General features: G+C 68.6%; 46 protein-coding genes and 3 pseudogenes (2 of these 49 cut by a window edge). 23 read left to right on the top strand and 26 right to left on the bottom strand.

Annotated features, from left to right (window positions below; genetic code table 11):
• The 3 genes from ACQEVY_RS33405 to ACQEVY_RS33395 form a co-directional block, all read right to left on the bottom strand.
• Nucleotides 1–433 carry the 5' portion of an HAD family hydrolase gene (locus tag ACQEVY_RS33405; protein WP_432953101.1) on the bottom strand. Its footprint begins 407 nt before the window's first position, so the window shows 433 of its 840 coding nt (coding positions 1–433); its start codon is at nt 431–433; its stop codon lies off the left edge, out of view.
• Nucleotides 433–2,949, bottom strand: a complete 2,517-nt coding sequence (locus ACQEVY_RS33400) for a phosphoribosyltransferase (protein ID WP_432953100.1) — start codon at nt 2,947–2,949, stop codon at nt 433–435. The genes ACQEVY_RS33405 and ACQEVY_RS33400 overlap by 1 nt, the downstream gene beginning before the upstream one ends.
• A 149-nt stretch (nt 2,950–3,098) precedes the next feature.
• A complete protein-coding gene (locus tag ACQEVY_RS33395) occupies nt 3,099–4,271 on the bottom strand; it encodes an HpcH/HpaI aldolase/citrate lyase family protein (RefSeq protein WP_432953099.1) in 1,173 nt (390 codons plus the stop codon).
• 197 nt (nt 4,272–4,468) lie between these two features.
• On the opposite strand from ACQEVY_RS33395, the gene ACQEVY_RS33390 reads away from it, so the two are divergent.
• Nucleotides 4,469–5,302: a TerD family protein gene (locus tag ACQEVY_RS33390; RefSeq protein ID WP_432953098.1), complete on the top strand. Its 834-nt coding sequence runs from the start codon at nt 4,469–4,471 to the stop codon at nt 5,300–5,302.
• Between the two features lie 40 nt (nt 5,303–5,342).
• Here the strand turns inward: ACQEVY_RS33390 and ACQEVY_RS33385 are convergent, their stop codons facing one another.
• The 6 genes from ACQEVY_RS33385 to ACQEVY_RS33360 all read right to left on the bottom strand — a co-directional run bounded on the left by ACQEVY_RS33385 (nt 5,343) and on the right by ACQEVY_RS33360 (nt 9,854).
• A complete protein-coding gene (locus ACQEVY_RS33385; RefSeq protein ID WP_432953097.1) occupies nt 5,343–6,083 on the bottom strand; it encodes a TerD family protein in 741 nt (246 codons plus the stop codon).
• A gap of 126 nt (nt 6,084–6,209) precedes the next feature.
• Nucleotides 6,210–7,355, bottom strand: coding sequence for a DUF475 domain-containing protein (locus tag ACQEVY_RS33380; RefSeq protein ID WP_432953096.1), 1,146 nt, complete (start codon nt 7,353–7,355; stop codon nt 6,210–6,212).
• A gap of 49 nt (nt 7,356–7,404) precedes the next feature.
• Nucleotides 7,405–7,980 (bottom strand): TerD family protein, encoded by a 576-nt coding sequence (locus ACQEVY_RS33375; RefSeq protein WP_432953095.1) that lies wholly within the window; start codon nt 7,978–7,980, stop codon nt 7,405–7,407.
• Nucleotides 7,981–8,103: 123 nt separating this feature from the next.
• Nucleotides 8,104–8,679 (bottom strand): TerD family protein, encoded by a 576-nt coding sequence (locus ACQEVY_RS33370; protein ID WP_033320773.1) that lies wholly within the window; start codon nt 8,677–8,679, stop codon nt 8,104–8,106.
• A gap of 113 nt (nt 8,680–8,792) precedes the next feature.
• On the bottom strand, nt 8,793–9,251 hold the full coding sequence (locus tag ACQEVY_RS33365) for a peroxiredoxin (protein ID WP_328771961.1): 459 nt from the start codon (nt 9,249–9,251) through the stop codon (nt 8,793–8,795).
• Between the two features lie 165 nt (nt 9,252–9,416).
• Nucleotides 9,417–9,854, bottom strand: a complete 438-nt coding sequence (locus ACQEVY_RS33360; protein ID WP_328828268.1) for a DUF3052 domain-containing protein — start codon at nt 9,852–9,854, stop codon at nt 9,417–9,419.
• 479 nt (nt 9,855–10,333) lie between these two features.
• Here ACQEVY_RS33360 and aceE point away from each other — a divergent pair, with 479 nt between their 5' ends.
• Nucleotides 10,334–13,081: a pyruvate dehydrogenase (acetyl-transferring), homodimeric type gene (gene aceE / locus ACQEVY_RS33355; RefSeq protein WP_432953094.1), complete on the top strand. Its 2,748-nt coding sequence runs from the start codon at nt 10,334–10,336 to the stop codon at nt 13,079–13,081.
• A 261-nt stretch (nt 13,082–13,342) separates the two neighbouring features.
• The gene (locus ACQEVY_RS33350; RefSeq protein ID WP_432953093.1) at nt 13,343–14,110 is read left to right on the top strand and encodes a potassium channel family protein; all 768 of its coding nucleotides are present in this window, start codon (nt 13,343–13,345) and stop codon (nt 14,108–14,110) included.
• A gap of 121 nt (nt 14,111–14,231) precedes the next feature.
• On the opposite strand, the gene ACQEVY_RS33345 is transcribed toward ACQEVY_RS33350, so the two are convergent.
• Both ACQEVY_RS33345 and ACQEVY_RS33340 read right to left on the bottom strand, forming a co-directional pair.
• Nucleotides 14,232–14,540 (bottom strand): small hydrophobic protein, encoded by a 309-nt coding sequence (locus ACQEVY_RS33345; RefSeq protein ID WP_432953092.1) that lies wholly within the window; start codon nt 14,538–14,540, stop codon nt 14,232–14,234.
• A gap of 279 nt (nt 14,541–14,819) precedes the next feature.
• Complete coding sequence (locus ACQEVY_RS33340; protein ID WP_432953091.1) at nt 14,820–16,442, bottom strand: MFS transporter; 1,623 nt, start codon at nt 16,440–16,442, stop codon at nt 14,820–14,822.
• Between the two features lie 223 nt (nt 16,443–16,665).
• Here ACQEVY_RS33340 and ACQEVY_RS33335 point away from each other — a divergent pair, with 223 nt between their 5' ends.
• From ACQEVY_RS33335 to ACQEVY_RS33315, 5 genes are all read left to right on the top strand, one after another.
• Complete coding sequence (locus ACQEVY_RS33335; RefSeq protein ID WP_432953090.1) at nt 16,666–17,331, top strand: TetR family transcriptional regulator; 666 nt, start codon at nt 16,666–16,668, stop codon at nt 17,329–17,331.
• A 159-nt stretch (nt 17,332–17,490) separates the two neighbouring features.
• Complete coding sequence (locus ACQEVY_RS33330) at nt 17,491–18,711, top strand: alpha/beta hydrolase (RefSeq protein WP_432953089.1); 1,221 nt, start codon at nt 17,491–17,493, stop codon at nt 18,709–18,711.
• 58 nt (nt 18,712–18,769) lie between these two features.
• Nucleotides 18,770–19,645 (top strand): DUF4429 domain-containing protein, encoded by an 876-nt coding sequence (locus tag ACQEVY_RS33325; protein ID WP_432955527.1) that lies wholly within the window; start codon nt 18,770–18,772, stop codon nt 19,643–19,645.
• Between the two features lie 201 nt (nt 19,646–19,846).
• The gene (locus ACQEVY_RS33320) at nt 19,847–21,331 is read left to right on the top strand and encodes a sensor histidine kinase (RefSeq protein ID WP_432953088.1); all 1,485 of its coding nucleotides are present in this window, start codon (nt 19,847–19,849) and stop codon (nt 21,329–21,331) included.
• On the top strand, nt 21,328–22,038 hold the full coding sequence (locus ACQEVY_RS33315) for a response regulator (RefSeq protein ID WP_432953087.1): 711 nt from the start codon (nt 21,328–21,330) through the stop codon (nt 22,036–22,038). Before ACQEVY_RS33320 ends, ACQEVY_RS33315 begins: the two co-directional genes overlap by 4 nt.
• Nucleotides 22,039–22,201: 163 nt before the next feature.
• Here the strand turns inward: ACQEVY_RS33315 and ACQEVY_RS33310 are convergent, their stop codons facing one another.
• Nucleotides 22,202–23,218: an aldo/keto reductase gene (locus ACQEVY_RS33310; RefSeq protein WP_432953086.1), complete on the bottom strand. Its 1,017-nt coding sequence runs from the start codon at nt 23,216–23,218 to the stop codon at nt 22,202–22,204.
• Nucleotides 23,215–23,691 carry a MerR family transcriptional regulator gene (locus ACQEVY_RS33305; RefSeq protein WP_432953085.1) on the bottom strand — a complete coding sequence of 159 codons (477 nt, stop codon included), beginning with the start codon at nt 23,689–23,691 and terminating at the stop codon, nt 23,215–23,217. Before ACQEVY_RS33305 ends, ACQEVY_RS33310 begins: the two co-directional genes overlap by 4 nt.
• A gap of 212 nt (nt 23,692–23,903) precedes the next feature.
• Between ACQEVY_RS33305 and ACQEVY_RS33300 the strand changes: the two genes are divergently transcribed.
• Together ACQEVY_RS33300 and ACQEVY_RS33295 are read left to right on the top strand one after the other, a co-directional pair.
• Nucleotides 23,904–24,374 (top strand): GNAT family N-acetyltransferase, encoded by a 471-nt coding sequence (locus tag ACQEVY_RS33300; RefSeq protein ID WP_432953084.1) that lies wholly within the window; start codon nt 23,904–23,906, stop codon nt 24,372–24,374.
• Nucleotides 24,375–24,393: 19 nt separating this feature from the next.
• Nucleotides 24,394–25,215: a serine hydrolase domain-containing protein gene (locus ACQEVY_RS33295; protein ID WP_432953083.1), complete on the top strand. Its 822-nt coding sequence runs from the start codon at nt 24,394–24,396 to the stop codon at nt 25,213–25,215.
• 283 nt (nt 25,216–25,498) lie between these two features.
• Here the strand turns inward: ACQEVY_RS33295 and ACQEVY_RS33290 are convergent, their stop codons facing one another.
• Nucleotides 25,499–26,167 (bottom strand): pirin family protein, encoded by a 669-nt coding sequence (locus tag ACQEVY_RS33290; protein WP_432955525.1) that lies wholly within the window; start codon nt 26,165–26,167, stop codon nt 25,499–25,501.
• Between the two features lie 84 nt (nt 26,168–26,251).
• Between ACQEVY_RS33290 and fasR the strand changes: the two genes are divergently transcribed.
• From fasR to ACQEVY_RS33265, 5 genes are all read left to right on the top strand, one after another.
• On the top strand, nt 26,252–27,457 hold the full coding sequence (fasR, locus tag ACQEVY_RS33285) for a fatty acid biosynthesis transcriptional regulator FasR (RefSeq protein ID WP_432953082.1): 1,206 nt from the start codon (nt 26,252–26,254) through the stop codon (nt 27,455–27,457).
• Nucleotides 27,458–27,546: 89 nt separating this feature from the next.
• A complete protein-coding gene (locus ACQEVY_RS33280) occupies nt 27,547–28,461 on the top strand; it encodes an ACP S-malonyltransferase (protein ID WP_432953081.1) in 915 nt (304 codons plus the stop codon).
• A gap of 17 nt (nt 28,462–28,478) precedes the next feature.
• Nucleotides 28,479–29,510 (top strand): ketoacyl-ACP synthase III, encoded by a 1,032-nt coding sequence (locus tag ACQEVY_RS33275; RefSeq protein ID WP_432953080.1) that lies wholly within the window; start codon nt 28,479–28,481, stop codon nt 29,508–29,510.
• A gap of 100 nt (nt 29,511–29,610) precedes the next feature.
• Nucleotides 29,611–29,859, top strand: coding sequence for an acyl carrier protein (locus ACQEVY_RS33270; protein WP_152775753.1), 249 nt, complete (start codon nt 29,611–29,613; stop codon nt 29,857–29,859).
• Between the two features lie 111 nt (nt 29,860–29,970).
• On the top strand, nt 29,971–31,242 hold the full coding sequence (locus ACQEVY_RS33265; protein WP_328771941.1) for a beta-ketoacyl-[acyl-carrier-protein] synthase family protein: 1,272 nt from the start codon (nt 29,971–29,973) through the stop codon (nt 31,240–31,242).
• Between the two features lie 124 nt (nt 31,243–31,366).
• Here the strand turns inward: ACQEVY_RS33265 and ACQEVY_RS33260 are convergent, their stop codons facing one another.
• Nucleotides 31,367–31,861: a DUF3145 domain-containing protein gene (locus ACQEVY_RS33260; protein ID WP_328771940.1), complete on the bottom strand. Its 495-nt coding sequence runs from the start codon at nt 31,859–31,861 to the stop codon at nt 31,367–31,369.
• A 199-nt stretch (nt 31,862–32,060) separates the two neighbouring features.
• Here ACQEVY_RS33260 and ACQEVY_RS33255 point away from each other — a divergent pair, with 199 nt between their 5' ends.
• The gene (locus ACQEVY_RS33255; protein ID WP_432953079.1) at nt 32,061–32,990 is read left to right on the top strand and encodes an SGNH/GDSL hydrolase family protein; all 930 of its coding nucleotides are present in this window, start codon (nt 32,061–32,063) and stop codon (nt 32,988–32,990) included.
• A 52-nt stretch (nt 32,991–33,042) separates the two neighbouring features.
• On the opposite strand, the gene ACQEVY_RS33250 is transcribed toward ACQEVY_RS33255, so the two are convergent.
• On the bottom strand, nt 33,043–35,577 hold the full coding sequence (locus tag ACQEVY_RS33250; protein WP_432953078.1) for a glycoside hydrolase family 3 protein: 2,535 nt from the start codon (nt 35,575–35,577) through the stop codon (nt 33,043–33,045).
• A 107-nt stretch (nt 35,578–35,684) separates the two neighbouring features.
• On the opposite strand from ACQEVY_RS33250, the gene ACQEVY_RS33245 reads away from it, so the two are divergent.
• Both ACQEVY_RS33245 and ACQEVY_RS33240 read left to right on the top strand, forming a co-directional pair.
• On the top strand, nt 35,685–36,272 hold the full coding sequence (locus ACQEVY_RS33245; protein ID WP_432953077.1) for a TetR/AcrR family transcriptional regulator: 588 nt from the start codon (nt 35,685–35,687) through the stop codon (nt 36,270–36,272).
• A gap of 176 nt (nt 36,273–36,448) precedes the next feature.
• Complete coding sequence (locus ACQEVY_RS33240; protein ID WP_432953076.1) at nt 36,449–37,720, top strand: pyroglutamyl peptidase; 1,272 nt, start codon at nt 36,449–36,451, stop codon at nt 37,718–37,720.
• A 67-nt stretch (nt 37,721–37,787) separates the two neighbouring features.
• Here ACQEVY_RS33240 and ACQEVY_RS33235 read toward each other — a convergent pair whose 3' ends face one another.
• From ACQEVY_RS33235 to ACQEVY_RS33220, 4 genes and pseudogenes are all read right to left on the bottom strand, one after another.
• Nucleotides 37,788–38,615 (bottom strand): EI24 domain-containing protein, encoded by an 828-nt coding sequence (locus ACQEVY_RS33235; protein WP_432953075.1) that lies wholly within the window; start codon nt 38,613–38,615, stop codon nt 37,788–37,790.
• Between the two features lie 180 nt (nt 38,616–38,795).
• Nucleotides 38,796–39,449, bottom strand: coding sequence for a class I SAM-dependent methyltransferase (locus ACQEVY_RS33230; protein ID WP_432953074.1), 654 nt, complete (start codon nt 39,447–39,449; stop codon nt 38,796–38,798).
• A gap of 112 nt (nt 39,450–39,561) precedes the next feature.
• Entirely contained in the window at nt 39,562–40,425 is an 864-nt protein-coding gene (locus tag ACQEVY_RS33225) for a hypothetical protein (RefSeq protein WP_432953073.1), read from the bottom strand.
• 254 nt (nt 40,426–40,679) lie between these two features.
• Nucleotides 40,680–40,775: pseudogene (locus ACQEVY_RS33220) on the bottom strand (transposase); the annotation flags it as partial.
• A gap of 462 nt (nt 40,776–41,237) precedes the next feature.
• Between ACQEVY_RS33220 and ACQEVY_RS33215 the strand changes: the two are divergent.
• The 5 genes and pseudogenes from ACQEVY_RS33215 to ACQEVY_RS33195 all read left to right on the top strand — a co-directional run.
• Nucleotides 41,238–41,834 (top strand): annotated as a pseudogene (locus ACQEVY_RS33215) (RNA-guided endonuclease TnpB family protein); the annotation flags it as partial.
• 134 nt (nt 41,835–41,968) lie between these two features.
• A complete protein-coding gene (locus ACQEVY_RS33210; protein ID WP_432955523.1) occupies nt 41,969–42,256 on the top strand; it encodes a zinc ribbon domain-containing protein in 288 nt (95 codons plus the stop codon).
• Nucleotides 42,257–42,339: 83 nt separating this feature from the next.
• A pseudogene (locus tag ACQEVY_RS33205) lies at nt 42,340–42,549 on the top strand (hypothetical protein); the annotation flags it as partial.
• 236 nt (nt 42,550–42,785) lie between these two features.
• A complete protein-coding gene (locus ACQEVY_RS33200; protein WP_432953072.1) occupies nt 42,786–47,975 on the top strand; it encodes a family 43 glycosylhydrolase in 5,190 nt (1,729 codons plus the stop codon).
• A gap of 203 nt (nt 47,976–48,178) precedes the next feature.
• Nucleotides 48,179–50,590 carry a SpoIIE family protein phosphatase gene (locus ACQEVY_RS33195; RefSeq protein WP_432953071.1) on the top strand — a complete coding sequence of 804 codons (2,412 nt, stop codon included), beginning with the start codon at nt 48,179–48,181 and terminating at the stop codon, nt 50,588–50,590.
• A gap of 81 nt (nt 50,591–50,671) precedes the next feature.
• Here ACQEVY_RS33195 and yjfF read toward each other — a convergent pair whose 3' ends face one another.
• From yjfF to ACQEVY_RS33165, 6 genes are all read right to left on the bottom strand, one after another.
• Nucleotides 50,672–51,700 (bottom strand): galactofuranose ABC transporter, permease protein YjfF, encoded by a 1,029-nt coding sequence (gene yjfF / locus ACQEVY_RS33190; protein ID WP_432953070.1) that lies wholly within the window; start codon nt 51,698–51,700, stop codon nt 50,672–50,674.
• The gene (locus ACQEVY_RS33185; RefSeq protein WP_432953069.1) at nt 51,700–52,812 is read right to left on the bottom strand and encodes an ABC transporter permease; all 1,113 of its coding nucleotides are present in this window, start codon (nt 52,810–52,812) and stop codon (nt 51,700–51,702) included. The genes yjfF and ACQEVY_RS33185 overlap by 1 nt, the downstream gene beginning before the upstream one ends.
• Nucleotides 52,809–54,347: a sugar ABC transporter ATP-binding protein gene (locus ACQEVY_RS33180; RefSeq protein WP_432953068.1), complete on the bottom strand. Its 1,539-nt coding sequence runs from the start codon at nt 54,345–54,347 to the stop codon at nt 52,809–52,811. Before ACQEVY_RS33180 ends, ACQEVY_RS33185 begins: the two co-directional genes overlap by 4 nt.
• A 104-nt stretch (nt 54,348–54,451) precedes the next feature.
• Nucleotides 54,452–55,462, bottom strand: a complete 1,011-nt coding sequence (locus ACQEVY_RS33175; RefSeq protein ID WP_432953067.1) for an ABC transporter substrate-binding protein — start codon at nt 55,460–55,462, stop codon at nt 54,452–54,454.
• Between the two features lie 137 nt (nt 55,463–55,599).
• A complete protein-coding gene (locus ACQEVY_RS33170; RefSeq protein ID WP_328771919.1) occupies nt 55,600–56,649 on the bottom strand; it encodes a LacI family DNA-binding transcriptional regulator in 1,050 nt (349 codons plus the stop codon).
• A 371-nt stretch (nt 56,650–57,020) separates the two neighbouring features.
• Nucleotides 57,021–57,671: the 3' portion of an NADP-dependent oxidoreductase gene (locus ACQEVY_RS33165; protein WP_328771918.1), read on the bottom strand. Its footprint extends 348 nt past the window's final position; only the last 651 of its 999 coding nucleotides appear in the window; its start codon lies beyond the right edge, outside the window — the gene reads right to left on this strand; its stop codon occupies nt 57,021–57,023.

Genomic DNA, 57,671 nt, shown 5'->3' with positions numbered 1-57,671 from the left:
GCTTGCGTACCCAGGCGGGGTCGGCGGTGGCCGCCATATGGTCCCGTACCTCAGCGAGCGGGGCGCACTCACCGGCCAGTCGCTCGGTGACCTGGGCGTGCCACTCCGGGTCCGAGGCGCCGTCGACGAGGAGGTGGCCGCCATTGGCGCAGATCGCGAACTTCGGGGCGGGGCCGGGGAGTTGGATGCGGCGGTACTGCTGACGCGTACGGGTGGTGGTCGGTACGAAGAGGGCCTCGTCACCGAGTTCGGCGAGTTCGGCCAGCAGTGCGGCAGCGGTCTCGGTCATGTAGGACAGCGGCTTGCTCTCGTACACCTCGACGCACAGCAGCCGCGGCGCCCGCTCGTCCGGCAGGGGCAGCGCGAGTGCGGCGGCGGAGTAGATGAGCGTGCGGTCGAGGTCGCTGGCCACAAGGACCTTCGGCGAGGACATCAGGCGCTCACCGCCTTGCCGTCGGCGCCGGTCGCCCCGCGCGTGTACTTGGGGTGGATCAACCCGACGCAGGTGTACGGGAGTTCGGCGACCTCCTCGACGGGTACACCGCGCTGTTCGGCGAGCAGGCGTACGTGGTCGAGGTCGGCGCCCGCTTCCGCGCGGGCGAGGATCTTCCAGGGGACGCGGCGCAGCAGTACGCGGGTCGTCTCGCCGACGCCGGGCTTGACGAGGTTCACGTCATGGATGCCGTACTCCTCGCTGATCCGCTCAACTGCCGCCCAGCCCTCCCAGGTTGGGTTGCGGTCCATGGAGAGGAGCTCCTTGACCAGGGTGTCGACGGCGTCGCCGACCTCGTCGAAGCGGTCAGAGATGGCGTCCAGGAAGTCGACGGAGACGTCCGCGCCGGCGAGTTCGCGGTAGAACTTCGCGCCGTGGTAGTCGTGCTGACCGACCAGGTCGGCGCGGAGCACCGTACGCGAAATGAGCCCGGAGACCGTGGAGTTGAGGCAGGCGGAGGGAATGAGGAAGTCCTCGCGGGTGCCGTAGGTGCGGACGCAGGAGCCGGGGTCGGCGAGCACCGCGATCTCCGGGTCGAAGCCGGTGACGCCGTCGGAGGCCTCGAACTCCTCGATGGCCTGGGCGAGTTCGCGGGTGATGGCGCCCTTGCCGGTCCAGCCGTCCACGAAGACGACATCGGCCGGGTCATGGTGGGCAGCGAGCCAGCGCAGCGCGTTGGCGTCGATTCCGCGCCCGCGCACGATGGAGACGGCGTAGTGCGGCAGGTCGATCGCGTGCCGGTGCTGGGCCCAGCGGCGCATCAGGATGCCGATGGGGGTGCCGGCGCGGGCGAGCGAGACGAGGACGGGGCGCGGGGACCGTTCAGCGAGCACGGTCTCCGTGACGGCGCCCGCCGCCTGGGCGATGCGGGCGGCGGAGGTGTCCAGCGCGGCGCGGAACAGCTCCTGGTACCGGTCGCTCGGCTGGTACTCCACCGGCAGCGACTCCGCGTAGTGCGCGCCCCCGCTCTGGATCGCCTCCTCGCGCTCCTCCGTCGGCGCCTCCAGCGTCACGTCCGAGAGGTCCTGGAGCAGCCAGCCGACCTCGTCAGGGGCATACGAGGAGAAGTCGGGGCCGCGAAGGGGCTCGGGCAGCATGGCGGACCTTTCGGACAGCTGCGGGGTGGGGGCGTACGACGGAGTGGAGGTGGAGGCGTACGAGAGTGTGGCGGCAGAGGCGTACGACGGTGTGTACGAGGGGATGACGGCGAGCAGCACGCTCGGGGTGTGTGCGGCGAGCCGTGCCAACAGGCCATCCGGGGCGTGCAGTTCGGGCGTGTCGGCGACCGAGTCGACCACGGCGACGACGGCGTCGAATCCGCCGCCCGCGACGTTGTAGGCGTACCGCTCGCCGGGACCGTCGTCCGGATTGTCGTGGGCGGGGAAGACGAGGCGGCTGCGGATCGCGTAACCGGGGTCGTCGACGGCGAGGACCGGGGAGCGGGTCGTGGTGGAGTAGCGGACCTCGGCGTCGGTCAGCTCCTCCAGCGCGACGCCGAGCCGCAGCGGCGCGTACATCAACTCCTCGAAGCCGAGGACGAGTACGCGTCGCGCGTCGTCCGGCAGCGCGTCCGCGAGCCGCCCGGCCATGGCGGGCAGGGCGCCCTCCAGGCGTATCCGGTGCTCGGGCGTGAAGCCGTGCCGGCCACCGTCGGGCAGGCCCTGCGGCCAGCCGAGCTCCACGCGCGCGACGGTGCCACGTTCCGAAAGCGCCGGAGGCCCCGCCGACGCCGCCAGCTGTTCCGGGGCCGACTCATGCTCGGCGACCAGGGCCTGCCCCTTCTCCAGTACGCCGTCGGGCAGCCACACCGTCCCCGAGGCCGCCGCCACCAGGTCCACGCGGGCGCCGATCTCCAGGGCGAAGGCATCGAGGCGGCCCTGGTCGGCCGGGGAGCGCATGTCGACGAGCGCGACGATCACATAGTGCTCGCGCGGGTAGCGCTCGTGCAGCGCGCGGATCGTGTTGAGCACGGTGTTGCCCGTGGAGAACTCGTCGTCCACGAGGACCAGCGCCCCGTCTCCAGCGAGCAGCCCGGGCTTCTCCGGCAGCAGTAGATGCGAGGTGGCGTGCGAGTGGGACTCCTCGAAGCCGCCCGCCCGCTCGACTCCGTCGACGGGGCGCCGCGTCGAGTGCAGATAGGGCGCGAGGCCCAGGCCGTCCGCGACCGAGTGGCCGAGGCCCGTCGCCGTCTCCGCGTATCCGAGCACCACGGCCCGGCGCGCCCCTGCCTCGCCGAGCAGTTCGCGCACTCGGTGGCCCAGTTCGTACCCGGACTGCCACACCGTGCGCGGGCTCTGCGGTACGTGCTTGCCCAGCACGTTCGACACCAGCAGATGCGCGCGCTTGGGGTTGCGCCGCAGGGCAAGCCCCAGCAGCTCGCTCAGCTTCTCGTCACCGACGAGTTCGACGCCGAGCCGCTCCGCGACCCAGGTACCTGTCCACACCACGTTTCTCATTAAATCCCTGTGTTCGGCCGGAGAGCCCGGCAGCATTTTCGGCCGCGTCGACCCGGCAGCATTCTCGGCCAGATCGGCCCGGCGGCAGATCCCTGTGTCTGGCCGACGGCAGATCCCCGTATCTGGCCGGGCAGCCCCTCGGCGATTCCCTACGTCTGGCCGGCCAGCCCCGCGGCGAGCAGCTCCACAAAACCGATGTCCTCGTTCGCGACGCCGAAGACCTCGGCGCGCTGCAGGGTGCGCTCGGCCCAGGCGCGGTGCGGCTTCACCTCGTTCATCTTGTTTGTGTACGCGGACCGCATGACGCCTCCGCCGCCACGCTCCGGACGCAGTATGTCCTGGGCGTCGCTGTACTCCTCGTGACTGACCACCGACAGAGCATGCACGGGCAGTACGTGTGAGGGGTGGATGCAGGTCTTGCCGGTCAGTCCGTTGGCCCGGTCGAGAGAGATCTCGCGCAGCAGCCCGTCCATGTCGTGCTCGATCAGCGCGTTGCGCAGGTCCTCGGCCTCCGGGGTGAAGGGGCTGCGGCGCAGTTGCGGCTTGAACATGCGCTCCTGGACCCGGAAGTACTCCCACACGGGGCCCGTCACCGTGAATCCGGTGCCGTCGGCCCGCCCCAGGACGTTCACCACGTCGGCGATCACGGAGGCCACGATCTGCACGTCGTACGCCGTCATGTCGGGCGCCCGGCGCAGCCCGTAGGAGGAGCAGAAGTCGGTGACGCCGAGCCTGAGCGCGAGGACCCGGTCGCGGTACTTGTCGACGGCCCGGAAGATGCCCGCCAGGGTCTCCACGCGCGACTCGCGGTACAGCAGGTCCGGCGATTCGAGGACGGGCATGGCGAACAGCCGCCGCCCGCTCGCGGCCTCGGCCGCGGTGAGCGCCTCCAGGAACGGCACGCCCCGCTCCTCGGTGAACTTCGGCAGTACGAATCCGGACAGCAGCCGGGCCGCGTCACCGAGCCGCTCGACCAGGTCCGGTATCTGCTCCGGAGTACGAACGCGGATGAACAGCAGCGGCAGCTCGGTCTCCGGGCAGCCGTCGGCCAGCGTCTCGAACTGCCGGACCAGGTTCTCCTCGGCGCCCGCGACCTCGGCGTCGTCTATGGAGTCCTCCAGGCACAGCACCATCGAGACCACACCGCGCCCGATCTGCTTCACGATGTCCTCGGCCAGCCTCGGTCTGGTCGCGGGGCTGTACAACGTGGCGCCGAGGGCCACGGAGAGCGTCTGGGCCGGGGACTCCGCGGTGAAGACGCGGGGTTCCTGATGGAAGAGGCGCTGCCGCACCTCCGGAGCGATGTGCCCGAAATGACGCATGTGACTCCCCCGGGGCGGCTGAGACGCCTGACGATATGTGGCCGGTAATAGTACGTAGAGATCCATGTCCGAGGTTCCCGCCGGGCATGAAATTCAGGTAACGCACACGAACACAACCATGTCCTCCAGCGTCACACCGAAAGGGTTGTGGCGCACCCGCGTTGTCGTGACCAGGACCGAGAAGGCAGGATGACCGCATGACGCACGCGATGCTGAAAGGGTCGAACGTACCGCTGGACGCCAAGGCGGTACGGTCCGTGCTGCGCTGGTCGCCGGGGCAGGGCGTGCCCGACGTGGACGCCTCGGCGCTGCTCCTCGGGCCCGACGATCGTGTGCGATCCGACGAGGACTTCGTCTTCTACAACCAGCCCCGCCACCCCTCCGGCAAGGTCTGGCGCCTCGGCAAGAAGCGGGTCACCGAGGGGCTCACCGACGCGATCCAGTCGGATCTGTCGGGCGTCGAAAGCGCGGTGACGCGGATCCTGCTGGTCGCCTCGGCGGAAGGCGTCACCTTCGACCGCGTACCCGCCCTGCGGATCCTGCTGTACGACGCCTCCGTCGCCGACGGTGAGCCGCTGGCGTACTTCGACATCAAGCCGGAGACCGGCGAGGAGACCGCGCTGATCTGCGGCGAGCTGTACCGGCGCGGGAAAGGCTGGAAGTTCCGGGCGCTCGGCGAGGGCTATTCGAACGGCATCGAGGGCCTGGCCAGCGACTTCGGCATCATGGTGGACGACTCCGAGCCCGAGTCCGCCGGCAACTCGGCGCCACTGCCGCCCGAGCAGCCCGCCGCCTCCGGTCTGCCCCAGCAGCCGGCGCAGCCCGCGTACGGCTACCCCCCGGAGTCCACGACCCAGCCGGCGTACGGCTACCCGCAGCCGGCCTCGTACGCCTACCCGCAGGCGGCCCCCCCGGCCCAGCCCGCCGCGGCGACGGCCCAGCCCGCGTACGGCTATCCGCACCCGGTCCCGGCCCTCCCCGACCCGGAGTTCAAACTGCCGCCGCAGGGGCCGCAGTTCGTCGGACGGTGAGCACCACTCGGCCGGGGCATCCGCTGCAGGCGTACGGGGCTCAGCGGTCGGCCTTGGCTTTGTAGCCGCGGCCCCACTGCAGCCCCCAGCCGTACAGCCGGTCCAGCTCCGCCTGGAACCCGTACACGAACTTCACCTCGCGCCGCACAACCAGCTCGTTCTTGACGTTCTCGATCATGACCACCGCGCAGGAACGGGCCTGTGGGTGGCGCTCGTCGAGGCCGACCTCGATCCGCGGGCCGTTGCTGGGGTAGAGGGTCACGATGGCGTGCGTACGGTCGAAGGCCGGGGTCTGGTCGTAGATGTAGACGAAGACCAGGAGCCGCTTGATCTGCTCGCGGTGGTCGAGGTTGATGAAGATCGTCTCGCCCGAGCCCGAGCCGAAGCGGTCGTCGCCGCTGAGTTTCACGTACGGCGGTCCGTTGAGCTCTCCGTAGAAGCTGCCCAGCGGCTGTACGACGCCCTTGGTGCCGTCCGTCAGCTCGTACAGGCACCCCAGGTCGAGGTCGACGTTGACCATGCTCTCGGTGTGCGCCTGCACCACTTCGGGCTTGAACGCCTGGAACGGATGCCGAAGCAGGCTGCCGCGCCGACCGCCGCCTATGTCGGACGTGCGCATCCGCCAGGACAGATTGATCCGCAGATTGCCGTTGGCCGCGCCCTGTTTGGTGAGCGAGACCGACTGGTTCCGCTTGGTCAGCGTGATGGCGTTGGTCGCCGCGCTCCCCGAATCGAACTGCGTCGATCGTCCCCCACGCCACAGACCGTCCCAGAAGCTCATTCCACCCCCACGGTTAGCTGTTCACCTCGGCGAACACCAACGAATACAACAGATACGACGACGGGGCGGCCACGAGGACTTCCTCGTGGCCGCCCCGCCTCAGAGCGTTCCTCAACGGGAGGGGTGTCACACCCCGGACGAGACTTCTGCCTTGTCGCCCGAGGCGTCAGCTTTTCCCTCGGCGGCCGCCAGCGCGCGGTTGCGGCGGACCGAGGACCAGAAGGACCAGCCGATCAGGACGACGCCGATGAGACCGGTGATGATCTCGTTGATCTCGTACTGGATGGTGATCAGCAGGATCGCGGCGAGCGCGCCGATCGCGTAGTGCGCGCCGTGCTCCAGGTAGACGTAGTCGTCGAGCGTGCCCTCGCGGACCAGGTAGACGGTGAGCGACCGGACGTACATGGCGCCGATACCGAGGCCGAGGGCCATCAGCACGATGTCGTTGGTGATGGCGAAGGCGCCGATGACACCGTCGAAGGAGAACGAGGCGTCCAGAACCTCCAGGTAGAGGAACATGAAGAAGGCCGCCTTGCCGGCCATCGCCACCGCGGAGACCGGCTTCCCGGCCTTCTTGGCCTCCTCCTCGGCCTCGTGCTCGCGCTCTTCCGATTCCTCGAGCCGATTCTCGAAGAAGCCGGAGAGACCGCCCACCACCATGTATGTGATGAGACCGGCGACGCCGGAGAGCAGCACTGTCTCCGCCTTGTCGGCGTGCCCGGCGTGCAGGTGCGCGTTCTTGGCGAAGGTCAGCGCGACGCCCAGCAGGACGATCAGCGCGATGCAGGCCGAGAGCATGTCGACCTTGCCGAGCTTGGCCAGCGGACGCTCGATCTTGCCCAGCCACTTGATCTCACGGTCCTCGAAGACGAAGTCGAGGAAGATCATCAGGAGGAACATCCCGCCGAAGGCCGCGATCGACGGGTGGGCGTCGGTCACCAACTCCTCGTAGCGGTCCGGGTTGTTCAACGCCAGGTCGACGGCCTCAATGGGGCCGAGCGAGGCACTGACCGCCACGATCACCACGGGGAAGACGAGCCGCATTCCGAAGACGGCGATCAGAATGCCGACGGTGAGGAAGATCTTCTGCCAGAAGGCATTCATCTTCTTCAGGATCCCGGCGTTGACCACCGCGTTGTCGAAGGACAGCGAGATCTCGAGGATGGACAGGATCAGCACGATCCCGAACGCGCCCCATCCGCCGAACAGCACCGCTGCGACCAGGCCGAGCGCGGTGACCGCGAACGACCAGCCGAAGGTTTTCAGAACCACTGGCTACCCAATCATCTGTGTACGGGTCTCCCCCGCGCCGCGCGCGGCTTTACGAAACATTGACTCCGAAGTCTAGAGCGATGCCCCGCAGCCCCGACGCGTACCCCTGTCCTACGGCCCGGAACTTCCATTCCGCGCCGTATCGGTAGACCTCGCCGAAGATCATCGCGGTCTCGGTGGAGGCGTCCTCGGAGAGGTCGTAGCGGGCCAGTTCCTGACCGTCGGCCTGGTTGACGACGCGGATGAACGCGTTGCTGACCTGGCCGAAGGTCTGGCCGCGATTGTCGGCGTCATGAATCGAGACCGGGAAGATGATCTTGTCGACGTTGGCCGGCACCTTGGAGAGGTCGATCAGGATCGACTCGTCGTCGCCGTCGCCCTCGCCGGTGAGGTTGTCGCCGGTGTGCTCGACCGAGCCGTCCGGGCTCTTGAGCTGGTTGTAGAAGATGAACCACTCATCACCGAGCACCCGCCCCGAGTTGCACAGCAGTGCGCTGGCATCGAGGTCGAACGGGGCTCCGGTGGTGGAGCGTGCATCCCAGCCGAGCCCGATCAACACCTGCGTGAGGTTCGGTGCGGCCTTGGAGAGGGAGACATTGCCCCCCTTGGCGAGCGTGACGCCCATGTTTCTGTTCCTCCCCGGTCAAGCCTTCAGTTGTCGAGCGCGTCCGGCGCCGCACTGGTGGTGTGCGACGCCGGACGGAGGTGAAGCGGCAGGTCCTGTTCTGCGAACAGGAACCGAAAAGGCTCAGACGTTGACGCCGAAGTCCTGCGCGATGCCGCGCAGGCCCGAGGCGTAGCCCTGGCCGATGGCGCGGAACTTCCACTCCGCGCCGTGACGGTACAGCTCGCCGAAGACCATGGCGGTCTCCGTCGAGGCGTCCTCGGAGAGGTCGTACCGCGCGATCTCCGCGCCGCCCGCCTGGTTCACGACGCGGATGAACGCGTTGCGGACCTGGCCGAACGACTGCTGGCGGTTCTCGGCGTCGTAGATCGAGACCGGGAACACGATCTTCTCCACGTCCGCCGGAACGCCGGCGAGATTGACCTTGATCTGCTCGTCGTCGCCCTCACCCTCACCGGTGAGGTTGTCACCGGTGTGCTCGACCGAGCCGTCCTGGCTCTTCAGGTTGTTGAAGAACACGAAGTTGGCGTCGCTGCTGACCTTCCCCTCGGCGTTGGTCAGGATGGCGCTGGCATCAAGGTCGAAGTCGGTGCCGGTGGTGGTGCGGACGTCCCACCCCAGACCGACGATGACCGCGGTAAGGCCCGGCGCCTCCTTCGAAAGCGATACGTTGCCGCCCTTGCTGAGGCTGACTCCCACGAGTCCTCCCATTGGTGTCCAGGGGCGGGGAGCCCCGTAGTGCGTTGGTATCGGATCAACGTGTCGATCCTAGTGAGGGGTTCCCTGTTGACGCAGGCCCTGCGGGCGAAGAATCACAGAGTGTCCAGCGCTTTCACGTACTCGTTCAGGTCACGCGCGTCCGGAAGACCGTTCACGACGGTCCAGCGGACGACTCCGTCCTTGTCGATGACGAACGTGCCGCGCACCGCGCAGCCCTTGTCCTCGTCGAAGACGCCGTACGCCCGTGAGACCTCGCCGTGCGGCCAGAAGTCGGACAGCAGCGGGTACTCCAGGGCCTCCTGCTCGCCGAAGACGCGCAGCGTGTGGATGGAGTCGTTGGAGACGGCAAGCAGCTGGGTCTCGCGGTCGGTGAACTTCGGCAGGTTGTCGCGGAGGGCGCAGAGCTCTCCGGTGCACACGCCGGTGAAAGCGAACGGGTAGAAGAGCAGAACTACGTTCTTGGCTCCGCGGAAGTCGGAGAGCTTCACGGTGGCGCCGTGGTTGTCCTTGAGCGCAAAGTCCGGCGCCTTGTCGCCGACCTCGATCGCCATGGTCCTGCCATCCCTTCCTGGGGGGTAGTCGGGCATGCCCACCTTACGATCACGGGGTTTCCAAAGCCTGCGACTGCCCGCCTCCCCCACACACCCGCACCCAAAACGAGCCCGCAAAGCCCGGAGGGGCCCGCAAAAGCGAGCCCCTCCGGTAAGACGAGAACGTCACCTCTTGGACTTGGCCGCCTTCGGCGTAGCCAGGCGGCTGCCGCTCCAGTCCTTGCCCACGCTGATGCTCTTGGTCTGGGACAGCCCCGCGGTCGTCGCGGCTTCGGCGATGTCGCTGGCCTCCACGTAGCCGTCACGGCCGGTCTTCGGCGTCAGCAGCAGAATGCCGCCGCCCTCTTCGACGTACGTGGTGGCATCCACCAGCGCATCCGTCAGGTCGCCGTCGTCGTCACGGAACCAGAGCACCACGGCGTCGGCGACGTCGTCGTACTCCTCGTCCACGAGCTCGCTGCCGATCACTTCCTCAATGGCCTCGCGGAGCTCCTGGTCGACGTCGTCGTCGAAGCCGATCTCCTGGACCACCTGCTCGGGCTGGAATCCCAGCCTGGCGGCCAGGCTCGTCCGCTCCTCCGCGTGGTCCGCGGTCGCGCTCACGGGTTGCCTCCTGATCATGTTTGGTAAAGGTTCAAGCCACGCGCGTGCGCGAAGCATTGGCCGTAGTCCACACGGGCGGGACGGATCGCGCAAGTACCCGGCCGTTGAGACCGCCGAAACGGTGACGATCCCGGCGGTGTCGCCGCAACTCCAGACAGCCAATCACGGCTCCAGGTGACACACACCACAGCGATCTGCCCGCTTTGCGAATTTCGGAACCCTTCGAGGGTACGGGACTCGAATGACTTTGCGGACCGCGTCACGGGTCGGGCGTATCGTTGCGATTTGCCGGGCCCGTCCCCGTGGAACCACGTAAACGTCCCGGTTACCCCTCGGTAGAGGTGACGTTTCCGTTCCCGAGGTACACGATGGGGATCGGTGTGAACCCCGAGGGCAGCGGCGAGAACACCGAGCAACGACCCAGCAGAGCCGAGAAGAAGAACCGAGAAGAACGGCCTCCCTGAAAGCGAAGGAACAGCGTGGCTTCCGGACCCGATCGCAACCCGATCATCATTGGCGGCCTTCCGAGTCAGGTACCTGACTTCGACCCCGAAGAGACCCAGGAGTGGCTCGATTCCCTCGATGCCGCCGTCGACCAGCGCGGCCGGGAGCGAGCCCGGTATCTGATGTTGCGCCTGATCGAGCGGGCCCGCGAGAAGCGCGTGGCCGTGCCCGAGATGCGCAGCACGGACTACGTCAACACCATCGCCACCAAGGACGAGCCGTTCTTCCCGGGCAACGAGGAGATCGAGCGCAAGATCCTGAACGCGACCCGCTGGAACGCCGCGGTCATGGTCTCGCGGGCCCAGCGCCCCGGCATCGGCGTCGGCGGCCATATCGCCACCTTCGCCTCTTCCGCCTCCCTCTACGACGTGGGCTTCAACCACTTCTTCCGCGGCAAGGACGAGGGCGACGGCGGCGACCAGGTCTTCTTCCAGGGCCATGCCTCGCCGGGCATCTACGCACGCGCGTTCATGCTGGACCGCCTCTCCGAGCGGCAGCTCGACGGCTTCCGCCAGGAGAAGTCGAAGTATCCGGACGGCCTGTCCAGCTACCCGCACCCCCGCTCGATGCCGGACTTCTGGGAGTTCCCGACCGTCTCCATGGGCCTCGGCCCGCTGGGCGCGATCTTCCAGGCGCGGATGAACCGCTACATGGAGGCCCGCGGCATCGCGGACACCTCCAAGTCCCATGTGTGGGCCTTCCTCGGCGACGGCGAGATGGACGAGCCGGAGTCGCTCGGCCAGCTGTCCATCGCCGCGCGCGAGGGCCTGGACAACCTGACCTTCGTCGTCAACTGCAACCTCCAGCGGCTCGACGGGCCCGTACGCGGCAACGGCAAGATCATCCAGGAGCTGGAGTCCCAGTTCCGGGGCGCCGGCTGGAATGTGATCAAGCTGGTCTGGGACCGCACCTGGGACCCGCTGCTCGCCCAGGACCGCGACGGTGTGCTGGTCAACAAGATGAACACCACGCCGGACGGTCAGTTCCAGACGTACGCCACCGAGACCGGCGCGTACATCCGCGACCACTTCTTCGGTGACGACCAGCGGCTGCGCGCGATGGTCGAGAACATGACCGACGACCAGATCCTGCATCTCGGTCGCGGCGGTCACGACCACCGGAAGATCTTCGCGGCGTACTCGGCGGCCCGCGCCCACAAGGGCCAGCCGACAGTGATCCTCGCCAAGACGATCAAGGGCTGGACGCTCGGCCCGAACTTCGAGGGCCGTAACGCCACGCACCAGATGAAGAAGCTGACGGTCGCAGACCTCAAGGGCTTCCGCGACCGCCTCCACCTGCCGATCTCCGACAAGGAACTGGAGGAGGGCCCGCCGCCGTACTACCACCCGGGCCCGAACTCCGAGGAGATCCAGTACATGCACGACCGCCGCAAGGGCCTGGGCGGTTACGTCCCGACCCGCGTCGTGCGCTCGAAGCCGCTGACGCTGCCCGAGGACAAGACGTACGCGAGCGTGAAGAAGGGGTCCGGCCAGCAATCGATCGCCACGACCATGGCGTTCGTACGGCTGCTGAAGGACCTCATGCGGGACAAGGAGATCGGCAAGCGGTTCGTGCTGATCGCGCCGGACGAGTACCGCACCTTCGGCATGGACTCGTTCTTCCCGAGCGCGAAGATCTACAACCCGCTCGGCCAGCAGTACGAGGCGGTCGACCGCGACCTGCTCCTCGCCTACAAGGAGTCGCCGACCGGGCAGATGCTGCACGACGGCATCTCCGAAGCCGGCTGCACGGCCTCGCTGATCGCGGCCGGTTCGACGTACGCGACGCACGGTGAGCCGCTGATCCCGGTGTACGTCTTCTACTCGATGTTCGGTTTCCAGCGCACCGGTGACCAGTTCTGGCAGATGGCCGACCAGTTGGCGCGCGGATTCGTACTGGGTGCGACCGCCGGCCGTACGACGCTGACCGGTGAGGGTCTGCAACACGCGGACGGACACTCGCAGTTGCTCGCCTCGACGAACCCGGGCTGTGTCGCGTACGACCCGGCCTACGGCTTCGAGATCGCGCACATCGTGAAGGACGGGCTTCGCCGGATGTACGGCTCCTCCGAGGAGCACCCGCACGGCGAGGACGTCTTCTACTACCTCACCGTCTACAACGAGCCGATCCAGCACCCGTCCGAACCGGAGAACGTTGACGTCGAGGGCATCCTCAAGGGCATCCACCGCTTCTCGGCGGGCACTTCGGGCTCCATTCCCGCGCAGATCATGGCGTCCGGTGTCGCCGTTCCGTGGGCCGTCGAGGCGCAGAAGATCCTCGCCGAGGACTGGAACGTCAAGGCGGACGTCTGGTCGGCGACCTCCTGGAACGAGCTGCGACGCGAGGCCGTGGAGGTGGAGGAGCACAACCTTCTGCACCCCGAGGAGGAGCAGCGAGTTCCGTATGTGACGCGCAAGTTGTCGGACGCCGAGGGTCCGTTCGTGGCGGTCTCCGACTGGATGCGATCGGTTCCGGATCAGATCTCGCGCTGGGTACCCGGCACGTACCAGTCCCTGGGGGCGGACGGTTTCGGCTTCGCGGACACCCGCGGGGCAGCTCGCCGCTTCTTCCACATCGACGCCCAGTCGATCGTGGTCGCGGTCCTGACGGAGCTCGCCCGCGAGGGGAAGGTCGATCGCTCGGCCTTGAAGCAGGCCGTTGATCGGTATCAGTTGCTGGATGTTTCGGCGGCGGATCCGGGTGCCGCGGGAGGCGACGCGTAAGCGCTCCGCTTGAGGGCGGGTTACTAGGGTCCGTTCCTCGGCTGCAGGTCCGTTGTGGCTGGTCGCGCAGTTCCCCGCGCCCCTAACGGGGCGCCCCTGGAGCCGCCAGCCACAACGGACCCGTCACCTGCCTGCAGCCCGCACTCAACACGCACCTATAAGGGGCGCGGGGAACTGCGCGAGCAACCACAACGCACCCGCATCCGGCAACGAACCCATCCGCCCGACCGCCGGAGGCAACCCACACCCGATAATGCCCATATGAACGAGGGATCGGCGCAGCTTCGTTGGGAGCGGCGTACTCAGCAGCCGTTGATGGGGATGGCGGTGGTGTTCGCCGTCGCCTATGCGGTGCCGATCGTTTGGCCCGACGCCAGTCGCGCCGTGATGGACGCGTCTGCCGTCGTGGAGTGGGTGGTGTGGGGAGCTTTCTCCCTCGACTACCTCGTACGGCTCGTACTGGCCGACCGGCGCGGGGAGTTCGTACGTACGCACTGGCTTGACCTGTGCGCCGTACTGCTGCCGCTGATCCGGCCGCTGCAACTGCTCAGGGTCGTGGCCACCGTGCTGCTCGTCGGACAGCGGGCCAGGATGGCCACGCAGATCCGGCTCACGACGTACGTCGCAGGCGCCGTGGTGGCGCTGATGATGTTCGGCTCGCTCGCCGTGCTGTCCGTCGAACGGGAGTCGCCGGACGGCAACATCAAGACGATGGGTGACGCGGTGTGGTGGTCGTTCACCACGATGACGACCGTCGGCTATGGCGATCACGCGCCGACGACCGGGCTCGGCCGCATGATCGCGGTCGGGCTGATGCTCTCCGGGATCGCCCTGCTCGGTGTCGTCACCGCCAACATCGCGGCCTGGTTCATCGCCCGCTTTGAGTCGGACGACGTGGAGGAGCGCCGGCAGACGGCCGCGATCGAGGCTCTGTCAGAGGAAGTTCGGGCGCTGCGCGCCCAGGTGGCCGCGCTGTCCGAATCTCCGGGAACGCTGCCCGGGAAGGGCCGTACGCACGACCACGTATAGGGCCGTGTCCAGGGCCGTAAGCACGGCCATGCACAGGGCTGTTGCACAGCGCCCTACGCACGTGACCGCCCCGCGCTCCTGACGGAGCGCGGGGCTCCCCTCACGTCCCGCGGACCGCGGATCAGAAGATGCCGGCCGCGGGAGTTCCTGCCCCGGCGAGCCAGACGATCGCCAGGATCGTGTCGATCGTGCCCAGCACTACGGCGATCACTGCCGGTACCGGGCGGGCGCCGCTCCAGCTGCGTCCCATGGCGAGCCAGCCGCCGGCGATCGCCACCGGGCCGAGAACGATGCCCAGTGCGAAGAAGCCGGCGACCGCGCAGATGGCGCCGATGATTCCGAGCGTCGCGCGATCCGGCCCACTCCGTGACCACGTCCGGCTACGTGAGCGGGGGTGCTTGCGCGTGGTGTGTCCGAAGCCCGCCATCATCAACTCCCTGGGGTTTTGCTGCCGGTTCGGGCTCGATGCGGCGGGTACCCCGGTTCGTCATCCCTAGACACGCTCTCTGGGACGTGAGTTGCATCCGCGGCGCGCCATCCCCCTCCGGCGGCGCGCCGCGGCCTGGCCCGACTGCCGTGGCGTACGGATCAGGTGAACCACTCTGGCCCCCGGCAAGGGCCGTACGAAAGTCCTATGGACACCAGTCACCCTGATAGGCGAACCCCGTCGAGCGGACCCGACGGGGTGTCAGACGGGGTGGGTGGCCGGTTAGATGTGCCCCGCCCCCGGCCCGGCGGCGTCCGCGTTGGCGCCGCGCTTGGTGAGGAAGGCGACCAGGACCGCGACGGCGGCGACCCCGGCGGCGACCAGGCTGGCCAGGCTCATGCCGGAGATGAACGTGTCGTGGGCGACGTCCGTGATCTTCTCGGCGATCGGGGCCGGTGTGTCCGGCGGGACGGGTGCGGCGCCCTGCTGGACCGCCTGCGAGGCCTGCCCGAGCTGTTCTTCGGAGAGCGGCGGAAGCTTGGCCTCCGCCCAGTTGCCCGCGAGGTCGTTGTCGACCTTGGAGGCCATCACGGCGCCGAGGACCGCCGTACCGAGGCTGCCGCCGATCTGCATCGCGGCCTGCTGGAGACCGCCGGCGACACCGGAGAGCTCCATCGGCGCGTTGCCCACGATGACTTCGGTCGCGCCGACCATGACGGGCGCGAGTCCGAGGCCGAGGAGGGCGAACCAGATCGACATGACGCCGCTGCCGGTGCCCTTCTCCAGCGTCGACATGCCGTACATGGCGATGGCCGTGCACGCCATGCCGCCCGCGAGCGGGATGCGTGGCCCCACCTTGGTGATCATGGCGCCCGCGAGGGGGGAGCCGACGATCATCATGCCGGTGAGCGGCAGCAGGTGCAGGCCGGCGTCGATGGGGCTCATGCCGTGCACGTTCTGCAGGTAGAAGGTGACGAAGAAGAGGCCGCCCATGAAGGCGATGGCCATCAGGACCATCAGGACGACACCGGCCGAGAGCGGTACGGAGCGGAACAGGCCCAGCGGGATGAGCGGTTCCCTGACCTTGGTCTCCCAGAGCGCGAACAGGGCGAAGCCGAGCACGGAGATGCCCAGGAACGTCCAGGTCATACCGTCGCCCCAGCCCCACTCGGGGGCCTTGATGAGCGCCCAGACCAGGCAGAACATGGCGCCGGACAGCAGCCCGATGCCAAGCAGGTCGAAGGAGCGCGGAGCGTTCTCGGCGCGGTGGTCGGTCAGGATCCACACGCCGAGGACGACGGCCAGGATGCCGACGGGGACGTTGATGAAGAAGACGGACTGCCAGTTGACGTTCTCGACGAGCACGCCGCCGAGGATCGGGCCGCCCGCGGTGGAGGCGCCGATCACCATGCCCCAGATACCGATGGCCATGTTCAGCTTCTCGGCGGGGAAGGTGGCCCGCAGCAGTCCGAGCGCGGCCGGCATCAGCAGTGCGCCGAACAGGCCCTGGAAGACGCGGAACGTGATCACCATGCCGATCGAGCTGGACAGTCCGATCACGCCCGAGGCCGCCGCGAAGCCCACGACGCCTATGAGAAAGGTCTGCCGGTGTCCGAACCGGTCGCCGAGCTTGCCCGCCGTGATCAACGTGACGGCGAGCGCCAGGAAGTACGAGTTGGTGATCCACTGGACGTCGGCGAAGGTGGCGCCCAGGTCCGTGGCGATGGCCGGGTTGGCGATGGCCACGATGGTGCCGTCTAGGGCCACCATCATGACGCCCACGGCCACGGTGATGAGGGTCAACCAGGGGTGGCCGCGAAGCCCCCGGTCCGTTGTCCGGTCCGACGGGACGACTGGCGTCTTGTCCCCCGAGCCCGTCTTGTCGACAGTGGTCTGACTAGTCATGCGTTCGAGGCTAATGGCAGCCACTGACACTTGACGAACCGATTCACAAGTCGGTAACTGTCACGTCACGCACGGATAGGGTGAGCTGGACAAAAAGGCTGGGACAGGGCTTGGGCTAGGCCTGGGCAAGCTTGGGAGCGAACAAGGCTTGGCGCGAACAGCCCGGACAGTCCGGACGATACGGATAGTTGGAACATTTCAGGCAGCTCGGAAGGGAGGGCCCATGGACACGCTTCCCCGCCCCGGACTGCGCGAGCGCAAGAAGCAGCGGACCCGGGACGCGCTCGTACGGGCCGCTCTGGAGCTGTTCACGAGCAAGGGGTACGAGCGGACGACGGTCGACGAGATCGCCGAAGCCGTCGATGTGTCACAGCGCACGTTCTTCCGCTATTTCGCAGGCAAGGAGGAGGCCGCTTTCGCCGTACTGGAGATGACGGAGGCGCATTTCCTCGACCTGGTGCGCGAACGGCCGCCACACGAGAGCCCGTTGGAGGCGCTGCGCCGGGCCGTCCTGGAGAACTGGGACACCCTGCACGAGACCATCGAGAGCGTCATCCCGGTCGAACTCCACATGCGCACCTTCCAGCTGATCGAGTCGACACCCGCTCTGCTCGCCGTCCATCTGCGCCGCACCGCCGTACTGGAGGAGAAGCTCGCCCAACTGATCGCCGAGCGTGAAGGCCTGGACGTGGACGCCGATCCGCGACCGCGGGTGGCGGTGGCCGTGTTCAGCGGCGTGATGCGGGTGACCGGGCAGCGATGGAGCACGGGGGACGACATAAGCGTCGAGGCGATTCGCGCGCTGACCACCGCTTATCTCGACCAGGTGGGGCCCGCGTTGGCCAAGGACTGGAACGTACAAGGCAAAACGGACGGCGACAGGGCGTGACGATTCAACTCCCATACGGGGCGTGACGCTTCAATCACCTACACAGCGTGAGGCTTTAACTCCCACTGAGCCCGGATTGCCCCAATTACCCAGTGAGAAACGTGATCCCCCTCACTCGGTTAACGCGAGACACTCTTGTTCTCTTAGTGTGTCCTCCCAGTGACTTCCTTCGACTCCCCTCCCCAACTCAACGTCTGGCGCGCTCTCCTCGCTCTGGCCGTCGTCTTCGTCATGCTGGCGACCACCGGCTGGACCGTCGTACGCAACCACAGAGCCGCCCCGACGCCGCTCGAAGCCTCCCTCTCCGCCTGGGAGCGGGGCAGCATCGGCGGACGCTCGCTGCCGGATCCGGATGCCGCTCCGGCCCGCCTCACCCGCTTCTTCGCCTCGCTCGACGTCCAGCAGCGGCACCGGCTTGCCGCCCGCTATCCGCTCGCGGTCGGCAATATGAACGGGGCGCCGGTGAAACTCCGCTACCGCGCCAACCGCATCGCGATCGACGAGGCACGCAAGACCGAGCGAGAACGCATGCACGACGAACGGCTCTCGCCCGCCGGTCAGCACGAGGCGGGCCGCCGTATGCATCGTTACGAGGACCTGCTGGCCGAGGGCCGTCAGTTCCTCTCCTTCGACCCGCTGGGCGCGGGCCGGATCGCCGAGGTCTTCGGTGACCTGGGCAAGGCGCAGCGCGTCTCGGTCGTCGTGCCGGGGGTCGACACCGACGTACTGAACTTCCAGCGCACCGACCGCGAGTTCGCCGCGCCCGTCGGCATGGCGAGGTCCCTGTACCTGGAGGAGCGCGCGGCGAGCCCGAGTACGCGTACGGCCGTGATCGCCTGGGCCGACTACACGGCGCCCAGCGGGGTCGGTATGGACGCGGCCACGGGCGTACGCGCCGAGGAGGGCGCCGTCCGGCTCAACACGCTCGTACGGACGCTGCCCGGGCGCTCGCCCATCGCGCTGTACTGCCACAGCTACGGCTCCGTGGTGTGCGGTGTCGCCGCGCGCAATCTGCCGTCCCGGGTCTCCGACATAGCGGTCGCGGGCAGCCCCGGGATGCGGGTCGCGAACGCCGCGCAACTGGGCACCTCCGCTCGGGTGTGGGCCACGCGGGACTCCGACGACTGGATCCAGGACGTGCCGTACATGGCGGTCGGCTGGCTCGGTCACGGGGCCGATCCGGTGTCCTCGGGATTCGGGGCGCGGGTGCTGTCCGCGTGGGGCGCGAAGGGCCACGCGGGCTATTTCGAGCCGGGTACGGAGAGCCTGCGCAACTTCGCCGAGATCGGTGTTGGCGCGTACCGGGCGGTGAGCTGCGCACACGAGGATGACGTGTGCCAGAAGGGTTTGTCCGACATGGCTGAAGCCGGACGCGCGTAGAGGACGAAGAAACAGCGGTTCGCACGGGGAGGGGACGAGGAAGCGCATGGCGCATACGATGGCCCGCATGGGTGACGTACTGGCCGGATTTCATGCCGCCTGGGAGTTCGACTCCGACTCCGTGCTCATCCGCTTCGAACGGGGGATCCGTACGCCGAAACTCTTCCAGGCGCTCGGTGAGCGCCGTATCCCGATCGAGGCGATCGCAGCGGTGACGCTGACCCCGGGCAAGCGCGGGACGGTCGTCCTGCGCGCCGAGCCGAGACCGGGCGCGGACCCGCTGATGGAGGCGGCGGCGGGACAGCTGAAGGAAGCGTGCGATCCCTACCGTCTGGTGCTGCCCGGCGACCGCGAGACGCTCGCCGAGTACTACGCCGACGAGCTGCGGGCCCAGCTCATTCCCGACGACGCGGCCGAGGCGGAGCGGTATCTGGTGGAACCGCCCGAGACGCCGCTGCAGTTCAAGGCGTACGACGGGAAGGCGTCCTTCGACGGCAAGTCGGTGTCCTTCCGCTGGTTCTGGACGGGCGCCTCGTCCGCCAAGTGGAAGGCGGGCGACCAGAGTTTCGCGGTCTCGGAGCTGAGCGGCGTCGAGTGGCGCTCACCCGAGGTCTTCGAGGGCCATCTGCGGCTGTTGCGCCGCGAACCGTCCGCCGTCCAGCAGCCCGCGCAGGCCGACCAGGACCCGGCGGCGGTCGTCTTCGGCCTCGGTTACGGACCCGTGCACGAGTCGCTGCCGTTCGCGGCCTCGGTCCTCGCGGCGGTACGGGCGGCCGGGCCCTCGGCGAAGAGTGACGGCGCCCCGGCTGCACGGCACCGTGATCCCGCGGACATCGCCGAGCGGATCCGGCATCTTGGCGAGCTGCACCAGGCTGGGCTGGTGACGGACGAGGAATTCACGTCTAAGAAGGCGGAGTTGCTGGCGGAGTTGTGACGGTCGTCGTGCGGTGATCTGTTGTGCCGTGAGTTGTCGTGCAGTGGCCGGACGTTCTGTGACCGGCCGTTCTGTGATCGGGCGGTCTGCGATCGGGCGTGCGTGACTCGTCGTCATACCGCTCGTACCTGGGTATGAGGTGCGGATGGGCTCTCAGGTAGGACGCGGTGGTGGGATCTTCGCGCCTACGCTGATCAAGCCATGAGCAATGCAGCGACTCCTCCCCGTCAGGAGCCCCGCGCACCGGCCGAAGAGCGGTCCGGGCACGGGGTGCGGCACCGTGCGCTCGCCGCGCTGCGTGAGGCCGCGACGGCCTTCGTGCCGCCGAGCGGTGCGGCCGAGCCCCTCCTCGCCCACGCGCCCAAGCGGTGGATGCGGCGGCTGCCGTATGTGATCGTGCTGGGCTTCGCCGCCGTCCTGGTGCCAGTCACGGCCCAGGTGCTGGGGACCGACTACGGGGTGGACGACGGTTTCTCCGGGGTGCTCGCCTTCGCACAGGCGGCCCCACTGCTGCTGGCCGTGATCCGGCCGCTGACCGCGTGGTGGATCATCTCAGTGGCGGACGTCATCGGGGCGATCGTGGTGCTGGGCCACGACGACGGCCGGCCCTCTCCCTTCACGGCCATGGTCATCGTGGGCTATGTGGTGCTGTGCTTGGCGCTCTCCCTACGCGAGCCGCGCCGCACGGTGATCCGCGTCTGGGGGGCCACCGTGACCGCGAGCCTTGTGCTCGCCCTGCCACGGTCGCCTGATACCCAGGACACCAGCGTGGCGATGATCGTCCTCAGCGGTGCCGCACTGCTGCTGGGCACCCTGATACGTGAGCGCGGCGAGACCCGGCGACGGCTCGTCGAGCAGGAGACGATCAGCGAGACCGAGCGCGCCCGGCGCACGCTGCTGGAGGAACGGGCCCGTATCGCAAGGGAGTTGCACGACGTGGTGGCCCATCACATGACGGTGATATCGGTCCAGGCGGACTCCGCTCCGTACCGGCTCAGTGGCGTCTCCGACGACATACGCAGGGAGTTCGAGTCGATAGCCGTCGGGGCCCGTGACTCGCTGGGCGAGATGCGGCGGCTCCTCGAGGTGCTGCGCAGTGAAGACGCGCGGGACGAACGGGCACCGCAGCCGGGCCTGGACAAGCTGCGCCAGCTCGTCGAGGCGACCAGACGCGGCGGTGTCCCGGTCGAACTGTCGCTTCCGAAGTCGGTTCTGGAGAAGGACAAGGAGGGGTGGCCGAAGGTGTCACCGGCCGTGGACCTGTCCGCGTACCGCATCGTGCAGGAGGCCCTGTCCAACGTGGTGCGGCACGCCCCCGGCGCCCCCACCCAGGTGTCGCTGTCCGCCGACGGCCGGCATCTGACGGTGCTCGTCGTCAACGGGCCTGCGGCGAAGCCGGTTTCGGGCCTGGAGTCGAGCGGGACCGGACACGGTTTGGTCGGCATGGGCGAGCGCGTACGGCTGGTCGGCGGCACGCTGGATGTCGGACCGCTGCCAGGTGGTGGGTTCCGGGTGGCGGCGCGGTTGCCGGTGGCGGAGCCCTCATCGTCCGCGGAGGAGCCGGCATCGTCTGCGGTTGAGCCCGCATGGTTTACGGCCGAGCCCGCATCGTCCGCGGAGAGACCCGTTGCGTCCATGGCGCCCGCGGATCCTGCGGATCCCGTAAAGGAGCCCGGCGCTTCATGACCATCCGCGTGATCATCGTCGACGACCAGGCCATGGTCCGCGCCGGTTTCGCGGCCCTGTTGGCGGCGCAGAGCGATATCGACGTGGTGGGTGAGGCGGCGGACGGCAGAAAGGGTGTCGAGCTGGCCCGTGGCACGCGGCCCGACGTCGTGCTCATGGACGTACGGATGCCGGAGATGGACGGACTGGCCGCGGCGCGCATACTGCTGGACACACAGGAGGAAGGCAAGGACCACGAGACCTACGACGACGGGGCCGCCGTCAGCCGGCCGAAGGTGCTGATGCTCACCACCTTCGACGCGGACGACTACGTGTACGAGGCGTTGCGTGCCGGAGCCTCCGGGTTCCTGCTCAAGGACGCGCCGCCCGCGGACCTGATCGCGGCGGTGCGGGTGGTGGCCGCGGGGGACGCGTTGCTCGCCCCGAAGGTGACGCGCCGTCTGATCGCGGACTTCGCGCAGCAGCGGCCCGCGCAGCGCAGAAGACCCGCCGTTCAGCTGGACGGCCTGACACCGCGTGAGACGGAGGTCGTGGAGCTGGTCGCCCGCGGGCTGTCCAACCAGGAGATAGCGGACCACCTAGTACTGGCCGAGCAGACAGTGAAGACCCACATAGGCCGCGTACTGGCGAAGCTGGACCTGCGCGATCGAGCGCAGGCGGTGATCTTCGCGTACGAGTCGGGGCTGGTCACGCCCGGCGACCGGTGAGCCGCCGGGGCCGGACGGCTCCGCGCTGCTCCCGGCGGGGAGGCGGTCGCGGGGATGTGACACTTGCCCGCGCGACTGTCACATTTCCGCGACCGACCACCTGACCGGGGAGGTATCGCCGGCACCTCACGGACGCCGGGCGGGACCGACCCCGCAGCGGGACCTACTCCCGGCCCGCCGACGTGAACGTCATGTCGGCGTACCGGTTTCCGGCCACCTTGGAGGCGATCGGCTCCAGGAGGGCCATGTCCTCCTCGTCGAGGACGATGCGGGTGGCTTCCACGTTCTCCTCGATGCGGCTGCGCTTGCGGGTACCTGGGATGGGGACGACCGGCAGGTTGTGTGTCGCCGCCTGCTGCTGGACCCACGCCAGCGCGATCTGTCCGAGCGAGGCGCTGTGGGAGTCGGCGACCGCGCGTATCGGCTCGAGGAGGGCCACGTTGGCGGCCGCGTTCTCGCCCGTGAAGCGGGGCTGCATACGGCGGAAGTCGTCGGCCGTCAGGTCCTTCTCGGCGTTGGCGAAGGAGCCCGTGAGGAAGCCACGGCCGAGCGGCGAGTACGGCACCAGGGCGACACCCAGTTCGCGCGCGGCCGGTACGACACCGGCCTCGATGTCGCGGCTGAACAGCGACCACTCCGACTGCACGGCCGCGATCGGATGCACGGCCTGCGCCGCACGCAGTTCGCCGCCCGTGACCTCGCTCAGCCCGAGGTGCTTGACCTTGCCCTCGCGGACCAGCTCGGCCATGACCCCGACAGTCTCCTCGATGGGGACGTTCGGGTCGCGGCGGTGCATGTAGTAGAGGTCGATCACGTCGACGTCCAGGCGCTTCAGGCTCGCCTCCACGGCCTGGCGGATGTATGGCGCGTCATTGCGGATGATGCGCTTCGTCGGCTCGTCCGGCGGGATCGACAGGGCGAACTTCGTCGCGATGACGACCTCGTCGCGGTAGGCCTTGAAGAACGGGGAGAGGAACTTCTCGTTCTCGCCTTGGCCGTAGGCATCGGCGGTGTCGTAGAACGTGACGCCGAGTTCCAGCGCCCGCTCCAGGGTGGCCCGTGCCTCGTCGGCGTCCGTGGGGCCGTACGCGAAGCTCATCCCCATGCAGCCGAGGCCCTGTACACCGACCTCGGGGCCGCCCGTGCCGAGTTCCACCTTCGCGATCTTGCTGTCCGTCATCGGGACCTCTCCGACGCCAGGGCCTGCCCGGCGTCCGCGTAGAAATTGATCTTCCGGTCGAGCACGGCGAGCGTGTCCTGGAGTTCGGCGATCCGGGCCAGTACATCCTCCCGGGTCGTCTGCAGCAGCTCGAAGCGCTCGCCGTAGGTGTGGTCGCCCTCGCGCACCAGTTCCGCGTACCGCACCATGTCGGCGACCGGCATGCCGGTCAGGCGCAGCTTGCCGACGAGGTCGAGCCAGTCGAGGTCGCGGTTGCTGTAGCGGCGTTGCCCGGTGTGGGAGCGGTCGACGTGCGGCATCAGCCCGATGCGCTCGTACCAGCGCAGGGTGTGCGCCGTGAGGCCGGTGAAGGCGACGACCTCGCTGATCGTGTAGTGGTCCTGCCCGTCCGGACGCCGGTTCGCGGTGCTGAACGGGGCGGCGCAGCTGTCGGTCTTGGTCCTACTGGTGCTCGTGGTCTCCGTCACCGTCATGGCCTCAACGCTAGGACCTTGGAGTGCACTCGAAGCAAGCGGATTCCGTCAGAATCCGCGGGGACTGACCGCGGTCGCGACCACTAAGCGGCCTCGGTTAAGTCCGGGGCGCGTACCGCGCCCCGTAAGGGGCGCGGGGAACTGCGCGACCAGCCCCCACCGGCCCGCGGGTTCATTGCCGTTCCCCCAGCGGAGCGCTTAGCGTGCGCGACATGAGTCTCGTACGCCGTGCCATGCCCGAGGACGCGGAGGAAGTGCTCCGGCTGCGTCAGGTGATGCTCGACTCGGTCCATGCGGCCGTGTCCTCCACGGAGTGGCAGGTCGAGTCCCTGCCGACGCTGCGCGCCCGACTCGCGGACGCCGAGGGCGAGTTCGCCGCCTTCGTGGTCGACCACCCTTCGCGGCTCGGCGCGCTGGCGGCGCTTGCGGTCGGGACGGTCGAGTACCGGATCGGTCGGGCGGGGAACCCGCACGGGGCCGTCGGGTACGTGTTCAGCGTCGCCACCGACCCGGACGCGCGGCGCCGCGGTTACGCCCGCGCCTGCATGGAGACCCTCCTGGACTGGTTCCGAGAGAGGGGCGCCGCCCAAGTCGATCTGAACGCTTCCGCCGAAGCCGAGCCGCTGTACGCGTCGCTGGGCTTCGTACGCAAGCCCGACCCCTCGATGCGGCTGACGTTCTGAGCCGCATAACCTCGTACGCATGTCCCTCAAGAGCCTGGCGTTGATCGAGAACTGGCCGGTGCCCACCGCCGCCGCGGCCGTCGTGCGCGCGGACGGCGCCGTCCTCGGGTCGTACGGCCCGACCGGGCACCGTTTCCCGTTGGCCTCGGTCACCAAGCCGCTCGCCGCGTACGCCGTGCTGGTCGCGTACGAGGAGGGGGCGGTCGAGCTGGACGAACCGGCGGGTCCGGCTGGCTCCACGGTTCGCCATCTCCTCGCGCACACCTCCGGGCTGGCCTTCGACGAGCACCGGGTGACGTCGGCGCCCGGGGAGCGGCGGCTGTACTCCAACGCCGGGTTCGAGGTGCTCGGGGATCATGTCGCGAAGGCGACGGACTTCGCGTTCGCGGATTACGCGCGGCAGGCGGTGCTGGAGCCGTTGGGCATGGCGTCGACTGCGCTCGACGGCTCGCCCGCCAAGGATGGCGTCTCTACTGTCGACGATCTCGTTCGCTTCGCGGCCGAGGTGCAGGCGCCTCGGCTGCTCGACCCGCGGACGGTCGCCTCGGCGATGACGGTTCAGTACCCCGGTACGAAGGGTGTCCTTCCGGGGTACGGGCATCAGAACCCCAACGACTGGGGGCTCGGTTTCGAGATACGGGACTCCAAGTCGCCCCATTGGACGGGGAGTTCGTCCTCTCCGCGGACCTTTGGGCACTTCGGGCAGTCCGGTACGTTCCTTTGGATCGACCCGGATGTGGGGGTCGCTTGCGTGGCTCTGACGGATCGGGCGTTCGGGCCGTGGGCGATCGAGGCGTGGACGCCGTTCACGGATGCGGTGCTGGCGGAGCTGCGCGGCTGAGTTCGCCCCCGCCGCCCCTACCCGTCCCATACCAAGGGGCTCCGCCCCTGGACCCCGCTGGGGCTGCCGCCCCAGACCCCGCATCGGCCTGGCGGCCTCGTCCTCAAGCGCCGGACGGGCTGATTTCAGCCCGTCCGGCGCTTGAGGACCGGGGGCCCGGGGGCTGGCCCCCGAAACGGGGTCCGGGGCGGAGCCCCGAAGGGGCCCGGGGCGCAGCCCCAGCGGGGTCCGGGGCTGGCCCCGGGATGGGACGGGTAGGGGCGGCGGGGGCGAAACCCCCGGCTCAGCCGCGCTCCCCCGCCATCTCCCACACCAACACCTCCGCCGAACCCCCCGCCACCACCTCCAACTCCACATCCTTCGCATCCGTAATCCGGGCCGAGTCCCCCGCCCCCAACTCCGCTCCGTCCAGCCGGACTTCACCCCGCACCATATGCACGTACACAAACGAACCGTCCGGCACAGCCGTCCGCTCGCCCTCCCCCAGCCTCCGCACATGCAGCATCGCCCCGGCCTCAGGCACCGCGTACGGCGTGGAGTCCGCGATGCCGTGAACGATCTCGTACGCGGGATCGCCGCCCGGGGACAGCGGGGCCAGCCACATCTGGACGAAGACCAGCGGCTCAGACCCGTCGTTGCGCTCCACGTGCCGTACGCCGCCCGCCGAGCTGAGCCGCTGCACATCCCCAGACCTCACCACCGACTCGTGGCCCGCCGAGTCCCGGTGCGTCAGTTCGCCCGAGACGACCCAGGTGACGATCTCGGTGTGGCTGTGCGGGTGCTCGTCGAAGCCCGCGCCGGGGGCGAGCCGTTCCTCGTTGCAGGCGATGATCGCGCCGAAACGGAGGTTGTCGGGGTCGTAGAAGGGGCCGAAGGAGAAGGCGTGCAGCGACTCGATCCCGGCCGCCGGGTCGCCTCCGCGGTAGCGCTCGCCGGAGCGCCGTACGTCCATCACGCAGCCCACCGTAGACCCGCGGCGCCCGTCATCTGAGACCCGCCGCCGCACACCGCCGTCCGGATAAGGCAGTCTTGTCCCGTGCCCGAACCCGAATCCCACGCCACCAAAGCCGCTGCGCACGCCGCTCACGCGCACGCCGCGACCCTGAAGCGGCTGGAGAAGTCGTCCGGCAGTCTCGCCGCGCAGGCCATCGCGCGCATGGACGAGACGCTGCCGTGGTACCGGGCGATGCCCCCGGAGAACCGGTCGTGGATCGGGCTGGTCGCCCAGGCCGGTATCGCCGCCTTCACCGAGTGGTTCCGGCATCCGGACGCCCCGCAGGCCATCTCCACCGACGTCTTCGGCACCGCACCGCGCGAGCTGACCAGGGCGATCACGCTGCGCCAGACCGTGGAGATGGTGCGTACGACCATCGAGGTCATGGAGTCCGCGATCGACGAGGTCGCGGCCCCGGGCGACGAGTCCGTTCTGCGCGAGGCCCTCCTCGTGTACGCCCGCGAGATCGCCTTCGCCACCGCACAGGTGTACGCGCAGGCCGCCGAGGCACGCGGTGCCTGGGACGCCCGGCTCGAGTCACTGGTCGTCAACGCCGTACTGTCCGGCGAGGCCGACGAGGGTGCCGTCAGCCGGGCCGCGGCGCTCGGCTGGAACTCGCCCGAGCATGTGTGCGTGGTGCTGGGCACGGCCCCCGACGGTGACAGCGAGCTGACCGTGGAGGCGATCCGGCGGGCCGCCAGGCATGCCAAGTTGCAAGTCCTCACCGGAGTACTCGGCGATCGGCTCGTCGTGATCGCCGGTGGCAGTGACGATCCGCTGGGGGTCGCCAAGTCCCTGATCGGGCCGTATGCGGCGGGACCGGTCGTGGCGGGGCCCGTTGTGCCCGATCTGCTGGCCGCGACCCGGTCCGCGCAGGCCGCCGCCGCCGGGCTCAAGGCGTGTTTTGCCTGGCAGGACGCCCCGCGGCCGGTACTGGCGGATGATCTGCTGCCGGAGCGCGCGATCGCCGGCGATCCCGCGGCGCGCGAGCAATTGGTGGAGGAGATCTACAGACCACTGGAGGAGGCCGGGTCCGCTCTCCTGGAGACTCTGAGCGTGTATCTGGAGCAGGCGAGCAGTCTGGAGGGCGCCGCGCGGATGCTCTTCGTTCACCCGAACACCGTGCGCTACCGGCTTCGACGTGTGACTGACGTCACCGGTTGGTCGCCCTCCGATGTACGATCCGCCTTCACACTCCGGATCGCGCTGATCCTGGGGCGTCTGGCCGATGGAGATCCCCAGCTCTAGGCTTTTGTCGGGGCTCCACAAAACCCCCTGCTGTTCTTCGTCCCTGTCCCCACGGGCGGCGTCGGCCGTCCACAAGAGAGAGTGTGAGAGTGCTCGTACTCGTCGCTCCCGGCCAGGGCGCCCAGACGCCCGGCTTCCTGACCCCCTGGCTCGAACTCCCCGGCGCCGCCGACCGTCTCGGCGCGTGGTCGGACGCCATCGGCCTCGACCTCGCCCACTACGGCACGCAGGCCGACGCGGACGCGATCCGTGACACGGCGGTGGCGCAGCCGCTCCTCGTCGCGGCCGGACTCCTGTCGGCGTCCGCGCTCGGCGAGGTGGCACCGGGTGCCGTCGCGGGCCACAGCGTCGGCGAGATCACGGCGGCCGCCTTCGCGGGCGTACTGGACGACACGGCCGCCCTGGGACTCGTACGCAAGCGTGGTCTGGCCATGGCCGAGGCCGCCGCGATCACCGAGACCGGTATGTCGGCGCTGCTCGGCGGTGACCCCGAAATGACGATCCCGCATCTGGAGAAGCTCGGCCTGACCCCGGCGAACGTGAACGGCGCGGGTCAGATCGTCGCCGCCGGCACCATGGAGGAGCTGGCCGCTCTGGAGGCCGACAAGCCCGAGGGCGTACGACGCGTCGTGGCCCTCAAGGTCGCGGGCGCCTTCCACACGCACCACATGGCCCCCGCGGTCGCGAGCCTGGAGCAGGCCGCGGCGGAGCTGACCCCGGCCGACCCGAAGATCACGTACGTCTCGAACAAGGACGGCCAGGCTGTCGCCACCGGCGCCGAGGTGCTGTCCCGCCTGGTCGGCCAAGTCGCCAACCCCGTTCGCTGGGACCTGTGCATGGAGACCTTCAAGGAGCTGGGCGTGACCGCGCTCGTCGAGGTGTGCCCCGGCGGCACGCTGACCGGTCTCGCCAAGCGCGCCCTGCCCGGTGTGAAGACGCTGGCGCTCAAGACCCCTGACGACCTCGACGCTGCTCGCGAGCTCATCGCCGAGCACGCTGGCTGACAAGGAGCCCCGAGAGCATGTCGAAGATCAGGCCCAGCAAAGGCGCCCCGTACGCCCGGATCCTGGGCGTGGGCGGCTACCGTCCCACCCGGGTCGTGCCGAACGAGGTGATCCTCGAGACGATCGACTCCTCCGACGAGTGGATCCGCTCGCGCTCCGGCATCGAGACCCGTCACTGGGCCTCCGACGAGGAGACCGTCGCCGCGATGTCCATCGAGGCCTCCGGGAAGGCGATCGCCGACTCCGGGATCACGGCTGAGCAGATCGGCGCCGTGGTCGTCTCGACCGTCTCGCACTTCAGCCAGACCCCGGCCGTCGCCACCGAGATCGCCGACAAGCTCGGCACGAACAAGGCCGCGGCCTTCGACATCTCGGCGGGCTGCGCGGGCTTCGGCTACGGCATCACGCTCGCCAAGGGCATGGTCGTCGAGGGCTCGGCGGAGTACGTACTCGTCATCGGCGTCGAGCGGCTTTCCGACCTCACCGATCTGGAGGACCGGGCCACGGCCTTCCTGTTCGGTGACGGCGCGGGCGCTGTCGTCGTCGGCCCCTCCCAGGAGCCGCACATCGGCCCGACCGTCTGGGGCTCCGAGGGCGACAAGTCCGACACGATCAAGCAGACCGTGCCGTGGGACCGTTTCCGGACCGGCGACGTGTCCGAGCTGCCGCTCGATTCCAAGGGCGACATCAAGTTCCCTGCGATCACGCAGGAGGGCCAGGCGGTGTTCCGCTGGGCCGTGTTCGAGATGGCGAAGGTCGCTCAGCAGGCGCTGGACGCGGCCGGAATCACCGCGAACGACCTGGACGTCTTCATTCCCCACCAGGCCAACGAGCGGATCATCGACTCGATGGTGAAGACACTCAAACTGCCGGAGCATGTCACGGTCGCGCGTGATGTGCGCACCACCGGCAACACCTCGGCCGCCTCGATCCCGCTCGCTATGGAGCGGCTCCTGGCGACCGGCGAGGCGAAGAGCGGCGACACCGCGCTCGTCATCGGCTTCGGGGCGGGTCTCGTGTACGCCGCGACGGTCGTTACCCTCCCCTAGGCACCCCGTGCCAGGTCCCCTGGGACCTGGTCCGCTGTAACACCTGCCGCTGGCGCGGCGGGCGCCACACCCTCTGGATATCTACGAAGGAGCGCCTCACATGGCCGCCACTCAGGAAGAGATCGTCGCCGGTCTCGCCGACATCGTGAACGAGATCGCCGGGATCCCGGTTGAGGACGTCCAGCTGGACAAGTCCTTCACCGACGACCTGGACGTCGACTCGCTGTCCATGGTCGAGGTCGTCGTCGCCGCCGAAGAGCGCTTCGACGTCAAGATCCCGGACGACGACGTCAAGAACCTCAAGACGGTCGGCGACGCCACCGAGTACATCCTCAAGCACCAGGGCTGAGCAGGCCGCTGAGCCCAGGGCGCTGGGGGTCCTTTCACCAAGGACCCCCGAAGGCCCCGCCACCCGGCGGTGGCGCCGCTGATCCTCGTAAACGTTGGAGAAAGAATTCCCGTGAGCCCGACCAATCGCACCGTGGTCGTCACCGGTATCGGCGCAACCACACCGCTGGGTGGCGACGCAGCCTCGACCTGGGAGGGTCTGGTCGCCGGTCGTTCCGGTGTCAAGCCCCTGGAGCAGGAGTGGGCCGCCGAGCAGGCGGTCCGTATCGCGGCCCCGGTCGCCGTGGAGCCGACCGAGGTCATCCCCCGGCCGCAGGCCCGCCGCCTCGACCGCTCGGCGCAGTTCGCGCTGATCGCGGCCAAGGAGGCCTGGGCGGACGCCGGTTACACCGACAAGGCGGGCGAGGGCGCCGACGTCGACCCGAACCGCCTCGGCGCGGTCATCGCCTCCGGCATCGGCGGCGTCACCACGCTCCTCGACCAGTACGACGTACTGAAGGAGAAGGGCGTACGCCGCGTCTCCCCGCACACCGTTCCGATGCTGATGCCGAACGGCCCGTCCGCCAACGTGGGTCTCCTCGTGGGTGCCCGCGCCGGCGTGCACACCCCGGTGTCCGCCTGCGCTTCGGGCGCCGAGGCCATCGGCTACGCGATCGAGATGATCCGCACCGGCCGCGCCGACGTGGTCGTCGCCGGTGGCACGGAAGCGGCGATCCACCCGCTGCCCATCGCCGCGTTCGGCAACATGATGGCGATGTCCAAGAACAACGACGATCCGCAGGGTGCCTCGCGCCCCTACGACATGGCGCGCGACGGCTTCGTCCTCGGTGAAGGCGCGGGCGTCATCGTGCTGGAGTCCGCCGAGCACGCCGCCAAGCGCGGTGCCCGCGTCTACGCGGAGGCGGTCGGCCAGGGCATCTCCGCCGACGGCCACGACATCGTGCAGCCGGAGCCCGAGGGCCTCGGCATCTCGCACGCCCTGCAGAACCTGCTCGACAACACCGACCTCAACCCGGCCGAGATCGTGCATGTGAACGCGCACGCCACCTCGACCCCGGCCGGCGACGTCGCCGAACTGAAGGCGCTGCGCAAGGTCTTCGGTGACGACACCGACCACTTCGCGGTCTCCGGCACCAAGTCGATGACGGGTCACCTCCTCGGTGGCGCGGGCGGCGTGGAGTCGGTGGCGACGGTGCTCGCCCTGTACCACCGGGTGGCCCCGCCGACCATCAACATCGAGAACCTCGACCCGGAGGCCGAGGCCAACGCCGACGTCGTCCGCGGCGAGGCTCGCAAGCTCCCCGTCGAGGGCCGCATCGCCGCGCTGAACGACTCGTTCGGCTTCGGCGGACACAACGTGGTGCTGGCGTTCCGAACCGTCTAGTACTTCTGTCCGGCTGTTTCCGGCCGCCGGAGATCGATTTCCGGTCGTACGTCGTGTGATGTGCGTCTACGTGACGAAGGGCCCCACCGTCTGGTGGGGCCCTTCGCGCGTGTTCGAGTCGGCGTCAGACGACCTGGTGCAGCCAGCGGACCGGGGCGCCCTCGCCCGCGTACCGGAAGGGCTCAAGCTCGTCGTCCCAGGGTTTGCCGAGGAGCTTGGTGAGTTCGGACTCCAGTTCCGTCTCGCCGCTCTGGGCGCGGACGAGGGCGGCGCGCAGCCGGTCCTCGGGGATCAGGATGTCGCCGTGGATGCCGGTGACGGCGTGGAAGATGCCCAGGTCAGGGGTGCAGCTGTAGCGCTCGCCCTCGGCGGCGGCAGACGGCTCGGCGGTGACTTCGAAGCGAAGCATCTGCCAGCCGCGCAGTGCCGAGGCCAGTTTGGAGGCGGTGCCGGACTCGCCCTGCCAGGAGAACTCGGATCTCCAGGTGCCCGGCGCCGCGGGCTGCCGGATCCAGTCGAGGTTGACGCGTGTGCCGAGCACGCCCGCGACTGCCCATTCGACGTGCGGGCACAGCGCGCGCGGCGCGGAGTGCACGTAGAGAACTCCACGTGTCGTCACTGGGACCTCCGGGCAGAGCATTGCATCTTGTAACTTGGCGGAACCTCGGTGGCGGGGCAGCCACGTGGCGAGGCTACCGTGCGAGGGCGCAAGGAGGGTGACGTACCGTCGGTCCCAGCGCCCCGAAAACACTGAGGTTCACTCGGGGGGACGCCCGTATTACGGGTTAACGTTGCGCGATTAGCGAGGAGATCCGGGAATGCGGAAACGTGGTTACCGATCACGTGCAGTTGCCGCCACAGCGGCGGCGGCGCTTCTCGGCATCGTGGGGACAGCCGGCTGCGACGCGGTCGGCGGCAACGAAGCACCCCCCGGCAGCACCTCGCGGTCGAAGCCGTCCCCGGAACCGCCCACCTGGGACCGCACCCCGAAGTCGATCGCCGCGGTCGGCGACTCCATCACGCGCGCCTTCGACGCCTGCGAAGTGCTGACCGACTGCCCCGCCGTCTCGTGGGCGACCGGCACCGACGCGAAGGTCAACAGCCTCGCGCTGCGGCTGCTCGGGAAGACCGGGGCCGCCGAGCGGAGCTGGAACTACGCGAAGACCGGCGCCCAGATGGCCGACGTGGACGACCAGCTGGCTCAGGCGGCGACGAAGAAGCCGGACCTGGTGACGGTGCTGGCCGGCGCCAATGACGCCTGCCAGCCGACGGTGGACGCCATGACTTCGGTGAAGGACTTCCGCGCCCAGTTCGTGGACGCGATGACCACGCTGCGTGAGGCGTCGCCGAAGACCCAGGTGTTCGTGGGGAGCGTGCCCGATCTGAAGCGGCTGTGGTCGATCGGCCGGACCAGCGAGCTCAGCAAGCGGATGTGGAAGCTGGGCATCTGCCCCTCGATGCTGGCGGACCCGGACGACCTGGGCACGGCGGGGACGTCGCGGCGCGACAAGGTGCAGGACCGGGTCAAGGAGTACAACGCCGTCCTGGAAGACGTCTGCGAGAAGGACGAGCGGTGCCGCTTCGACGGCGGAGCCCTCTACAAGTACCGGTTCGAGACCCCACAGTTGAGCACCTGGGACTGGTTCCACCCGAGTACGAGTGGCCAGAAGCTGCTGGCGGAGATGGCGTATCGCCTGGTGACGGCGCCGAAGCCGGACGAGTTGAAACTGCCGACCGGCTCCGGCTGACGGACGCGGCGCGCGCAGGGGCCCGCCGGGGTCCGCAAGGGCCCCGCTGCCGTCACACGTCGATCGTCGTCGTGACCCGTAGGTCTGCGATCGACCGGCCCGCCTCCACCTCGTACGAACCCTTCACGAACGCCCACGAGCCAGCGGTCTCCTCCCAGATCTCGAAGGCGCGGCGCGGAAGTTCGACGCTGACCTCGACGGTCTCACCGGGCCCGGCCTCGACACCCGCGAAACCGGCGAGCCACCGCACCGGCCGCTCGGGGTCAGTCTCCGTCGGCGCGAGATACACCTGGACGACCTCGCGGCCCGCGCGCGCACCGGAGTTGGTGACGCGGACCGTGACGGTGCTGCCCTCCACCTTGACCGACTCGTACGTCCAGTCGGTGTAGCCGAGGCCATGACCGAAGGCGTACGAGGGAGTCCTGCCCTCCTTCTGCCAGGCGCGGTAGCCGATGAACACGCCCTCGCTGTACGGGAGTTCGCCGTCGACCGGAGTGACCTGCGTGACCGGGGCGTCCGTCAGAGAGCCCCAGGTGGTGGGGAGTCGGCCGCCCGGTTCGTACGCGCCGGTCAGCACGTCCGCGAGCGCGGCGCCGCCTTCCTGGCCGGGGAACCAGTCGAGCAGGACGGCGGCGACCTCGTCTCGCCAGGGAAGTTCCACCGGGGAGCCGGAGTTGACGACGACCACGGTGTTCGGGTTGGCGGCGGCGACCGCGCGGACGAGGTCGTCCTGGCGGCCGGGGAGCCGTAGGTCCTTCCGGTCGAAGCCCTCGGACTCCACGAGTTCGGTGGTGGCGACCACGACAACGGCGGTATCGGCGGCGCGGGCGGCTTCGACCGCCTCCGCGATCAGTTCGTCGGGGTCTCGCTGCGGCTCCCGGTGGGCGAGGGTGAAGGTGACGACCGGCATCGGCATGCCCTCGGGGAGGGCGAGGACGTAGGTGAGGGAGACGTCGACCGGCTCGCCCGCGATCAGTTCTGCCTGCGCTCGGGGCGTCGGGGCCCGGAGGAACGACTCGAAGCGGTCGTCCGACTCGGGGCGCTGGACGTCGTCGAAGTACGTCGTGCCGTCGATGGTGAGCGTGAACGCCCCGAGGCCCTTGATGCCGAAGGTGTGCGCGCCGCTCTCGCGCGGAGTGAAGGTGCCGGTCAGCTCGACGGTGTGGAGGGCGGCGTGGGTGACGCCCTCGGGGAGGTCCGAACCCATCCACTGGATATGGCCGTTGGGCGCGGAGCCGGTGCCGATGTCGTTGCCGTCGGCGTCCCGGCAGACGGCGCGCAGCTCGAACCCCTGGTCGGCGGGGGTGAGTTCCTGATTCGGGTCCGCGCCGACCGCGTACGTCAGGGTGCCCTCGGGCAGGGCGGCGGTGAGTCCGTCGAGCGGGGAGACGATCCGGGCGGGGAAGACCGTGGCGGACCCGCCGCCGAGGACGCGGGCGTCGCGGGCGGCGGCGCCGATCAGGGCGACTCGGTGTCCTTCGGGGAGCGGGAGGGCGCCTTCGTTGCGTACGAGCACGAAGGAGCGGCGGGCGATCTCGCGGGCCAGGGCCTCGCCGTCGACGGTCTCGGGCAGCTCGGTTACGACGGGCTCGGCGCCCTCGAGGATGCCCGTGCGGGCGGCGAGCCGCAGCACGTTCCGTACGGCCGCGTCGATGGTGGCCTCCTCGACCCGCCCGTCCCGTACGGCCTGCGCGAGCGCGTCGCCGTACACGGTCTGCGGGCCGGGCATCGCAATGTCGAGGCCGCTCTCGATGGCGGGGACGGTGGACCGGGCGGCCGTCCAGTCGGAGACGTTGATGCCGTCGAAGTCCCATTCGCCACGCAGGACTTCGTCGACGAGGTGGCGGTGCTCGGTCATCGTCGTGCCGTTGACCGAGTTGTAGGCGGTCATGACGCCCCAGGGGCGGGCGCCTGCGACGATCGTTTCGAAGGGGGCCAAGTAGAGCTCGCGCAGGGCGCGTTCGGAGACCAGGTTGTTCACGGTGAAGCGTTCGGTCTCGGCGTCGTTCGCGACGAAGTGCTTGACGGTGGTGCCGACGCCGCCTTCCTGCACGCCGCGGACGTACTCGGTGCCGATCCGCCCCGTCAGATACGGGTCCTCGCTGTACGCCTCGAAGTGTCGCCCCCCGAGCGGCGAGCGGTGGAGGTTGACGGTGGGCGCGAGCAGGACGTGCACGCCCTTGCGGCGGGCTTCCTGGGCGAGCAACACGCCTGCCCTGCGGGCGAGTTCGGGGTCCCAGGTGGCGGCGAGGGCGGTCGGGGACGGCAGCGCGACGGACGGGTCGTCGGCGGTCCAGCGCACGCCTCGTACGCCGATCGGGCCGTCGGACATGACCAGGGACTCGAGGCCGATCTCGGGCAGCGCGGGCAGGGACCACATGTCCTGACCGGCGAGCAGCCGCGTCTTCGCGTCGAGGTCGAGCCTGCCGAGCGCGGCTTCGACGACGGCCTCGCGTGCCTGGTCGGCCGGCCGGGTGGCCTGGTCGGCCGGCGGGTTGCCTTGGTGCGCCTGGGCGTTGCCCTGGATTGCCTGGGAACTGCCGCGATTTGCCCCGGAGTTGCCCTGATTGCCCTGCGTTCCCGCCATGCCGGTGCCTCCTCATTGACGACGTCCGTGCCGTCCGTCCATCGTGCACGTGTTACCTGTAGATAGGTAGGTTCCGTAACCTGGCCGTTATGTGAATCTTCATGTGCATGACTTACGGTGGAGATATGTCGACGACCAGGGCCATCAGGGGTGCCGAGCGGCGCGCGGAGATTCTCCGGGCTGCCCTGGAGGTGATCGCCGAGCGTGGCTACCGGGGGGCGAGTCTCGGTGCGGTCGCGGAACGTGTGGGGCTCACCCAGCAGGGCCTGCTGCACTACTTCCCGACGAAGGAGGCCATGCTCGTCGCCGTCCTGGAGGAGCGCGACCAGTGGGACGCACTGCCGGACTCCCACTGGCGGCTCGACCTGCTCGCCTCGCTCGTCGACTACAACTCGATGCGGGCGGGCATCGTGCAGACCTTCTCGGCACTGCTCGGCGAAAGCGTCACGGAAGAGCATCCGGCACGCGAGTTCTTCACCGGCCGGTACGAGAATGTGCGCGCCAACATGGCGGGGATTCTGCGCTCCGAGTACGGCGAGCGGCTGCCGAGCGGACTCACTCCGGAGCGGGCGGCTCCGCTGCTCGTCGCGGTGATGGACGGGCTTCAGTACCAGTGGCTGCTGGCGCCGGAGAAGGTGGACATGGCTGGTGCGTTCCGGGACTTCCTCACCTTGCTTGGCGAGAAGGGGAGTTGAGGGCTTCGGGGGGACGGACGACTTCCGGGGGCTGACGGCTTCCGGGGGCTGACGGCTACTGAGGGCTGACGGTTTCGGCGCTGTTTTGGCGACCGTGGCCCCATGGCGTACGTCCCATCCGTCACGCGATACTTCCGCCACCCGGCGTTTCGCGTGACGGAAGGACATGAACTCCCTTGAGTTATATACGTGTTCGGCTTGGCGCCCTCGGACTGGCGGCCGCCCTCGCGGGCCTCGCGACTCCGCCTGCCCTGGCTGCCGAGGAACCCAAGGCCGCGCCCACCGTGGAGGAACAGCGTCTCGACAGGGCGGCGCCCCAGGAGATCCTGCGGCGTTCCGGATTCGACGCGGTGGCACCGGAGTTGGCGCGGGCGCTGGGCAAGGTGCGGTCATATGCGGAGGCCGAGCGGGTGGTCGTACGGCAAGGTTCGCGGCTGTGGCAGCGGGCCGTGGACCGGGCGCAGGGGCGGGGTCCGGCGGGTGGCGATCTTTCGCGGGACGACGACCGGCCGCTGTACTGGGCGCGGCTCGGGATGACGCGGGAAGTACGCCAGTGGGAGCCGGAGTTCGGCCTTTCCGATACCCAACGGGCTGGGTTGCTGGCCTCACTTGAGCGGACCTCGCGCGGTCAGGACACCATTCGCTATCCACACGGCGGCAGGGGCGGTAAGGGCGTCAAGGGCGTGAAGCGGATCCTGGTGACCGGCTTCGACCCGTTCACGCTGGACCGGGACGTACGCATCTCCAACCCGTCGGGGGCTACGGCCCTTGCCCTCGACGGCACGGTGATCAAGACGGCCGACGGTCCGGCCCGTATCGAAACGGCGCTCTTCCCGGTCCGCTGGCAGGACTTCACCGACGGAACGGTGGAGCGCACGCTGCGTCCGTACCTCCCCCGGGTCGACCTGTTCACCACGGTCAGCCAGGGCCGGGTGGGTCGTTTTGACGTCGAGCGCACCAACGGGGCCTGGCGGGGCGGTTTCCCCGACAACGAGAACCTGTCGCGCACGGAGACCATCCCGGTGAACGACCCGGCCTCGCAGCCGCAGTGGACGTCAACGACCTTGCCGTACAAGGAGATTGTGGCCGCGAATACCGGTCGTTTCCCCGTGTACGACAACACGGAGGTGACCGAGATTCCGGCGGGCGGTACGGATCCGGTCGTACGTCCCGGGGGTCCGACGCCGGGCTCGACCGCGCGGGCCGGTGGCGGCGGGAACTACCTGTCCAACGAGATCGCGTACCGGGCGACGCTGCTGCGCGACCGCCTCGGGCTGCGCGGCTCGCTGCCCGGCGGGCATGTGCACACGCCGGTGCTGCAGTTCGGTACGGGCAACACGGATCCGGCGACAGGTACGGTCACGGATCCGCAGTTCGTCCAGAACCGGCTGGACATCATCGGGCAGGTCCGCGAGATCGTGAGGGTGGCGGCGGAGGGGTCCAGGTAATTCAGGACGCGTTGCTGGCAAGTCGTTCAGGACGTGTCCTGGCAGGTCGGTTCGGTGTCCTGGTAGGTCACCAGGTGACGGAGTCGCCCCGGACCTGACCTGGCCCCTGACCCTGGCTCTCGCCCTCGTCCTCTCCTTCTCCGTCTTCCGTCTGCTCGCCCAGCAGGTCGCGGGCCATCAGTGTGGCGCCCGCGACCGCGCCGGGCATCAGGAACACGGCGACGAACGGTACGACGAAGGCGAGGGCGAGTGGGGTGCCGAAGCCCCACACCAGGGTCTTACGGGCGCGCAACAGGCGGAGGCGGTCGCGGAGTTCGACGCGACGGCGCTGCATCGCGACGCTCGTCAGCTCCTCGGTCAGGAAGAACCCGGTGACGAAGAACCCGATGACGGGCACGACGGTCTGCCCGACGAACGGGATGAACCCGAGCGCGAACAGCAACACGCCCCACGCCGCCGCCCGGACGACGATCCGCAGACTGTCCCGCCCCGAGATCACCAACTCCCGCCACAACGACAGCCCCGACTCCGGCGCCGTCCCGTCCGGCGAAACGTCCCGGTCCACGGACTCGGAGAGCTTCTCGTAGAAGGGCTGCCCGATGAGCAGGGTCACGGCGGTGAAGGTGACGACAGAGAGGAGGAGCGCGAGCGCGAAAAGGACTGCCGTCAGGAACCCTCGGAAGAGGCCCAGCCAGGGGCTCGCCCAGTCATCTGCGAACGGGGTGGCCCAGGCCACGAAGTCCGTACCCCACACGGCCAGGCCGACGAGCGCGGCCGCATACAGCACAAGCGTGATGAGCCCCGGGATCAGCCCGAACCCGAACTGCTTCCCATGCCGGGCAACCCAACGCTGCCCTTGCCCCAAGTAGCTGAACCCCACGCGCAGATCATGCATGGGTGCACCCTATCGGGGTCCTCATGACCGGCACCCCGGGAGTTGGGGCTCCTGCCGCCGGGACGGTGGCCCGCCGTGCGGCGGGCGGACACGATGCCTGGGATGGGCAGTGTTGGTGTCGGTGCCGACGGTGGTTCTGGCGGCGGGAATGCGCAAGCAGGGATCCTGAGTTCGCCGCGCTCATGTCGTCGTGGGCTTGCGGGCGAGGAGCTGGATTCCCGTTGACTCATGTCCGTTCATGGTGGCCACCGTGATGGTCCGGGTGTCGACGGTTTCGAAGCCGGCGAGGAGGGCGGAGAGCCACTCGCGGGAGTGGTGGCGGCAGACCGCACCGTCGCTCGTCTCGAACACGCCATAGCTTCCGTAGCGGTCGGCATAGCGGCTGTAGCGACTGCGGTTGCGTTCGTCGTCTTGCAGCAGAAGGTCGCTTATGTAGAGGATCCCGCCGGGCTTGAGGACGCGGTTCAGCTCGGCGATCAGCCGGTGTTGGGCTTCATCGCTGGGGACGCAAGTGAGTACGGCGAAGAGCAGAGCTGCGTCGAAACCGGCGTCGGGGTACGGGGACACCGGTGGTGCATCCAGGGCTGCGAAGCGCATGGCAGGGTGCAGGCGGCGGGCCCGTTTGATCATTCCTGGCGAGGTGTCGGTGCCCGTGAGGTTGTCGAAGCCGTGCCGTTCGAGATCCTCCACGGTGCGGCCGTAGCCGCATCCGTAGTCGAGGATCGCCGCGTGCCTGCCGATCCCGTTGAGCCAGGGCAGATGGAGCGGATGAGTGAACGTCTTCGTGGCCGCGGCGGCATCCCAGTAGGGAATCTGACTGTCGAGGTCGGACATGGCGGATGCCTTCCCGGGAGCTTGTCTGAAGCTGGACACTGCGCTGACGGTCAGACGGAATGGCCCACCAGCGTCACTCGCTCGGAGCGGTGCTCGCCCCGCCGCGCGCACCTCACACCGGCTGCACCGCCACCACAACCCCCCGCTCCGCCGCAGGCGACACCGCCGCCGACACCCGTACCGCCGCCTCCCGGACCACCTGGCCCGCCCGGGAAGCCGACGCCAGGAGCAGGGGCTGGACGTGTTCCAGGCCGGAGACCAGGAGCTCCTCGCCGGCGATCAGGAGGGGGCGGCCTGCCTTGATGGTGGCGGCTGCTGCTTCTGTGAGGTCGGCCAGGGGTGGGAGGGTTGTGCGGGCGATGCCTGCGCCTGCGGCGGCGGTTCGTTCCGCCAGGGCGAGCTGCAAGGGGAGTAGCGGAGCCAGCGCTGCCGTCAACGCGTCGGCTATGCGGCGGAGTTCGGGGGATGAGTCTCGTAGGACGTCCGCTGCGGCTCGTAGGAGGGGGGTCAGGGCGAGGAGGGTGCCTGCTGCCAGGCCGGCCGCTGCGGGGAGTAGGGGGGACGTCGCCTCTACCAGTTCGCCCAGTGCCTCTGCCGTCTCCTCCAGGGCAGGGCCGACCGCGTCCAGGACCGGGAGCAGGCTGTCGCCCAGTGCCGTGAGCAAGGCCTGGGCGGGTTCGCTGACCGGGTGGGTGGCTAGCGGTGCTCCGCTTGTGCCTAGGCGCGTCAGGGTGTCGACGATGCGGTAGAAGGCTTCCTGGGCCTGGGGGGACGCGCTTGCCTCGGCCAGTTCGGCTGTGGTTTCGCGTAGTACGCGCAGCGCCTCCGCTCCCGAACCGTCCCGTGGATCGAAGGTGTTGATGGCTATACGGGTGATATTGCCCGCGGTGTCCAGAAGTTGGCCGGTGATGTCGGTCGTGTTCCTTGCGATACGCGCCACGTCATCCCTGCTGGGGAGCGACGGAATCGTTGCCATGGACTACTCCTCGCCTCACGCCCTGCGCGCCAGGGCCCGGCCCCCGCCGCGCCGACGCCCACCCACAGCATGCCCGCTCGCCTACGCCAACGCCCTCTTGTTGCGGGTGAATTGAACCGGTACACCTCCCGGTACCGATTAACAGGAGGTACGCGTGCGTCTCACGTGGCTTCAGCCATCGGGAGGAATCGCATCCCGATGTGGCGTCCCGGAGGGGCGCGGTGTTTCCTCTGCCGACGGAGCCGGGCACTGCATCATCCGGGACGTTTCTGATTCTCGATGTACTCCTTGACCACGTTCAGCGGGCCGCCTCCGGCGGAGGCGGCGAAGTAGGGCGGGGACCAGAGATGCTCGAGTGCCGCAACCTTGGTGGGTTCACGACACGCGCCACTCTAATTACCACCGCTCTCAGGAGTCCTGCGCGGCCGTCGAAAATCGTCCCCTGATTCGGGCGGGGTGCCCCGGCGTCCACGCTGGGGGAAATCGCCTTCTGTGGCAGCGACGCGGAGCGGCGACGCATGCTTTCCGTCGACCGCGGAGCGCCCGCACGGCTGCCCGGCGGAGCCGTGACATGCGAACAACCGTCCCATAGGTCGCTGGTGGTGGTGACCTGTGAGTGAACGGCGGTCGTGTGTGTGGTTGTCGCACTACGGTCCGGGGTTGTGAAGCTGGTGGTGCTGGTGAAGCTGCTGCCAACGCCCGAGCAAGCGTTGGCACTTGAGGCGACTCTGCACGCCTGTAACGAGGCGGCAAACTGGCTGTCCGCCCATGCGTACGACCACCAGGTGACCTCCCGGGCCCGGCTGCAGGCGATGGCCTACGGCGAGCTGAAGGCGCGGGGCCTGTCCGCGCAGCCCGCCCTGCACGTCCTGCGCAAGGTCGCCGACGCCTACACCACGCTGAAGGCGAACCTCAAAGTCGGGAACCTCGGCAAGCCCGGCTCGAAGCGGCACACCAAGGCCACCGGCAAACCGATCACCTTCCGCAAGGACGCGGCCCAGCCCTACGACGACCGCTGCCTGTCTTGGCAGATACCCGACCGCACGGTCTCGATCTGGACCACGACCGGCCGCATGAAGAACCTCGCCTTCACCGGCCAGGACGACCAGCTCGCCGTACTGGCCGCACACCGCAAGGGCGAGTCGGACCTGCTGCGCCGAGACGGCCAGTGGTATCTGATCGCGACCTGCGACATTCCCGAGGCCAGGGCGAACGCCCACCCGGCAGGGTTCCTCGGCGTGGACCTGGGGATCGTGAACATCGCCTCCACCTCCACTGGCACACGCCACTGCGGACGACGTGTCAACCGGCACCGCGAGGCGGACCGCAAGCTGCGCTCCAAGCTGCAGAAGAAGAACACCAAGTCCGCCAAGCGGCGGGCGAGGAAGCACGCGGGCAAGGAAGCACGCCGGGCCCGGGACATCAACCACAAGATCAGCAAGAGCATCGTGGCGGAGGCTGAACGCACCGCGCGCGGGATCGCCCTGGAAGACCTCACGGGCATCGCGATCGGGCACGGCTACGCAAGCCCCAACGCGTCACGCTGCACTCCTGGTCCTTCCACCAGCTCGGCACCTTCATCGCTTACAAGGCCCAGCGCGCAGGCGTCCCGCTGGTGTATGTCAACCCGGCGAACACCAGCCGGGAATGCTCCCGGTGTCACCACATCGACAAACGCAACCGGCCCTCCCAGGCCATATTCACCTGCAGGTCCTGCGGCTTCGTTGAGCACGCAGACCTGAACGCGTCCCACAACATCGCCGATCGCGGCTGGATGGCGTGGGTCCGCGGGGCCGAGTCACAGGCCCCTGCCCTCGCCCTCATCGCGTGAGAGCTGGACGCAGCCGGGCCTCATCACCGCCAGTGATGACCCGAGCAGCAAGCCCGGGACTTCAATCCGGGTAGTTGACCGAGCATGTGCCGGAGCCCGGAACGCTGGAGAGCATCGCCAACTCCCGTACCGTGCGCGCCAAGGGCCAGGCGTCGGCGGGCGGCGTCGCCTCCGCGCGGGCTCGCCGGGATGTACGCGCCGGCGACACACGGCGCCGGATGTCGTTCCCGGGCGGGGCGGCTCCGGAGAACGAGCGACTGGTGCGGGCGGTGCACCGGGCGGCTCTCGCCTGAACGACCCCGGGAATGTGGGGCGTCTATCAAGTAGAGGGACACGGGAGCAATCTGTCCGACCAGTCGGACATTGTTCGAAAACTCTTGACGGTCCGCCACACCCCGGCTGACACTCTCGCAACGCGACGTCACACAGACGAAACAGCGGGGTCTCGGGGGTCAGGGCCCGCCATCACGCGCCTCACTTCGTTCCTTCAGCGATAAGCGACGAACGACGTCTCAACGAGGAGACTGAAATGCCGCAGACCGACCGGCCTCGCAGACGCGCGAGACGCCTGGTGGGCCATCTCGCCGGGCTGACCACCGCGTCACTGTTCCTGGGTCTCGCCGGGCCCGTCTCCCCCGTACAGGCGGCGGAGATCACCGATGGCCTGGCCCTCTGGTACAAGCTCGACGCCGGCTCGGGAAGCGTGGCGGCCGATGCCTCGGGGAACGGACGGAACGGCACCGTCAGCGGCACCGCCGACTGGTCCGGCAGCGGCGAGGGACTCGCCTTCAACGGCTCCGACACCTACATCAAGGTGCCGGACAACATCATGAGCGGCATGGAGTCGATCAGCGTCTCGATGGACGTGAAGATCGATGCCACGCAGGCCACTCCGTACTTCCTCTACGGTTTCGGCAACACCAGCGGTACCGCCGGCAACGGCTATCTCTTCACCACCGGCGACGGCTTCCGGACCTCCATAGCCACCGGCAACTGGTCGACGGAGCAGACGACCCGGCCGTCCGGGTCCGGCAACCTCACCCGCTCCGTGTGGAAGCACGTCACGTACACGCAGACCGGCAATACGGGTGTGCTGTACGAGGACGGCGTCGAGGTGGCCCGTAACACGTCGGTCAGCATCACCCCGGGTGCCATCGGCTCCGGCAAGACGACCGCCAACTACATCGGCAAGTCCGTGTACCCGGGCGACAAGCTCTTCAAGGGCCAGATCCGCGACTTCCGCGTATACAACCGGGCACTCGGCGGCTCCGAGGTCGAGGAACTCTCCCTCCCCGTCGCGACCCAGGGCGTCGCCGACGACAAGGCCGCCCTCAGCCTCGGTGACACCGACGCCATCGTCTCCGACCTGAAGCTGCCCGCGACGGGCACCGCCGGCGGATCGAAGATCAGCTGGGCCACGGACAACGCCGGCGTGGTCTCCGCCACCGGCAAGGTCACCCGCCCGCCGGCCGGTGAGCCGGACGGCCGCGCCACGCTCACGGCGACCCTGAAGAAGGGACCCGTCACCGACACCAAGAGCTTCGACATCACGGTCCCCGCCGCCGCCGACGACGCCACGGCCACCCAGCAGGCCGCCGAGGCGCTGTCCGTTCACAACCTCGACGACGTACGCGGCAACCTGACCCTCCCCGCGACCGGTGACTACGGCACGAAGGTCGCCTGGTCGTCCGCGAAGCCGGACGTCATCGACGCCGACGGCCTGGTGAAGCGCCCCGCGAACGGTGACGGCGACACCACCGTGGAGCTGACCGCGGCGGTCACGAAGGGCGACGCGAAGGCGACTCGGACCTTCACCGCCAAGGTGCCGGAACTGCCGAAGAAGGAAGCCCTCAAGGGCTATATGTTCAGCTACTTCACCGGCGAGGGCACCTCGGACGGCGAGCAGCTCTACGCCGCTCTCAGCAAGGGCAACGACCCGCTGAACTGGCGGGAGTTGAACGAGGGCAAGCCCGTCCTGACCTCCACGCTCGGTGAGAAGGGTCTGCGCGACCCGTTCATCATCCGCTCCCCCGAGGGCGACAAGTTCTACCAGATCGCCACCGACCTGCGGATCTACGGCAACGGCAACTGGGACGCCTCGCAGCGCACCGGCAGCAAGTCCATCATGGTCTGGGAGTCCACCGACCTGGTGAACTGGACGAACCAGCGCCTGGTCAAGGTCTCCCCGGACTCGGCGGGCAACACCTGGGCCCCGGAGGCCTATTACGACGAGAAGCTCGGCGAGTACGTCGTCTTCTGGGCCTCGAAGCTGTACGACAACGAGGCGCACACCGGCGACACGTACAACCGCATGATGTACGCCACCACCCGCGACTTCCACACGTTCAGCGAGCCCAAGGTGTGGATCGATCGCGGCTACTCGGTCATCGACTCCACGATGATCGAGCACGACGGCACCTACCACCGCCTGTCCAAGGACGAGCGGAACAACACCTCCTCCACCCCCAACAGCAAGTTCATCTTCCACGAGAAGAGCGACTCGATCCTCGACCCCTCCTACGACTTCGTCGCCGAGGGCATCGGCAAGGGGGAGATGAGCGCCGCCGAGGGACCGCTGGTCTTCAAGTCCAACACCGAGGAGAAGTGGTATGCGTTCCTCGACGAGTTCGGCGGCCGCGGCTACATCCCCTTCGAGACGACGGACCTCGCCTCCGGGAACTGGACGCCGTCCACCGGGTATGACCTGCCGTCAAAACCTCGCCATGGCACGGTGCTTCCGGTCACGCAGGCCGAGTACGACCGGCTGCTGAAGGCCTACCAGTCGGACGAGCTCGTCAAGTCGGTCGAGGAAGTGAAGGTGACGACGGGCATCGGTGAGGCTCCGGTCCTGCCGGGCACCGTGATCGCCGAGTACGCCGACGGCGCCAAGCGGCCCGTCGCCGTCACCTGGGACGACGTCCCGGCCTCGGCCTACGCGCAGGCCGGCACCTTCACGGTGGAGGGCAGCCTGCCCGACGGCGCCGCGCTCAAGGCCAAGGCAGAGGTCACGGTCTCGGCTCAGGGCCCGGACGTGCCCGCCGACCTGCTGCTGCGCTACGACTTCGACGAGACCGGCGGCAACATCGCCCGTGACTCCAGCGGGCACGGCTACCACGGCACGTACGTCCGTACGCCCGACTTCGGAACGGGGGTCAAGGACGGCTCCTTCAAGATGTCCGGCGGTTCCAGCTCCTCCACCACCTCCCCGTACGTCAGCATCCCGAACGGCGTTCTGAAGGGCGCTGACAGCGTCACCGTCTCCACCCACGTGAAGTGGAAGGGCGGGGACAACTTCCAGTGGCTCTTCGGTCTTGGCCCGGACAGCGACAAGTACCTCTTCGCCACCCCGTCCAACGGCGCAGGCAAGGTCTTCTCCGCGATCACCAAGGCCACTTGGTCGGGCGAGAAGCAGATGGTCGGCGGCTCGCAGCTCACTCCCGGTGAGTGGAAGCACGTCACCGTCACGGTGAACAGCGCGACCGAGACGGCGGTCCTCTACGTCGACGGCGCCGAGGCGGCCCGGGCGACCGGTGTCACCATCAAGCCGTCCGAGATGTACGACGCGTCGAAGGGCTACTCCGGCTACATCGGCCGGTCCATGTACGCCCCCGACCCGTACTTCGGCGGCGAGGTCGACGACTTCCGGATCTACAACCGGGCGCTGTCGCCCGCCGAGATCCTGGAGCTCAGCGGGAACACCACGGGGATTGCCTCGGCGACCCACCCCGCGCTGAAGACCGACGCGATCATCGACGACGCGGACAGCAGGATCACGCTCCCGCTGACCGCGGGCAGTGATGTGACCGCCCTGGCACCGGAGTTCGGCCTCGCCAACGGCGCGAGCATCAGCCCCGCGTCCGGCACCCTGCGCGACTTCACCGAGCCGGTGACGTACGAGGTGACCGGCTCGGACGGCGAGAAGCGCACCTGGACGGTCCGGGCCCTGGAGATGAAGAGCCCGGTCCTGCCGGGTCTCAACGCCGACCCGAACATCGTCAGGTTCGGCGACACCTTCTACATCTACCCGACGACCGACGGCTTCCCTGGCTGGAGCGGCACGCAGTTCAAGGCGTACTCCTCCAAGGACCTGGTCAACTGGCAGGACCACGGCGTCATCCTCGACCTGGGACCGGACGTCAGCTGGGCCGACAGCCGGGCCTGGGCGCCGACGATGGGCGAGAAGGACGGGAAGTACTACTTCTACTACTCGGCCGACACGAACATCGGTGTCGCGGTCTCCGATTCGCCCACCGGCCCGTTCAAGGACCCCCTGGGCAAGCCGCTGGTCCCGCGTGGCGCCTACGAGGGCCAGATGATCGACCCGGCGGTCTTCACGGACGACGACGGTCAGTCGTATCTGTACTGGGGCAACGGCAGGGCGTATGTCGTGCCGTTGAACGACGACATGGTGTCGTTCGACGCCTCGAAGGTCACCGACATCACCCCGAGCGGCTACAACGAGGGCACCTTCGTCATCAAGCGCAAGGGCACCTACTACTTCATGTGGTCGGAGAACGACACGCGGGACGAGAACTACCGCGTCGCCTATGCCACCGGATCCTCCCCCACCGGTCCCTGGACCAAGCGGGGCGTGATCCTGGAGAAGGACCTCTCGCTCGGCGTCAAGGGACCCGGCCACCACTCGGTGGTGAAGGTGCCGAACTCCGACGACTGGTACATCGCCTACCACCGTTTCGCCATCCCCGGCGGTGACGGCACCCACCGTGAAACCACCCTCGACAAGCTGGAGTTCGACTCCGACGGCCTGATCAAGAAGGTCGTTCCGACCCTGGAGAGCATCGACCCGGTCACCGTCGTCCGTGCGGGTCCGGACGCCTCGGGCACCGAGGGCAGCGCGATCTCCCTCACCGGCACCATCTCCGGAGCCGGCGACCCGAAGTGGACGGTGAAGGATGGAGCACCCTGTTCCTTCTCCGACCCCGACGCCATTCTCACCGCGATCACCTGCGACGACGACGGTACGTACGAGGTGACGCTGTCCGGTGGCCGCAGCAGCGACACGCTCACCGTGACCGTGGACAACGCGGCCCCGATGATCACGGCCGGTACGGGCCCGTCGTCGCCGGTGTCGGTGGGCAAGAGCGCGGTCGTCACGGCCGACTTCACCGATCCCGGTTCCGGCGACACCCAGACCTGCCGGGTCGACTGGAAGGACGGCAGCGAGCCGACCGCCGGGAAGGTCACCGGCGCCGGCTGCGAGGCCGCGCACACCTACACCAAGGCGGGTATCTACCGTCCGGAGATCACCGTCAAGGACGACGACGGCGGCTCGGACAGCAGGAAGCTGGCCGAACTGGTCGTGTACGACCGGGCGGCCGGTCCCGTGGCAGGTGCGGGCATCATCGCCTCCCCGGCCGGCGCCTACCCCGCCAAGCCCTCCCTGAAGGGTCCGGCGGCCTTCTCCTTCGGCGCCAAGTACAAGAAGGGCGCCACCGTTCCGAGCGGCAACGCCACCTTCGACTACGCGGCCGCCAAGCTGAAGTTCCGGTCCACTTCGTCCGACTGGCTGGTGGTCACGGGTTCCGAGGCCCTGTACCAGGGCTCCGGAACGGTCAACGGCAGCGGCGGCTACGGCTTCCGTATCACCGTCACCGACTCCCCTGACACGTACCGCATCAGGATCTGGAAGAAGTCCACCGGCGACGTCGTCTACGACAACCGCACCGGCAGCAAGGCCTTCGGCATCATCTTCAGCTGACGGACCGGCTCGCCACGATAGAGCGGCGCCCGGGGCATGTGCCCCGGGCGCCGCTTCGTATGTGACGGGGGCCGCAAACTCGGCAGTAAGGCTGCCGCGACCCCGGCGCGCACTTTAGCCTTCAAACAGAATTCTGTTCACCGAGGGCTCTTGCGTTTCACAGCTCAAGATCTCGAGCCGGGAGAAACGAGGCTCGTATAAGGATGAGCCGGCACAAGGACACAGCGGGACAAGGACCGAAGGACCCATTCGACGAGACCGGTTCGGCACAGGCGGTCATCGACAGCACCGGCGCCGTCGTCGAATGGGGCGAGGGCGCCGAGCGGCTGCTCGGGCATGCAGCGCCGGACGTCGTGGGCCGGCCCGCGGAGCGGTTGCTGGCCCCGGACAGCAAGGTCGTCCTTCCGGAGGCGGCGGCCGACCGGTGGAGCGGCGGCGTCACCCTGCGCCATCGCGACGGCCATGAGGTGTCCGTGTGGGTGCTCGCCCATCGCAGTCGGCCGGAGTCCGGCGAGCGCTTCGAGTGGCGGGTGATCTGCCCGCTGGGGGACAGAGGTCCGCTGCCGTCCGACGACCCTTTGTCAGCAGCGCTGTTGGAGCAGTCCCCGTGCCCCATGGCGATCTATGACGACCGGTTACGGCTGCACAGGATCAACGAGGCGATGGAACGCGTCATCGGCCTGCCCGAGGAACGCATCCGCGGCCTGCGGCTCACGGAGATCGGCGGGAAGCGGCAGAGCGAGGAACTCGAGCGGCATCTGCGCCGGGCGTTCCGCACCGGTCAACAGCAGGACGTGGACATCTACTTACGCACGGGCGGGGAGCAGCACGCCCACCCGTGGTCGGCGAAGTTCGCACCGCTGACCGACGCCGACGGTGTGGTGCGCGGGGTCTGTCTGACCGCGCACGACATCACGGAGCAGGATCTGGCCCGCCAGCGGCTGCAGTTGGTCAACGAGGCGAGCATCCGCATCGGCTCCACGCTCGACGTCACGCGCACCGCCCAGGAACTGGCCGATGTGTGCGTGCCCGGTCTCGCCGACTTCGTGAGCGTCGACCTCATGGACCCGCCGGACGACAGCGGCGAGTCCCCGGCGAGCATCCCCTCCGCCCCTGTGGTCCTGCGCCGCGCCGCCCATCGGTCGATCACGCCGGGCTGTCCCGAAGCCGTGATCGAGCCGGGCGAGGTCGACACGTACCCGGCCTCGTCACCGCAGGCCGACTCGCTGCTGGCCGGCCGGACGACCGTACGGTCCGACCCGGTCGCCGCTCTCCACGACTGGCTCGCCGGGGACTCGATGCGCACCGAGCGGGTCAAGGAGTACGGCGTGCACTCGGCGATGTCGGTGCCGATCCGGGCCCGCGGCGCGACCCTCGGCGTCGCCGTGTTCGTGCGGTACCGCAGCCCCGAACCCTTCACCCCCGAAGACGTGCTGCTGGCCGAGGAGATCACGGCCAGAGCGGCCGTCTGCGTGGACAACGCCCGCCGTTTCTCCCGCGAGCGCGAGACCGCGCTGGTCCTGCAGCGCAGCCTGCTGCCGCAGACGCTGCCCCGAACTGCCGCACTGCAGACGGCTTCGCGCTATCTTCCGGCGGCGCGTGCGGGGGTGGGCGGGGACTGGTTCGACGTCATTCCGCTGTCCGGGCTGCGCGTCGGCATGGTCGTCGGTGATGTCGTCGGCCACGGGATCCAGGCCTCCGCCACCATGGGGCGGCTGCGCACGGCCGTACGTACACTCGCCGACGTCGACCTGCCGCCGGACGAGCTGCTGACGCACCTGGACGACCTCGTCGTACGGCTCTCCGCGGAGGCCGGGAACGGACACGCCACCGGCGAGGTCGGCGCCACCTGTCTCTACGCGGTGTACGACCCGGTCTCGCGCCGCTGCTCCTTCGCCAGAGCCGGCCATCCGCCGCCGGTCATGGCCGTGCCGGGCGGTACCCCCCGGCAGATCGACGTACCCGCGGGCCCGCCGCTGGGCGTGGGCGGACTGCCCTTCGAGTGCATGGAACTCGAGCTGCCCGAAGGCACCGTGCTCGCCCTGTGCACCGACGGCCTGATCGAGAACCGGGTCCAGGACATCGACGGGAGTTACGAGCTCCTGTGCGAGGTGCTGGCGCGATCGGCAGGTTCGCTGGACGAGACGTGCCAGGAGCTCGTACGGACCCTGCTGCCCCCTGACGGCGCGGCCGATGACGTGGCGCTCCTGCTGGCCCGTACCCAGGGCCTCGCCGCCTCCCAGGTCGCGACCTGGGACGTTCCCCCTGCCGCGGCCCTGGTGGCACGTGCAAGGAAGTACGCGACCGAGCAGCTGGGCGTCTGGGGACTGGACGAGGCGGCGTTCGCGGCCGAACTCGTGGTGAGCGAACTGGTCACGAACGCCATCCGGCACGGCAGTCCGCCCGTACGGCTGCGCCTGATCCACGATGACGACGACGCCACGCTGATCTGCGAGGTGTCGGACGGCAGCGCCACGGCCCCGCATCTGCGCCGGGCCAAGACGTATGACGAGGGCGGGCGCGGACTGCTACTCGTCGCCCAGCTCACCGAGCGCTGGGGCAGCCGCCCGACGGACGACGGCAAGACCATCTGGGCGGAGCTGTCGGTGAGTTGACGAACGCGACAGCAAGGGAGACCCCTCGGTCGGGGTAACTCCCTTGCTGTCGCGGTGTGTTGACCGGAGCCTGCGTCCGGGTCAGGTTTTCTTGCGTGACGTCATCGCCCGCTGGATCAGGATGAACGCGCACAGCAGCACACCCGTGGCGATCTTCGTCCACCAGGAGCTGAGCGTGCCCTCGAACTGGATGATGCTCTTGATCAGGCCCAGTACGAGGACGCCGAACAGGGTGCCGATCACATAGCCGGAGCCGCCCGTGAGCAGCGTGCCGCCGATGACGACCGCGGCGATCGCGTCGAGCTCCATGCCGGTGGCGTGCAGCGGGTCACCGGACTGGATGTACAGGGTGAACAGCAGACCGGCGAGCGCCGAGCAGAAGCCGCTGATGGTGTAGACGGCGATCTTCGTGCCGCCCTGCGGAAGGCCCATCAGCAGCGCCGACTGCTCGTTGCCGCCGACGGCGTACACCCGGCGTCCGAAGCGCGTGTAGTGCAGGACGTAGAACGCCGCGGCGAGGACGACCAGTGCGACGATCGCGCCGATCGAGAGGAAGCCCGCCCCCAGGTTCAGCTGCGCCCCGGCCATGCTGCTCACCGAGGGGTCGCCGATGGAGATGGACTCCTTGCTGATGACCAGGCACAGGCCCCGGAAGAGGAAGAGGCCGGCGAGGGTCACGATGAAGGGCTGGATCTCGAAGTTGTGGATCACATAGCCCATCAGGAAGCCACCGAAGGCGCCCACGGCCAGCGCCATGGGGATGACGACCAGGATCGGCAGGCCCTGACGCTCCACCAGCCATGCCGTGAACATGGTGGTGAAGCCGATGACGGAGCCGACGGAGAGGTCGATGCCGCCGGACAGGATGACGAAGGTGACTCCGACGGCGGCGACCAGCAGATAGCCGTTGTCGATGAACAGGTTCATGAAGACCTGCGGTTCGCCGAACCCGTAGTTCTGGTAGCGGCTCAGGCCCGCCACGTACATCGCGAGGAAGAGCCCGGCCGTCACCAGGACGGGCAGCCGGCGGTCGCCGAGCAGAGTCGCGGCCCTGGACGGCGCCGGCGTACGGCTCTTGGAGGCTGTGGGGGTCTTCGTGGTCGTGCTCATCACGACACCTCCATCTTGGGAGCGGCCACGGGCGCCGGGGTGGTGTCCGCCGGGGCCGCGGGGGGCTGGCCGGGGCCGCCCTTCGCGCCGGTCTTGGTGCCGAACTTGCCGCGGAAGACCTTGGCGCGGAACTTCGGGGACTGCAGCAGGCAGACGACGATGACGACGGCGGCCTTGAAGACCAGGTTGGTCTGGGTCGGCACGCCGATGGTGTAGATCGTGGTGGTCAGGGTCTGGATGACGAGGGCGCCGACCACCGTGCCGCCGATGGAGAACCGGCCGCCCAGCAGCGAGGTGCCGCCGATCACCACGGCGAGGATCGCGTCGAGCTCGATCCACAGACCGGCGTTGTTGCCGTCCGCGGCCGAGGTGTTGGAGCTGATCATCAGGCCCGCGATGCCCGCGCACACCGCGCAGAACACGTACACCATGATCTTGATACGGCGGGACCTGATGCCCACCAGACGGCTGGCCTCCGCGTTGCCGCCGACCGACTCCACGAGCAGGCCGAGCGCCGTACGGCGGGTCAGTGCCACGGTGATCGCCACGACCACGGCCACGATGAAGATGGAGAACGGCAGGGTCAGCCAGTAGCCGCCGCCGATCATCTTGAACGGCTCGCTGTTGACGGTGATGATCTGCCCGTCGGTGATCAGCTGGGCCACGCCACGTCCGGCGACCATGATGATCAGCGTCGCGATGATCGGCTGGATGCCCATCCGGGCGACCAGGAATCCGTTCCACAGTCCGCAGATCACCGCGGCCAGCAGGCCGATGCCCAGGGCCAGGAACACCGCGGACAGGGCGCTCTGATCGGACTGATCACTGATGTACGAACAGGTCAGGGCCCCGGTGATGGCGACCACGGCGCCGACGGAGAGGTCGATTCCACCGGTCGCGATGACCAGGGTCATACCGACCGCCACCAGGATCAGGGGCGAGCCGAACAGCACGATGGAGACGAGGCTGCCGTGGAGGTGGCCGTTCGTCATCCGGATGGAGAAGAAGTCAGGGGTGAAGGGAACGTTGACGAGCAGCAGGACGACCAGGACCGCGACGGGCCAGAACAGGTTGTGGTGGGTCAGTGCTCGCCATCGGGGAGTGGTGGTCACTGGTGTTCTCCGCTCGCGATGGTCTCGAGGATCTTGCTGGTGGTGATCTCGGGCCCGTTGGTGAGCCGCGCCACCAGCCGGCGGTCGCGCAGCACTCCGATGGTGTGGCTGAGCCGGAGTACCTCCTCCAGCTCGGCCGCGATGTACAGCACGGCCATGCCCTCCTCGGACAGCGAGACCACCAGCTTCTGGATCTCCGCCTTCGCGCCGACGTCGATACCGCGCGTCGGCTCGTCCAGGATCAGCATCTTCGGCTGAGTGATCAGCCAGCGGGCGAGCAGCACCTTCTGCTGGTTGCCGCCGCTGAGCTGGCCGACCCGTGCCTCCGGGTTGGCGGGGCGGATGTCCAGCGCCTTGATGTACTTGGCGACCAGCTCATCGCGCTGGGAGACCGGGATGGGCCGGGTCCAGCCGCGGGCCGCCTGGAGGGCCAGGATGATGTTCTCCCGCACCGTCAGATCCGGTACGAGGCCCTCGGTCTTGCGGTTCTCCGAGCAGAACGCGACGCCGGCGCCGATCGCGTCGTTCGGCGCGCTCATCGAGACCTGCTTGCCGCCGATGGTCAGCTTGCCGCTGTCCGGCTGGTCGGCGCCGAAGAGCAGCCGGGCGAGTTCCGTACGGCCCGAGCCGAGCAGGCCCGCAAGGCCGACGACCTCGCCCTTCTTGATCTCCAGGTCGAAGGGCGCGATGCCGCCCGTCCTGCCGAGGTTCTCCGCCTGGACCAGCGTCTCGCCGACATCGGAGTGCAACTGGTGCTCGTGCAGCCCCTCGAGCTGGTCCAGGGCCTTGCCGATCATCAGCTCGATCAGTCCGACCTGGTCGAGCTCGCTCACCATGTGCTCGCCGACGAGGCCGCCGTTGCGCAGGACGGTCATCCGGTCGCAGATCTCGTAGATCTGGTCGAGGAAGTGCGAGACGAACAGGATCGCGACACCCTCGTCCCTCAACTGCCGCATCAGGCGGAACAGTTCGAGGACTTCGTCGCGGTCAAGGCTCGAGGTCGGCTCGTCCAGGACCAGCACCTTGGTGCCGGATCCCGAACCGTCGCTGTCGCCGGTGCCCACGGACCGTACGATCGCCACCAACTGCTGGACAGCCAGGGGGTACGAGGACAGGGGCGCCGTCACGTCGATGTCGAGGCCGAGCCGGTCGACCAGCTCCGCGGCCTCCTTGCGCATGCGCTTCCACTGGATGCGGCCCATGCGGGTGGGTTCACGTCCGATGAAGATGTTCTCCGCCACCGACAGGTTGGGGCAGAGGTTCACCTCCTGGTAGACGGTGCTGATGCCGGCCTGCTGCGCCTCCAGCGGGCTGCCGATCCGCACCGTCTTCCCGTCGAGGGTGACGGTGCCGGCGTCCAGGGAGTAGACCCCGGTCAGCACCTTGATGAGGGTGGACTTTCCGGCTCCGTTCTCGCCCATCAGGGCGTGGATCTCGCCGGGGAAGAGCCGGAAGTCGACACCGGACAGAGCCCGTACCCCCGGAAATTCCTTGACTATGCCCGTCATCTCCAGGACGGGCCGCGGCTCTGCCATGGCAGCGCTCCTCGTTGAATTCATGGAATTCGTTTCGGCCCGCAGGGAGCCCAGGGACCGAGGGTCCGGTCGGCCGTGGGCTCCCTGCAAGTGGGTGCGGTGGGTCAGTACTTGCGGGTCGGGAGGGCTTCCTTGGCCTGGTCCTGCATGAAGTCGCTCTCCTTGGTCTTGACCCAGGGCTCGACCTTCTCGCCGTCCTTGACCTTCTGCACGACCTCCATCAGCTGGGGGCCGAGCAGCGGGTTGCACTCGACGATGGCGTTGATCTTGCCCTCGGACATCGCGATGAAGCCGTCCTTCACGCCGTCGACCGTGACGATCAGGATGTCCTTGCCGGGCTTCTTGCCGGCCGCCTCGATGGCCTGGATGGCGCCGATGCCCATGTCGTCGTTGTGCGCGAACAGCACGTCGATGTCCGGGTTGGACTGCAGGAAGGCCGCCATGACCTGCTTGCCGCCGGCGCGGGTGAAGTCACCGGTCTGGCTGACGACGATCTTCCAGTCGTCCTTGTGGTCCGCGTCCATGACCTCCTTGAAGCCCTTGGCGCGCTCGATCGCGGGGGCGGCACCGGTGGTGCCCTCCAGCTGTGCGATCTTCACCGGGCCCTTGTGACCGGCCTTCTCCAGGACCTTCTCCAGGATCCTGGCCGCGCGCCGGCCCTCGTCCGTGAAGTCCGAGCCGACGAGCGTGACGAACAGGGACTTGTCGTCGGTCTCGACGGAACGGTCGGTGAGGACCACCGGGATCTTCTTGGCCTTGGCCTCCTTGAGCACCGCGTCCCAGCCGGTGACGACCACCGGCGAGAAGGCTATGACGTCCACCTTCTGGGCGATGAAGCTGCGGATCGCGGAGATCTGGTTCTCCTGCTTCTGCTGAGCGTCGGAGAACTTGAGGTTGTAACCCGCTTCCTTGGCAGCCGCCTTCACCGACGTGGTGTTGGCGCTACGCCAGCCGCTCTCCGAGCCGACCTGGGAGAAGCCGAGGGTGAGCGCCTTGCTGCCGCCGCCACCGGAGGAGGAGCTGCTGGAGCTGCTGTCCTCCTTGGCGCAGGCGGCCAGACCGCCCGCAGCCGCCACGCCGACCGCCGCCGTGAGGAAGTTCCTTCTGTTGAGCATCTTTCTTCTCCTTTGAAGAGCCGGCCCGGGGATGGACCCGCTGGTACTCGATGGGACCGGCCGCACAACGTCCAGCCTGTCGATCATTGTTCGAAATACCGGCCGCGTAGGTGCTTGTGCGACCGATGGGTGTCGCGTCAGTTCAGAACGCCCTCCGGCTGAGGGGCGTACGGAAACGTACTGGCGCGAACGACGAGTTGCGGTTCGATGGCGATCCGGGGTGCCCCGGACAGGGCCCGGCCCTCGACGAGATCGAGGAGCAGGGCGATGCTCCGCTTCCCGACCGTCGAGAAGTCCTGTCGGACGGTGGTGAGCGGCGGAGCGAAGAACTCCGACTCCGGGATGTCGTCGAAGCCGACCACCGCCACGTCCTTGGGAGTGCGCACCCCCGCTTCACGCAGGGCCCGCAACACCCCCAGCGCCATCTGGTCGTTGGCGACGAACACGGCGGTGAGCCCACGGCCCACCCAGCCGGCCAGCTCCTGGCCGGCGCGGTAGCCCGACAGCGGACTCCAGTCCCCGTGCAGCAGCGTGGGCGGCTCGATACCGGACTCCTCGAGGGTCGCCCGCCAGCCGACGACCCGGTCGGCCGCCTCCTGCCAGTCCTCGGGCCCGGACAGGTGCCAGACCGTGCGGTGGCCGGCGGCCAGCAGATGACTGGTGGCCAGTCGCGCTCCCAGGTGCTGGTCCACGCTGACGCTGGGGATGTCCCCTTCCGGCTGCCCGCCGCCCACCACAACCACCGGGAAGGGACTGGAGAGTTCGGCCAGAGCCTCCACCGCCGATCGCTGGGGAGCGATGGCGATGACCCCCTCCACTCCGCCCTCGCTGAGGTGGTCCAGGGCCTCGGACAGCGTCTCCACGGTCAGCTTGCGCAGACTCACCGTCGAGACGAGATACCCCTCGGCACGTGCGGCCTCCTCGAGCGCGAACAGCGTACTGGCCGGCCCGAAGAGGGTGGTGTTGGAAGCGACCACACCGAGGGTGCGGGTGCGCCGGGTGGCCAGGGCGCGTGCGGAGGAGTTGCGGCGGTAGCCCAGCTCCTTGATCGCGTGCAGCACCTTGGTCCGTGTCTCGTCCCGCACATTGGGGTGATCCCCCAGCACGCGGGACACGGTCTGGTGCGAGACCCCTGCGAGTTGTGCGACATCCGCCATCGTGGGCGGTCGAAGCTGTGCGTGTGCCACGGCCGCGCCTCCTTGGATGCCGTTGAACACCGGTGGTCGGCGATGGTCGCCGACTGGTGAATGCGGACGTCATTGTGAGCGCTAACAATCCATGACGGTCAAGAGGGCTGCAAGGAGAAGGCGTCACGGTTGCGTAACGCGACGCTCCGCGAAGACGCTCCGCTGGGAGAACGGTTTTGAAGCTGCGGGTTCGCTGTGGCTTGTCGCGCAGTTCCCCGCGCCCCTTACGGGGCGCTTCATCGCACGGCACTTCATCAAGGCGGCTCAAGAGCCTTACGCAACCGAAGAGGCCGCACCCATGGCGGTGGGTGCGGCCTCTCCCCTGCTGTGCTGAGGAGTCGTCAGGCCCTCTCCTGAGGAACCGTCAACTGTCAGAGCTTGACGATCATTTTGCCGGTGTTGTCGCCTCGCAGGACGCCGAGGAATGCCTCAAGGTTGTTGTCGATGCCCTCGACGACCGTCTCGCGGTACTTCAGTTCGCCGGAGCGGATCCAGGGGCCGACCTCCTGGACGAACTCGGGCTGCAGGTCGTAGTGGTCGCCGACCAGAACGCCCTCGACGCGGAGCCGGTTCTGCAGGATCTTGACCATGTTGCGCGGGCCGGGAGTCGGCTCGGTCGCGTTGTACTGCGAGATCATGCCGCAGATCACGGCCCTGCCGCGCAGGTTGAGCGCGCCGATCGCGGCCTCGAGGTGCTCGCCGCCGACGTTGTCGAAGTAGACGTCGATGCCGTCCGGGGCGGCCTCCTTGAGCTGCTCCCAGACCGGGCCGTTCTTGTAGTTGAACGCGGCGTCGAAGCCGTACTCCTCGACCAGCAGCTTGACCTTCTCGTCGGACCCGGCGGAGCCGATGACCCGCGAGGCGCCCTTGAGCTTGGCGATCTGCCCGACCTGGCTGCCGACGGCACCGGCCGCGCCCGAGACGAAGACCGCGTCGCCCTCCTTGAAGGCACCGACGCGCAGCAGACCCGCGTACGCGGTCAGGCCCGTCATGCCGAGCACACCGAGGTACGTGCTCAGCGG

It is taken from the genome of Streptomyces sp. CA-288835 (assembly GCF_050936385.1).
GTDB lineage: Bacteria > Actinomycetota > Actinomycetes > Streptomycetales > Streptomycetaceae > Streptomyces.
Note: the sequence above shows the minus strand (reverse complement) of the source record. Positions and strands in the feature narration are given on the sequence as shown.

Bases quoted from the DNA above. Each gene is read 5' to 3' on its own strand.
- ACQEVY_RS33315 (WP_432953087.1), top strand. From the start codon at position 21,328: ATGACCATCCGCGTGATCATCGTCGACGACCAGGCCATGGTCCGCGCC.
- ACQEVY_RS33270 (WP_152775753.1), top strand. From the start codon at position 29,611: ATGGCCGCCACTCAGGAAGAGATCGTCGCCGGTCTCGCCGACATCGTG.
- ACQEVY_RS33345 (WP_432953092.1), bottom strand. From the start codon at position 14,540: ATGATGGCGGGCTTCGGACACACCACGCGCAAGCACCCCCGCTCACGT.
- ACQEVY_RS33350 (WP_432953093.1), top strand. From the start codon at position 13,343: ATGAACGAGGGATCGGCGCAGCTTCGTTGGGAGCGGCGTACTCAGCAG.
- ACQEVY_RS33325 (WP_432955527.1), top strand. From the start codon at position 18,770: ATGGCCCGCATGGGTGACGTACTGGCCGGATTTCATGCCGCCTGGGAG.
- ACQEVY_RS33395 (WP_432953099.1), bottom strand. From the start codon at position 4,271: ATGCGTCATTTCGGGCACATCGCTCCGGAGGTGCGGCAGCGCCTCTTC.
- ACQEVY_RS33175 (WP_432953067.1), bottom strand. From the start codon at position 55,462: ATGCTCAACAGAAGGAACTTCCTCACGGCGGCGGTCGGCGTGGCGGCT.
- ACQEVY_RS33335 (WP_432953090.1), top strand. From the start codon at position 16,666: ATGGACACGCTTCCCCGCCCCGGACTGCGCGAGCGCAAGAAGCAGCGG.
- ACQEVY_RS33295 (WP_432953083.1), top strand. From the start codon at position 24,394: ATGTCCCTCAAGAGCCTGGCGTTGATCGAGAACTGGCCGGTGCCCACC.
- ACQEVY_RS33365 (WP_328771961.1), bottom strand. From the start codon at position 9,251: ATGGCGATCGAGGTCGGCGACAAGGCGCCGGACTTTGCGCTCAAGGAC.
- ACQEVY_RS33320 (WP_432953088.1), top strand. From the start codon at position 19,847: ATGAGCAATGCAGCGACTCCTCCCCGTCAGGAGCCCCGCGCACCGGCC.
- ACQEVY_RS33385 (WP_432953097.1), bottom strand. From the start codon at position 6,083: ATGAGCTTCTGGGACGGTCTGTGGCGTGGGGGACGATCGACGCAGTTC.
- ACQEVY_RS33305 (WP_432953085.1), bottom strand. From the start codon at position 23,691: ATGACGGTGACGGAGACCACGAGCACCAGTAGGACCAAGACCGACAGC.
- yjfF (WP_432953070.1), bottom strand. From the start codon at position 51,700: ATGAGCACGACCACGAAGACCCCCACAGCCTCCAAGAGCCGTACGCCG.
- ACQEVY_RS33275 (WP_432953080.1), top strand. From the start codon at position 28,479: ATGTCGAAGATCAGGCCCAGCAAAGGCGCCCCGTACGCCCGGATCCTG.
- ACQEVY_RS33250 (WP_432953078.1), bottom strand. From the start codon at position 35,577: ATGGCGGGAACGCAGGGCAATCAGGGCAACTCCGGGGCAAATCGCGGC.
- ACQEVY_RS33200 (WP_432953072.1), top strand. From the start codon at position 42,786: ATGCCGCAGACCGACCGGCCTCGCAGACGCGCGAGACGCCTGGTGGGC.
- ACQEVY_RS33235 (WP_432953075.1), bottom strand. From the start codon at position 38,615: ATGCATGATCTGCGCGTGGGGTTCAGCTACTTGGGGCAAGGGCAGCGT.
- ACQEVY_RS33300 (WP_432953084.1), top strand. From the start codon at position 23,904: ATGAGTCTCGTACGCCGTGCCATGCCCGAGGACGCGGAGGAAGTGCTC.
- ACQEVY_RS33195 (WP_432953071.1), top strand. From the start codon at position 48,179: ATGAGCCGGCACAAGGACACAGCGGGACAAGGACCGAAGGACCCATTC.
- ACQEVY_RS33390 (WP_432953098.1), top strand. From the start codon at position 4,469: ATGACGCACGCGATGCTGAAAGGGTCGAACGTACCGCTGGACGCCAAG.
- ACQEVY_RS33255 (WP_432953079.1), top strand. From the start codon at position 32,061: ATGCGGAAACGTGGTTACCGATCACGTGCAGTTGCCGCCACAGCGGCG.
- ACQEVY_RS33310 (WP_432953086.1), bottom strand. From the start codon at position 23,218: ATGACGGACAGCAAGATCGCGAAGGTGGAACTCGGCACGGGCGGCCCC.
- ACQEVY_RS33400 (WP_432953100.1), bottom strand. From the start codon at position 2,949: ATGAGAAACGTGGTGTGGACAGGTACCTGGGTCGCGGAGCGGCTCGGC.
- ACQEVY_RS33230 (WP_432953074.1), bottom strand. From the start codon at position 39,449: ATGTCCGACCTCGACAGTCAGATTCCCTACTGGGATGCCGCCGCGGCC.
- ACQEVY_RS33375 (WP_432953095.1), bottom strand. From the start codon at position 7,980: ATGGGCGTCACGCTCGCCAAGGGGGGCAATGTCTCCCTCTCCAAGGCC.
- ACQEVY_RS33340 (WP_432953091.1), bottom strand. From the start codon at position 16,442: ATGACTAGTCAGACCACTGTCGACAAGACGGGCTCGGGGGACAAGACG.
- ACQEVY_RS33245 (WP_432953077.1), top strand. From the start codon at position 35,685: ATGACTTACGGTGGAGATATGTCGACGACCAGGGCCATCAGGGGTGCC.
- ACQEVY_RS33290 (WP_432955525.1), bottom strand. From the start codon at position 26,167: ATGGACGTACGGCGCTCCGGCGAGCGCTACCGCGGAGGCGACCCGGCG.
- ACQEVY_RS33225 (WP_432953073.1), bottom strand. From the start codon at position 40,425: ATGGCAACGATTCCGTCGCTCCCCAGCAGGGATGACGTGGCGCGTATC.
- ACQEVY_RS33180 (WP_432953068.1), bottom strand. From the start codon at position 54,347: ATGGCAGAGCCGCGGCCCGTCCTGGAGATGACGGGCATAGTCAAGGAA.